The organism is Actinoplanes subglobosus, from assembly GCF_042650585.1.
Classification (GTDB): Bacteria; Actinomycetota; Actinomycetes; order Mycobacteriales; family Micromonosporaceae; genus Actinoplanes; species Actinoplanes subglobosus.
Map to the genome: position 1 here is coordinate 115,344 of NZ_JBHSBL010000006.1, position 46,647 is coordinate 161,990.

The 46,647-nt window shown below is 68.8% G+C and carries 30 protein-coding genes and 1 pseudogene (1 of these 31 cut by a window edge); 16 read left to right on the forward strand and 15 right to left on the reverse strand.

Features of this window, described 5'->3' with window-relative positions; all coding sequences use genetic code 11:
• From ACFO0C_RS06745 to ACFO0C_RS06760, 4 genes and pseudogenes are all read left to right on the forward strand, one after another.
• Positions 1-323, forward strand: partial view of a LamG-like jellyroll fold domain-containing protein gene (locus tag ACFO0C_RS06745; protein WP_378065667.1) — the 3' end only. It extends 3,604 nt beyond the left edge of the window; 323 of the gene's 3,927 nt are visible here — the last part of the coding sequence; its start codon lies beyond the left edge, outside the window; it ends in the stop codon at positions 321-323.
• Positions 324-352: 29 nt separating this feature from the next.
• Entirely contained in the window at positions 353-7,258 is a 6,906-nt protein-coding gene (locus tag ACFO0C_RS06750) for an RHS repeat-associated core domain-containing protein (protein ID WP_378065668.1), read from the forward strand.
• A gap of 1,168 nt (positions 7,259-8,426) precedes the next feature.
• Positions 8,427-8,714: a CdiA C-terminal domain-containing protein gene (locus tag ACFO0C_RS06755; protein WP_378066073.1), complete on the forward strand. Its 288-nt coding sequence runs from the start codon at positions 8,427-8,429 to the stop codon at positions 8,712-8,714.
• Positions 8,715-9,085: 371 nt separating this feature from the next.
• A pseudogene (locus ACFO0C_RS06760) lies at positions 9,086-10,076 on the forward strand (IS481 family transposase).
• A 168-nt stretch (positions 10,077-10,244) separates the two neighbouring features.
• Here the strand turns inward: ACFO0C_RS06760 and ACFO0C_RS06765 are convergent.
• The 6 genes from ACFO0C_RS06765 to ACFO0C_RS06790 form a co-directional block, all read right to left on the reverse strand.
• Positions 10,245-10,904 carry a hypothetical protein gene (locus ACFO0C_RS06765; RefSeq protein ID WP_378065669.1) on the reverse strand — a complete coding sequence of 220 codons (660 nt, stop codon included), beginning with the start codon at positions 10,902-10,904 and terminating at the stop codon, positions 10,245-10,247.
• Positions 10,905-10,981: 77 nt separating this feature from the next.
• Positions 10,982-11,464 carry a hypothetical protein gene (locus tag ACFO0C_RS06770; protein WP_378065670.1) on the reverse strand — a complete coding sequence of 161 codons (483 nt, stop codon included), beginning with the start codon at positions 11,462-11,464 and terminating at the stop codon, positions 10,982-10,984.
• A 156-nt stretch (positions 11,465-11,620) separates the two neighbouring features.
• A complete protein-coding gene (locus ACFO0C_RS06775) occupies positions 11,621-12,271 on the reverse strand; it encodes a response regulator (protein ID WP_378065671.1) in 651 nt (216 codons plus the stop codon).
• A complete protein-coding gene (locus ACFO0C_RS06780; RefSeq protein ID WP_378065672.1) occupies positions 12,264-13,400 on the reverse strand; it encodes a sensor histidine kinase in 1,137 nt (378 codons plus the stop codon). The genes ACFO0C_RS06775 and ACFO0C_RS06780 overlap by 8 nt, the downstream gene beginning before the upstream one ends.
• A gap of 3 nt (positions 13,401-13,403) precedes the next feature.
• Complete coding sequence (locus ACFO0C_RS06785; RefSeq protein WP_378065673.1) at positions 13,404-13,943, reverse strand: hypothetical protein; 540 nt, start codon at positions 13,941-13,943, stop codon at positions 13,404-13,406.
• A complete protein-coding gene (locus ACFO0C_RS06790) occupies positions 13,940-14,824 on the reverse strand; it encodes an ATP-binding cassette domain-containing protein (RefSeq protein WP_378065674.1) in 885 nt (294 codons plus the stop codon). The genes ACFO0C_RS06785 and ACFO0C_RS06790 overlap by 4 nt, the downstream gene beginning before the upstream one ends.
• On the opposite strand from ACFO0C_RS06790, the gene ACFO0C_RS06795 reads away from it, so the two are divergent.
• On the forward strand, positions 14,810-15,025 hold the full coding sequence (locus tag ACFO0C_RS06795; RefSeq protein ID WP_378065675.1) for a hypothetical protein: 216 nt from the start codon (positions 14,810-14,812) through the stop codon (positions 15,023-15,025). The two genes, ACFO0C_RS06790 and ACFO0C_RS06795, sit on opposite strands and share 15 nt — an antisense overlap.
• A gap of 126 nt (positions 15,026-15,151) precedes the next feature.
• Here the strand turns inward: ACFO0C_RS06795 and ACFO0C_RS06800 are convergent, their stop codons facing one another.
• Together ACFO0C_RS06800 and ACFO0C_RS06805 are read right to left on the reverse strand one after the other, a co-directional pair.
• Entirely contained in the window at positions 15,152-16,066 is a 915-nt protein-coding gene (locus tag ACFO0C_RS06800; protein WP_378065676.1) for a hypothetical protein, read from the reverse strand.
• Positions 16,067-16,320: 254 nt separating this feature from the next.
• Positions 16,321-18,381 (reverse strand): acyltransferase family protein, encoded by a 2,061-nt coding sequence (locus ACFO0C_RS06805; RefSeq protein ID WP_378065677.1) that lies wholly within the window; start codon positions 18,379-18,381, stop codon positions 16,321-16,323.
• A 265-nt stretch (positions 18,382-18,646) separates the two neighbouring features.
• On the opposite strand from ACFO0C_RS06805, the gene ACFO0C_RS06810 reads away from it, so the two are divergent.
• Positions 18,647-23,431, forward strand: a complete 4,785-nt coding sequence (locus ACFO0C_RS06810; RefSeq protein ID WP_378065678.1) for a golvesin C-terminal-like domain-containing protein — start codon at positions 18,647-18,649, stop codon at positions 23,429-23,431.
• A gap of 39 nt (positions 23,432-23,470) precedes the next feature.
• On the opposite strand, the gene ACFO0C_RS06815 is transcribed toward ACFO0C_RS06810, so the two are convergent.
• Complete coding sequence (locus ACFO0C_RS06815; RefSeq protein ID WP_378065679.1) at positions 23,471-24,088, reverse strand: SMI1/KNR4 family protein; 618 nt, start codon at positions 24,086-24,088, stop codon at positions 23,471-23,473.
• 451 nt (positions 24,089-24,539) lie between these two features.
• Here ACFO0C_RS06815 and ACFO0C_RS06820 point away from each other — a divergent pair, with 451 nt between their 5' ends.
• Positions 24,540-27,605: an AfsR/SARP family transcriptional regulator gene (locus tag ACFO0C_RS06820; protein ID WP_378065680.1), complete on the forward strand. Its 3,066-nt coding sequence runs from the start codon at positions 24,540-24,542 to the stop codon at positions 27,603-27,605.
• On the opposite strand, the gene ACFO0C_RS06825 is transcribed toward ACFO0C_RS06820, so the two are convergent.
• The 3 genes from ACFO0C_RS06825 to ACFO0C_RS06835 all read right to left on the reverse strand — a co-directional run bounded on the left by ACFO0C_RS06825 (position 27,542) and on the right by ACFO0C_RS06835 (position 30,064).
• On the reverse strand, positions 27,542-28,036 hold the full coding sequence (locus tag ACFO0C_RS06825) for a hypothetical protein (protein WP_378065681.1): 495 nt from the start codon (positions 28,034-28,036) through the stop codon (positions 27,542-27,544). The genes ACFO0C_RS06820 and ACFO0C_RS06825 overlap by 64 nt on opposite strands.
• A gap of 188 nt (positions 28,037-28,224) precedes the next feature.
• On the reverse strand, positions 28,225-28,374 hold the full coding sequence (locus ACFO0C_RS06830) for a hypothetical protein (RefSeq protein ID WP_378065682.1): 150 nt from the start codon (positions 28,372-28,374) through the stop codon (positions 28,225-28,227).
• A 439-nt stretch (positions 28,375-28,813) separates the two neighbouring features.
• Complete coding sequence (locus tag ACFO0C_RS06835; RefSeq protein ID WP_378065683.1) at positions 28,814-30,064, reverse strand: helix-turn-helix domain-containing protein; 1,251 nt, start codon at positions 30,062-30,064, stop codon at positions 28,814-28,816.
• Between the two features lie 153 nt (positions 30,065-30,217).
• On the opposite strand from ACFO0C_RS06835, the gene ACFO0C_RS06840 reads away from it, so the two are divergent.
• From ACFO0C_RS06840 to ACFO0C_RS06865, 6 genes are all read left to right on the forward strand, one after another.
• Positions 30,218-30,658, forward strand: a complete 441-nt coding sequence (locus ACFO0C_RS06840; protein WP_378065684.1) for an RDD family protein — start codon at positions 30,218-30,220, stop codon at positions 30,656-30,658.
• Between the two features lie 114 nt (positions 30,659-30,772).
• Positions 30,773-31,273, forward strand: coding sequence for a hypothetical protein (locus ACFO0C_RS06845; protein ID WP_378065685.1), 501 nt, complete (start codon positions 30,773-30,775; stop codon positions 31,271-31,273).
• Positions 31,273-32,640 carry a hypothetical protein gene (locus ACFO0C_RS06850; protein WP_378065686.1) on the forward strand — a complete coding sequence of 456 codons (1,368 nt, stop codon included), beginning with the start codon at positions 31,273-31,275 and terminating at the stop codon, positions 32,638-32,640. Before ACFO0C_RS06845 ends, ACFO0C_RS06850 begins: the two co-directional genes overlap by 1 nt.
• Positions 32,637-33,971, forward strand: coding sequence for a vWA domain-containing protein (locus ACFO0C_RS06855; protein ID WP_378065687.1), 1,335 nt, complete (start codon positions 32,637-32,639; stop codon positions 33,969-33,971). Before ACFO0C_RS06850 ends, ACFO0C_RS06855 begins: the two co-directional genes overlap by 4 nt.
• Positions 33,972-33,995: 24 nt before the next feature.
• Positions 33,996-35,108, forward strand: a complete 1,113-nt coding sequence (locus ACFO0C_RS06860) for an ATP-binding protein (protein WP_378065688.1) — start codon at positions 33,996-33,998, stop codon at positions 35,106-35,108.
• Entirely contained in the window at positions 35,105-37,897 is a 2,793-nt protein-coding gene (locus ACFO0C_RS06865; protein ID WP_378065689.1) for a DUF5682 family protein, read from the forward strand. The genes ACFO0C_RS06860 and ACFO0C_RS06865 overlap by 4 nt, the downstream gene beginning before the upstream one ends.
• Positions 37,898-38,123: 226 nt before the next feature.
• On the opposite strand, the gene ACFO0C_RS06870 is transcribed toward ACFO0C_RS06865, so the two are convergent.
• The gene (locus ACFO0C_RS06870) at positions 38,124-41,072 is read right to left on the reverse strand and encodes a carbohydrate binding domain-containing protein (protein WP_378065690.1); all 2,949 of its coding nucleotides are present in this window, start codon (positions 41,070-41,072) and stop codon (positions 38,124-38,126) included.
• Positions 41,073-41,302: 230 nt separating this feature from the next.
• Complete coding sequence (locus tag ACFO0C_RS06875) at positions 41,303-41,962, reverse strand: TetR/AcrR family transcriptional regulator (RefSeq protein ID WP_378065691.1); 660 nt, start codon at positions 41,960-41,962, stop codon at positions 41,303-41,305.
• 77 nt (positions 41,963-42,039) lie between these two features.
• On the opposite strand from ACFO0C_RS06875, the gene ACFO0C_RS06880 reads away from it, so the two are divergent.
• Complete coding sequence (locus tag ACFO0C_RS06880; RefSeq protein WP_378065692.1) at positions 42,040-43,494, forward strand: MFS transporter; 1,455 nt, start codon at positions 42,040-42,042, stop codon at positions 43,492-43,494.
• Here the strand turns inward: ACFO0C_RS06880 and ACFO0C_RS06885 are convergent.
• Complete coding sequence (locus tag ACFO0C_RS06885; protein ID WP_378065693.1) at positions 43,401-44,108, reverse strand: nicotinamide mononucleotide transporter family protein; 708 nt, start codon at positions 44,106-44,108, stop codon at positions 43,401-43,403. The genes ACFO0C_RS06880 and ACFO0C_RS06885 overlap by 94 nt on opposite strands.
• A gap of 15 nt (positions 44,109-44,123) precedes the next feature.
• Here ACFO0C_RS06885 and ACFO0C_RS06890 point away from each other — a divergent pair, with 15 nt between their 5' ends.
• Together ACFO0C_RS06890 and ACFO0C_RS06895 are read left to right on the forward strand one after the other, a co-directional pair.
• Positions 44,124-45,005, forward strand: coding sequence for a magnesium transporter CorA family protein (locus ACFO0C_RS06890; protein ID WP_378065694.1), 882 nt, complete (start codon positions 44,124-44,126; stop codon positions 45,003-45,005).
• A gap of 82 nt (positions 45,006-45,087) precedes the next feature.
• The coding region (locus ACFO0C_RS06895; protein ID WP_378065695.1) for an FtsX-like permease family protein at positions 45,088-46,647 on the forward strand (1,560 nt) is incomplete at its 3' end.

Consider the following 46,647-nt stretch of genomic DNA (forward strand, 5'->3'; position numbering starts at 1 on the left):
CCAACGAACTCGGAGTGAACGAGTCGATGCGGGCCGGGGACGCATTGCGGTCCCTCAACGGAGTGTTCCAGCTGCGGATGCAGTCCGACGGCAACCTGGTGCTCTACCGGGACGGCGCGCCGGTCTGGGCCACCAACACCGCCGGTAACGAGGGCGCCTTCCTGGTCATGCAGGGCGACGACAACCTCGTGTTGTACCGCGTCGACAAGACCGCGCTCTGGCACACCAACACCGGCGGCTCCGGCGCGGATCGGCTGGTCCTTTCCGATGACGGCCGACTGGAACTGCAGGACTCCACCTTCCACGTCTACTGGCGGCGGTGACAGGGATGTCGAACCCAGGAGAACAGGCGATGCTCACGACCTTGCGCGGCACATGGCGGCGCCGCGGACACCGACTCTTCGTCGGATCGCTGGTCAACGCCCTGGTGCTATCCGGATTGACCGTACCGGTGTCCGCGGCCGCGCTCGCCGCCCCGTCACCGCAACCAGCGGCACCGGCAGCCGAAAAGCTCGACAACCACGGTGGCCCGGTCAGGGGCAAAGCCTGGGCCCAATCCCAGGTCCGCAGCACCGCCGCGCCCGCACCGGTATGGCCGAAACCGACGACAGCACGCGTCGACCTGGCTTCAGCCGCCGGGACTCGATCTGTGACTGCCGCCCGCCGCGCCAAGGCGGGGGACCTGCCGGTCTGGGTCGCAGACGCCCCCGGCACCACACGGTCCGGATCACGGCTGTCGCGGCTGGATGTACAGGTCGTCGATCGGTCGGGTCTGCCCGTCGCGTGGCGCGAGGCCCTGATGCTGAAGGTGACCGCACCGCAAGGCGCCGCCACGGGCAACACCCGACTCTCAGTGGACTACCGCAGTTTCGGTCAGGCCTACGGCGCTGACTGGGCCTCACGGCTCAAGCTGTGGCAGGTCCCCCGATGTGCACTCACCACCCCGGCAGCAGCCGCGTGCCAGTCGAAGCCCCTGCCTTCGGACGTCGATCACAAGGCCGGCACCGTCTCGGCCACCGTGCCGGTGACCGCAACGGCCACTACCGCGACCGCATCGGTAGCAGCCAGTGGGGCGATGGTGGCGCTGATGGCCGCGCCGTCCGGTGATACCGGCGACTTCACGGCCACCAGCCTGGCGCCGTCATCGACGTGGTCGGCCGGTGGCAACTCCGGCGCGTTCTCCTGGAACTACCCGATGCGGGTGCCACCGGCAACCGGCCCGAACCCCGACGTTGCGTTCTCCTATTCCTCCGCGGCCGTCGATGGACGCTCCGAGGCGACCAACAACCAGCCGTCCTGGGTCGGGGAGGGTTTCGACTACACCCCCGGCTACATCGAGCGCCGCTACGTGCCCTGCTACCAGGACTCGGACCCGGCGACGAACCCGAACAGCACCAAATCCAGCGGTGACCTGTGCTGGCGCTCCGACAACGCCGTCGTCAGCCTCGGCGGCAGCAGCACCGAGCTGGTGTACGACAAGGCCAAGAAGGAATGGCGCAGCCGGGTCGAGGACGGCTCCAAAATCGAGAAGCGGGTCGGCGCCGCCAACGGAGACACCGGCACCGCCGACATCGACGGTGTCGGCGAACACTGGAGGATCGTCACGACCGACGGTACCCAGTACTTCTTCGGCCTGGACGACCTGCCCGGCGAGACGACCGCCACCAACTCGACACAGACAGTCCCGGTGTTCGGCAACCACACCGGCGAGCCCTGCCGCCAAAGCACCTTCATGGCGTCGGACTGCGTGCAGGCCTACCGCTGGAACCTCGACTACGTCGTCGACGTACGCGGCAACACGATGTCGTACTGGTACCGCAAGGAGACCAACAAGTACGCGCAGAACGCCACCGACAACGAGGTGGTCACCTACGACCGTGCCGCCTACCTCGGCCGCATCGACTACGGCACCTACGACCGCACCCAAGCCGAGCACGGCAAGACCGAACGCAACGTCGAACCGTACGCCCAGGTCGTGTTCACCCCGGACATCCGCTGCTTCACCACCAACTGCGGCACCGACACCGCCCCGGTAGCGGAGAACTGGAAAGACACGCCCTGGGACCAGGAGTGCAAGGCCTCGGCGACCACCTGTCCCGCGCAGTACTCACCGACGTTCTGGACCGCCAAACGCCTCAAGACGATCACGACACGCGTCTGGGACACCACCCGGGCAACCCCGGACTGGCAGGCCGTCGACTCCTGGACACTGACCCACACCGACGTAGCCACCGCCGACACCGCGAACCACGGCCTCTGGCTGCAACGCATCGACCACGCCGGCCTCGTCAAAGGTCAGATCAACCTGCCCCCGGTGACCTTCGCCGGAGTCTCGCTACCCAACCGCGTGCTGACCGAGAACACCACGACCTACAACTGGCCCCGCCTCGCCAGCATCGTCACCGAGACCGGAGCCAAGGTCAAAATCGACTACTCGGACGTCGACTGCACCGAAACGATCATCGCCACGTTGGAGGCGCACACCAACACGCGCCGCTGCTACCCGGTCAAGGTGCCCAGCAACGCCGACCCGACCGGCGACGTCATGGTCGAGGAATGGTGGCACAAGTACGTCGTCACCCACATCGCCGAAGACGACATGCAGACCTCCGGCAGCCACTCGGCACCCTCCCGCCACACCCGCTACACCTACGACGGCGATCCAGCCTGGCACTACGCCGACGACGACGGCCTGACCCAGCCCAACCGCCGCACCTGGGACCAATGGCGCGGCTACCAGACCGTCCGCACCACCATCGGCGACGAACCCGACACCCGCACCCTCACCGTCACCAAATTCCTGCGTGGCATGCACGGAGACCGCGCCGCACCCAGCGGCGGCACCCGCCCTCCGGTCATCGTGTCCGCGTCACTGGGCCCCGAAACGGTCCACGACCATGATCAGTTCGCTGGCCTGATCCGTGAACAGACGACCTACAACGGTGTCGACACCAAACCGGTCTCACGGACCGTCAACGTGCCCTGGCGATCGCCGCCGACCGCCACCCGCGATGACATTGAGGCCCGCTATGTCAACACCCAGGTCACCTACACGGCGACAGCCCTGGGAACGGACGGCAGCCGAGGCTGGCGTACGTCCGGTAGCCGCAGCGACTTCGACGACACCTACGGCACGGTCAACTGGACCCAAGGCGACGGCGACATCACCAAGACCGACGACGAAACGTGCGTCACCTACACCTACAACCGCAACACCGCCAAGAACCTGACCGCCGTGGTCAGCCGCTCCCTGACGACCGCGCTGTCCTGCGCAAAGACCGCCACCAACGTCGACGACGTCATCGGCGACAGCCGTAACTACTACGACGGTGCCGACAGCCTGACCACGCCGCCCAGATTCGGATCCCCGACCAAGGCCGAGCAGCTCAAGGACTGGACGCCAAGCACTGGCACCGTCTGGCAGACGACCTCCGAAGCCACCTACGACGAGGCCGGCCGGTCCAAGACCAGCAAAGACATCCGCGGCAACACCACCCGCACCGACTACACGCCGACGGTGGGTGGACCGGTCACCAGATTGACCACGACCAACTCGCTCAGCTGGGTCTCCAGCGTCGAGATGAACCCATATTGGGGATCGATCACCAAATCCACCGACGTCAACGGCCAGATCACCGCCGACGTCGACTACGACGTCCTCGGCCGGGTCGTACGGGCCTGGAACCTCGGATGGACCCGCGCCGCCAGCGCCACCAAACCCTCGGCCCAATACGAATACGCGATCGCCGCGAACCGGGACGCCTACCCCTACATCAAGTCACAAACCCTGAACGCGGCCGGCAACTACGTCACCACCTACCAGATCTCCGACGCGCTGCTGCGCCCCCGTCAGACCCAAACACTTTCGCTGGGTGGCAGCGGCGACCGAGTCGTCACCGACATCCTCTACGACGAATTCGGCCGCGCCGCCACCGCCTACGGCACCCACGCGGAACCCGGCGCACCCTCCGGCGCCCTGTGGTTCGAACCGGAATGGTCCGTGCCGGCGGTCACCAAAACGGTGTTCGACCGCGCCTCCCGGCCCACCACCTCGACCTTCCTCAGCGGCGACAACGTCACCAACCTGGTGCCGAAGTGGAAGACCGTAACCGCCCACGAAGGCGACCTCACCAAGATCACCCCACCCGCAGGTGGCACACCGACCACCACCGTGACCGACATCTACGGCCACACCGTCGCGCTTCGGCAGCACACCACGGCTGCGGGCGTCGCGGGCGCCTACACGGAAACCACCTACACATACGACCGTAAGGGCCAGCAGACCAAGGTCACCGACGCCGACGGCAACCAGTGGACCAGCACATACGACGCCAAGGGCCGGGTGGACGCCACCACCGACCCCGACAAGGGTGCCGTCGACTTCGCCTACAACGACAAGGACGAGCTGGAAAGCACCACCGACGCCCGCAACGAGAAGCTCTGGTACAACTACGACAGCATCGGCCGCAAGAAGGAAGTCCGCGACGACTCCAAAGACGGCCCGCTCCGCGCCGCATGGACCTACGACACCCTCTACGGCAGCCAGAGCAGCAACTTCAAAGGCCAGGTCACCGAGAGCATCCGCTACGAACCCGCAGGCTCGGCCAACGCCTACAAATGGCAGGCCCGCGGCATCAACGCCCGCTACCAACCCACCGGCGTCAACTACGTCATCCCCGAAGCCGAGACCGGCCTGGCCGGCACCTACATCTACGCATTCGGGTACTCCGAATTCACCGGTGCGCCAACGACGATGTCCTATCCGGCCGCCGGCGGCCTGGTCACCGAGGAACTGACCACCGCCTACAACGCCAGTACCGGCATGCCCGCCCGTCTCGACACCAACCTGACCGGCTGGGCCGGCACCATGGCCACCACCACCTACACCGCCTACGGCGAACGCTCCGGATCCGTCTACAAGATGCCGGGCGGCAAATTCGTCCAAGACCTCGTCTACCGTGAGGAAGGCAGCCGACGTCTCACCCGCACCAGCGTCCTGCGGGAGACGGTCGCCGGAACAGTCTCCGACCGCTGGTACTACTACGACGAATCCGGCAACATCCTCTCCACCGAGGAACGACCCGCCGTCGGCACATACGACAAACAATGCTTCCGCACCGACCTCCTCGGCCGCCTGACCACCGCATGGACCCCCAAAGAGGGCGTCAAGTGCGGCACCGACCCCACCCTGGCCAACCTTGGAGGACCAGCCCCCTACTGGCAGGACTGGACCTTCACCACCACTGGCTCCCGCAAGACCGAAACCAGCTACACCGCCGGCGGCAACACCGTTCGCGACTACACCATCCCCACCGGCGGTGCCTCCGCGGTGCGCCCGCACGCGGTCACCAGCATGACCACCAAGATCACCGGCCAGGCGGACGCCACCGCCCAGTACCGCTACGACAACAGCGGCAACACGATCTGTCGCCCCGCCGTCGGCGCCACCACCAACAACTGCGACACCAAGACCAACAGCCAAACCTTGAACTGGAACGCCGAAGGCGAACTCGCCACCGTTACCGCCGGCGCGAGCACCATCGAAGCCAGCGTCTACGACGCCAACGGCGAACGCCTCATCCGCCGCGACACCACCGGTACCACCCTCTACCTGCCTGGCCAGGAGATCCGGCGCGAAGGCACCGTCAACACCGGCACTCGTTACTACGACTTCGCCGGCACCACCTTTGCCTCCCGTACCACATCCTCGGCCATCACCAACCTCACCTGGCTCTTCAACGACCACCAAGGCACCCAACAGATCGCCCTCAACGCCGGCACCCAAGCCGTCAGCCTCCGCCGCCAAACCCCCTACGGCAGCGAACGCGGCACGAACCCGATCTGGGTCAACAAGAAGACCTTCGTCGGCGGTGACCAAGACCCCAACGGCCTCGTCAACATCGGTGCCCGCCGCTACGACCCACTGCTGGGCCGCTTCATCTCCGTCGACCCCCTCATGAACCTAGCGGACCCCCAGCACTGGAACGGCTACTCCTACGCCAACAACGACCCCGTCAACAAGGTCGACCCCGACGGGCTTGAACCCCGCCCCTGGCACGACCCCAACTACAGCAACACCAAAGCTTGCGACGGCGACTTCAAGAACAGCCAAGAATGCAATCCGGCCGGGCCCGAAGTATTCAAGATCGGATTGGGCGGACAGCCGGAAACGCAAAATGCGGACAAAGATCACAATGGATCAATTAGCCGCTCAGAAGCCCCCAAGGGCCTCGACATGGACCAGCTCGTGGCAGAGGAATACCAGCAATACTGCTACCAGTTCGGCCCGAACGGCTGCCGTGGCTTCGAAAAGCTCACGAGTGATGATCTGGAAGAGTTCACCGCCAATGTCACGCCGTATGGAGATGCGCGCGACTGCTGGAACGGGGATGGCTGGAGTTGCGCCGGTCTAGCCGTCAGCATCGTTCCTGGAGCTGGCAAGGGAATTGCATGGCTGGCCAAAGCGGCTCGCCGGGGAAAGAAGGCATCAAAAGCTCCAGACGCTTCAGACGTATCTGATTGTTTCAACAGCTTCAGTGACGATACTCGTGTGCTCATGGCGGATGGCTCCGCCAAAGAGATGCACGACATTGAAGTCGGAGATCATGTTGAGTCGACTGATCCTGAGACTGGCAAAAAAGGCCCGCGCGAAGTCGAAGCAGTCTGGGAGCACAATGATGATCTATACGTGATGTATGTCGACGGAAGTCGCCTGATCACGACTGAGGACCATCCTTTCTGGAACGAGACCGACAAGCAGTGGCAGGAAGCCAGCCGGATAGACCCAGGCGATCTCGTCCGAACCCCCACGGGCACGGCTCGCATCGCGGGCTTTGATCGAAGCGCCAAGCGATACGCCGCTGCGTACAACCTGACGGTCGTTGACATCCACACGTACTATGTGCTCGCCGGCACTACCCCGGTCCTCGTGCACAACTGTCCGACGGACGGCGTCGGCTCTTCTGGTCGAGTGTCATCGCAAGTGGCAGCTCACCTTGAGCGGCTCAAAGGCGTCGCAGGAAGACACAATCTGACTGTCGCCCAAATGGGTGACGGGGTTCTGTGGGCTAACAAGAATGACAATTTTAATCTGATGACACCCAAGCAATTGGATGCAGTCAAGAGCCGTTTCTCGCGAGAGGATGTTCAGGCGGCCTTCGATTATTACAATGAAGTGCGGACAGTATCGCCAAATAATCCGAGTGCCCATCCGAGAGCGGAGCTGATGAGCTTCTACCTCGAAAACTGGGGAGGCTGAGGCGGGTTGAAGTTTATGATCTTGGCAAGTAATGATAGTTCAGTTATCGTCACCTTCGAGCCCTCTGGTGCCGAATATACAATCGCGTCAGGTGACCATATGATCGTCGAGTGGCCGGATGTCGATGGCTCCGTGTTGGGTGCGATTAGGCATTCACCCACTGAGCTTACAATCAGTGAGCCGAGCGGTAGGATGTCGCGGATTTGGAACTCTAGCGGAGATGAAATCTCAATTTTAGGATAGTCAGGCGGCTTTAGGTCCTTGCTTGGAACCTGCTGTGTGACTGTCGCCGCTAGCGCACTCTGACGTCTTTGGGCGTCGGAGTGTGTCTCGGGTGCGGTCACGGCTTATGTCAATCTGATCATTAAGATCAGATTGACATCGATTTTAGGGGCTGGGCGCGTGTATACGCTCTGGTCGACTTCGGGTGTGCGCGCGGGGCCGTAGGCCTTTAGCGCGTGTGCGCGGCCCGGCTTCGGCCGGGCCGCTTCTCTTGATTGTGTAGAGCAAATTTGAACCAAGCCTGCTCCCTCTCCGGGGCCCTGCCCTGTTCCATGGCCCCGGTGTCCGCCTCGTGGCTGTCGTCGCCTGTCCTCTGCGTGTGTTCGGTTCTGGGTCGATGTGTTTAGCGGTAGGGTTGCGCGGTGGCGGGTGGGCACCGTAAGGGGCCTGCCCGGTGATGTCCGGCGGCTGAGGGGCCGTAGTGGTGGTCTCCGACGTCAAGGGACGCCCGTAGAGCGGTCGCAGGGCGACGTGTAGCGCCCTTGAGGCCGGAGGGGCGGCCCCCTCGTATGCTCGCGCCGCCCATAGGTCGTCGTTCGCGGCCTGGCCGGCTTTCGAGAAGAGGGTCGTCGGGGGCGTCCAACGGGGACCCGACGGGTCCGTTCGGCGTGCGTGGGCGTGCGCTGGTGTCTGTCCGCGTTGCCGTCAACCAGGTCCCCAGCCGAGGGTCGACGCCGTTGCGGTCGATGAAAGTCCAGGTCAACGGCGTGCGGCCGGGGGTAACTCTCCGTGCTGGCCGTGAACATGCCACACGTACTATGTGCTCGCCGGCAATACTCCGGTGCTGGTCCACAACACCCCATGCGTCATCGCTGGGCCGAACTTGGGATCCCTTCGGGTATCGGCTGCCAATCCGTCAGCCTCCGAAGTGGCGGCTGCGCAGCACATGGCTGCCCGGGGCAGTAATGTTGTTCTTTGGGATCCGGTTGGTTCTAGGGGGACTGCAACCAGTGACCTTCTCGTGGACGGTGTGCAGTGGGACGTTTACGCGCCCACCACAGGAAATGTGAGCAGAATTGTGAGCGCCGTTGCATCGAAGGGTAGCCAGGTCCAAGGCGGCGGCGTGATCATTGATCATTCGCGGACGAGTGTTAACGCAGATCAGCTCGCCAATATCCAGGCTAGGATTGCGGGAACGGGTGCGCGAGTGGGTCAGATTCAGGTGATGCCATGATGGCGAAATTTCGATGCATATGCGGCACGATAATCCAAACAAGTGGGCCTATACCTAATGAGCTAGAATGGAAGATTCTTTCGGACGTTGAATTTGATAGATTTGAAGGCCTGGTGGACGCTGAGGAGGTCTACATGGGGTCCAAGTCGGTATTCAAATGTCCCACCTGTGGTCGCCTTTGGATCTTCTGGGGCGGCATGGATGAGTCACCGCAGTGCTATAAGCCCGAAAGTCTGACGGAATTGTAAGTGCCGGATGCCTAGTTGTTCTGACCACGGACGTTGGTAACGCGGCGGAAGTCCTGAAATAGGTGAGGACCTCCGGGTGAGGTGGAGCTTGTCGAGAGTTCCGTTTCACCCGGGAGGTCCTCTATGCCCCACGCTAACGCCTCGCTGACCGAACGCGGCCGATTGCGGCTGGCATGGTGCGTCGTCGATGACGAGTGGCCGCTACGCCGTGCCGCGGGCCGGTTCCAGGTCAGCCCCACCACGGCGAAACGCTGGGCCGACCCGGTACCGCACCGACGGTCCCGCGGGCATGGCCGACCGATCCAGCCGGCCCCGCACCAGTCCGAACCGCACGCCTCGCCCCATCGAGCGGCAGGTGCTGCACCTACGCCGCAGCAAACGTCTCGGACCGGTCCGGATCGGCTGGCGACTCGGCATGGCCGCGTAGACCTGCCACGCGATCCTGCGCCGGGCCGGCGCCGCCCGCCTGTCCCACCTGGACTGGGCCACCGCCGAACCGATCCGCCGCTACGAACACGACCAGCCCGGCGACCTGATCCACATCGACATCAAGAAACTCGGCAACATCCCCGACGGCGGCGGCTGGCGCACTCAAGGCCGAGTCAAAGGCAAACGCCACCGTGCCGCCACCCCCGGACACGCCAAGGACAAATTCGGCGCAGCCCGCCTCGGCTACGTCTACCTGCACACCGCCCTCGACGACCACTCCCGACTGGCCTACACCGAAATCCTGTCCGACGAAACCAAGGAAAGCGCCGCCGCTTTCTGGCGACGAGCCCACGCCTGGTTCACCAGCCACAACATCACCGTCGCCCGAGTCCTGACCGACAACGGCTCCTGCTACGCCTCCCGACTCTGGCATCAGACCTGCACCGAGCTCGGCGTCCGGGTGAAGAAGACCCGCCCCTACCGGCCACAAACCAACGGCAAAGTCGAACGCTTCCACCGTACCCTGACCGAGGAATGGGCCTACACCAATCCCTACACCAGCGAAAACGCCCGACGCAAAGCCCTACCCAGATTCCTGCACACCTACAATCACCACCGCCACCACACCGCCATCGGCGGACCACCCGCCAGCCGCGTTCCCAACCTCTCTGGGCAGAACACCTAGTGACCTTGAAGGTGGGTGAGGGCCGGCCGTGGCCCCGCGAATCCCGGAGGGGTCCTCGCGGGAGCGGCGGAGAAGGACCACAGCGGAGAGGGGAACTGAAGAATTTGATCTCAGGGAAGCAGTCGATGCCCGGCCGTAGTGGGCCGGGCATCGGGCATGGCGGGTCGGTCAGTCGAGCGGCTCGGAGCCCTTCACCACGAAGGTCCAGTGGTCGGGCTCGAAGTCGGGGGTGACGTCGAACGACGCGACGTCACCGACGCCCTGGTAGAGGTATTCGGCGTGCTTGCTGCCGATGTAGTAGCCGTCGGCGGCCGGTGCGATCGCGAACAGCTGTTCGGCCTTCTCGATGTTGCACGGCTTTAGCCGGAGACTGCCGAACGGGTCGAGGGCCTGTTCCAGGCACAGATTCTTGGGGCCGGCCAGGCTGAACTGATAGTCGTTGGTCTTGTCGTCGGCGTGGATCAGGTGGAACTGGAGCGCCGTGCCGTTCTTCGAGGCGCTCAGGTAGCCCTTGCCCAGGTCGGTGATCGAGGCGCCGGAGCCCACGGCCGTGATCGTGACGAGGGACTGCGCCTCCGGCAGCTTCGGCTTCTTGCCGGCCGGCTTGCTCCGCGGGGTGCTCTTGACGACCGGCTCCACGCGCTTGGCGGCGGCGACCGGGGCCGGCGAGGTCGCGGCGGCCGTGGCGGCCGGGGCGGCGGTGGTGCCGGCGGAGGCGGACGGCGCGGTGGCGGTGGTGGTCGTCGTTCCGGACGAGCACGCCTGCGCGGTGGCGGAGACGAGCACGAGGGCGGTGAGGGCACTGATTCGGGAGATTTTGGTGTTCATCGAACTTCCTGTCTCTGAAAGGGGCGCGACTGTGCCACGGACGTCGGTGACGCCCGTCAGGTGACTCGGGAGTGGAGCTAGTCCACCGGGGCGGCGGTGGCCGGACCGGCCAGGGCCACGACCGCGACCGCGGTGCTGTCCTGCACCAGCAGGACGCGGGTGGTGTGCTGCTCGGTGCCGGCATCGGCCTCGGCGGCCCAGACCTTCAAAGCGGACTGCGACGCGTCGGGCAGGGCGATCTGCTTGTCCCTGGTGTTCACGACGACGGTGCCCTTCGGACCGTCCAGCGACGCGCACATCGCCGTGTTGTTCGCCTCGACGTACCACGCGTCGGTGCCGCACGGCAGGCCGAAACCGCCGAACCAGCCGTCGGTCTGGCCGCGCTCTGCCGGCTTGCTCAGCTCGTCACTGATGAGATAGACGTCGACGGTCGAGGCGCCTTGCGGCAGTTGGGCGGGCCCGACCGGCCAGCCGATCCAGGCCACGAACGCGGCGACGAGCACGGCGACCGAGACCGGCGCCCAGATCACGAGGGGGTTGACGCGGGTTCTGGTGGTCATGACACATTCCTCTTCCGGCGGGACGCGGGGCGGGTTTCTCCAGGTCCGAGGGCGTTTTCATCGGACCTCGTTCCTGGGAATGACACTACGGACGCCCCGCCGGACAGCCATCCGACCACGGTGCTCATCGCATGTGGTACCGCGGTACCACACGGTTCAGACGAGCCCGTTCGTGTGCGCCCAGATCACCGCGTGCACCCGGTCGCGGGCCCCGAGTTTGGCCAGCACCCGGCCGACGTGGGTCTTCACCGTCGACTCGGACAGGAACAACTCCCCGGCGATCTCCGGGTTGGACAGTCCGCGGCCGATCGCGACCAGCACCTCGCGCTCCCGGGCGGTCAGCTCCTCGAGCAGGCTCGTGCCCGCCGGGTCGGGGGCCGGACCGCCCTGGTAGTGGTCGAGCAGGGCGCGGGTGATCCGGGGTGAGACCACCGCCGCGCCGGCCGCGACGGTGCGGACCGCGTCGATCAGGTCGGCCGAGGGCGCGTCCTTGAGCAGGAAGCCGCTGGCTCCGGCGCGCAGGCCGGTGAACGCGTACTCGTCCAGGTCGAAGGTGGTCAGGATGAGGACCCGGGTGCCGGGACAGTTGGCGACGATGTCCCGCGTCGCCTCGATCCCGTCCATGATCGGCATCCGGACGTCCATCAGCACCACGTCGGGGCGACGGTCCCGGGCCAGCAGGGCTCCGGCCCGGCCGTCGCCGGCCTCACCGACGATACGCAGGCCGGGTGTCGCGCCGAGGACCATGGCCATGCCCTCGCGCAGCAATTCCTGGTCGTCCACGAGCAGCAGGGTTATCTCAGACATCGGCGCCTTCCGCGGGATGGGGCAGGTTTACTCGTACGGTCCACCCGACCACCTGACGGCCGGCTTCTACGGTGCCGCCGTACATGGCGACTCGTTCGCGCATCGCGTTCAGGCCCTGCTCGCTGCCGACCGACGGGGCCGGCGTGGTGCCCCGGCCGTCGTCGGCGACCACGATCCGGATCGGGTCGTCGCCGTAGTCCAGGTCGACCAGGACGTCGGTGGGCCTGTCGGCGTAGCGCAGCGCGTTGGTCAGCGACTCCTGCACGACCCGGAACACCACCCGCTGCAGACCCGGTGAGGACGGATCCGGCCCGTGGCGGCGCAGGGTCACCGGCAGGCCGGCGATCCGGAACGTCTCGATCAGGCTCTCCAGGTCACCAGGAGTGTCCGGGCTGTCGTCGCGCAGCACACCGAGCAGCCGGCGCATGTCGGTCATCGCCTCCCGCCCCAGGGCGGCGACCCGCTGCACGGCCTTGCGGGATCGCTCCGGGTCGGTGTCGGCGACCGCGGTCGCGCCGTCGGCCAGGCGGACCATGATGGTCAGGTTGTGGGCGACGATGTCGTGCATGTCGTGGGCGATCCGCACGCGCTCGCGGGCTGCGGCCAGCTTGCCCTCCTGCTCCTTCTCACGGGCCAGCCGGGCGGCCCGGTCCTCCAGTGACCGCACGTGCCGGCGGCGGGTGGCGACGGTCGCGCCGACCAGCACCGGAATGATCACCGCGAGCCCGTAGAGGCCGATGAAGGGACCGAGTCCGTAGTGGCCCTCGTGCTGGAAGGTGACCACCCCGAGCACGGCCACCGAGAAGACCGCGCCGATCGTCGCGGCCTGCAACGAACGGTGCACCACCAGCGAATACATCACCACGGCGAACGCGATCAGCTGGGTGTCGCCGGACAGGGCGTCGCCGGTCACGGTCACCGCCAGCACCGTCCACGGCCACGACCGCCGCCAGATCAGCGCCAGCGAGATCACCGTGTTGACGGCCACCGCCCACCAGTCGGCGCGGGTCATGTCGCCGGTCAGCATGTCGAAGTCGAGGCCGGCCGCGAGACTGACCACGACGACGATGACGGTGGCCAGGCGGGGATGGTTGGCCCAGAAGACCCGGATCCCGGTGTCGGGCTCCACGGGTCAGAGGTTCCAGAAAGCCGTCGACGGGTCGGCCCCGAGCATCATGCTCACCACCATCAGCACCAATCTGACCAGCAGGACGGCGCTGAGGGCGAGGCTGACAGCGGACGCCGTGTGCTTGACGGCGAGCGTGACGGCGAACGCGAACAGCGCCACGAGCACGCAGTATCCGATATCGACGGCCGACCGGCCCACGACTGTGCCGTAGTGCACATCGGCCGGTGTCACGACAACGTATGCCAGCATCAGGCACACGGCCCCGAGCACCGCTGCGACCACGGTCACCACCAGGGCCTTCGCGGCCATCACGGCGGTCCGGCGGGGTGTGGCCAGAAAGGTCGTCCGGATGGTTCCGCTGGCGTACTCCGAACCGGGCACGACAGCCGCCAGCACGATGATCACCGTCTGGAAGACGCCAGCGGCAAGGAGTCCGGACAGTGCCGCGGCGGCGGGGGTGAGGACCAGAGCGGTTCCCGCGCAGATCCAGAACGATTTCAGGGTACGGAGTTTCAGCCACTCGGCGGCGACGAGGCGGATCATCGGCCGCGGGCCAGAGCCAGGTAGACGTCATCGAGGGAGGCGTGCACCGGGGTGTTCTCGATCAGCAGGATCCCGGCACGGACGGCCAGCCCGGCGATCTCGGCCGAGGTCAGCCCGGTGATCTCCAGGCGACCGTCCGGGCGCAGAGCGACGGCCGCACCGTGCCCGCGCAGCAGCTTCTCCAGGTCGTCCGGGCGGTCCGGGCGGACCCGCACCGCCGGGACCGTGTTCCGCGAGATCACCTCGGCCGCCGGAGCGTCGGCGAGCACCCGGCCCCGACCGAGAATGACCAGCCGGTCGATGTCGCGGGCCAGTTCCCCGGTCAGGCGGCCGGTGACCAGGACGGCCCGGCCCTCGCGGGCGAGCGTGCGGAGCAGGACGCGAAGCCAGGCGACACCGTCCGGGTCCAGTCCGGCCACCGGATCGTCGAGCAGCAGGGCCGGCGGGTCACCCAGCAGCGCGCCGGCCAGGCCGAGCCGCCGCCGCAGGCCGGGGGAATAGGCGCCGGCCCGCAGCCGAGCGACGCCGGCCAGCCCGGTCATCTCCAGGACCTCGTCGGTGCGGCGGTCCGGGATGCCGTGGGTCCGGGCGAGGATCCGCAGGTGGTCGCGGCCGGTGCGGCCGGGATGAGCCGGCGGCGGCGCGAGCAGGACGCCGACCTCCCGCAGCGGGTACGCCAGATCACGGTAGGACCGGCCGTCGAACAGGCACCGGCCGGACGTGGCCCGGTCCAGCCCGACCATCAGGCGCAGCGTCGTGGACTTGCCGGCGCCGGCCGGGCCGACGATCCCGTGCAGGACACCGGGTTCCAGACGGAACGACACGTTCCGCACTGCCGAGACGCTGCCGTACCTCCTGCTCAGGTCGTGAACTTCGATCACCAGGCCGACGTTACGCACGGCCAGGCGGCCCGCCATCCGACCACGGTGCTCATCCGGCGTGGTACCGCGGTACCACGCGAGGCCGGCGGCGAAGAACCGTCAGAACGTGTCGGTCGCGATGATCCAAATCCGTGCTGGTCAGGCGGCGTGCTGGTATTCGTGGAGGAATCCGCCGAGCCGGTCGTGTCGATGGACATGTAGGCCCGCACGCGGACGCGCCGGAGACCCCCGTGGTGCGAGGCCTCCGGCGAGGCGGTTCCGTGCGCCAAGGGTCAGGTTGCCGTTGGCGCGGCCGCTTGTTCCGGCGGCGCCGCATTCTCCGCGGCTTTATCCCGCTGGCGTTTCGTTCAAATCGAGACCGCGCAGGATGTCATCGCGGTTCGCGTCTGCGCGCAGCGCGGTCAAGGACTTCAAGCGGCCCAGCAGAGTCGTGGAAGAGGCGGGGCATTTCAAGTCTTGAATCGCTGACAAGGTCTTTTCGAAACGTTGGATGCGGCTTTCGAGGTCCGTTCCGCTCGGAAGGGTCGGATTCTTGAGCGCTACCTGCGCGTTCACCTGGGCTTGAGTGGGTGGGCAGCGACCGGGGACGTTTACCCCGGTGGGGCCCACGCGGTCGGCCGTCGCGTTCGGATCGCCCGGGCTGAAACCCAGCGCCGGCACCAAAGCGTCAATGCTGCCGGAGCCGGCTCCGGCGTTCCCCGTCGCTCCACCCGCGGCTGCGTCACCGGATCCTGTGGCGGCGGCCTTGTCCGCTGGCGTTTCGTTCAAACCGAGACCGCGCAGGATGTCATCGCGGTTCGCGTTTCCGCGCAGCGCGGTCAAGGACTTCAAGCGGCCCAGCAGAGTCGTGGAAGAGGCGGGGCATTTCAAGTCTTGAATCGCTGACAAGGTCTTTTCGAAACGTTGGATGCGGCTTTCGAGGTCCGTTCCGCTCGGAAGGGTCGGATTCTTGAGCGCTACCTGCGCGTTCACCTGGGCTTGAGTGGGTGGGCAGCGACCGGGGACGTTCACCCCGGTGGGGCCTACGCGGTCGGCCGTCGCGTTCGGATCGCCCGGGCTGAAGCCCAGCGCCGGCACCAAAGCGCCGATGTTACCGGCGTTGCCCTGTTCGGCGGCCTGGCCCAACCCTGTGCCGACCGCGAGAGCCGAGCCGAGCAGGACTGCGGCGGCACCTCCAATCACCAGCTTGCGCGTCCGGCTGCTGACTCCGCGTCGATAGCTGCTGACTCCGCCTCGATACATGCACGGCTCCCCTTCGTCCCGGTAATGCTTGTGCCGAGATGTACGAGCAACGATGTGGCAGCAGTTCACGACGCCGATCAAGCGTTCCTTAAAGTTTCTTTAACGAGACTCGCGGGCGCGCAGCCGCCAGCACCGTCGCGCCCACGTCCGCGGGGGCGGGTGCCGGCGCAACACGGTCTCGGGACGCACCGGCACCGGAGCTGGTTCAGCGCGGCTCGCGGTAGCCGGTGCGGCAGAGCCGTCAGCACACGTCGTCAGGGTGTGGCGGCGGTGTTGACGGCTGCGGCCAGGTAGGGGCCGAGTGTGCGGCTGAAGGTGCCGGTGATGTGGCCGACGGTGTCGCGGTAGGTGATGACGTTGCCGATGACCGCGGGGCAGGTGGTGGTGTCGCAGAAGTGTTGGCGCAGGTCGATGAGGGTGGCGCCGCGGACCATGGTGGTGGCTTTGATGAGGGCATCGGTTTCGGCGTAGGCGCGGTCGACGGGTGTGCCGCAGTCGTGGTCGAGGACGGAGAAGTTGACGCGGCGTACGCATTGGATGGCGGTGTCGGTGACTCCGGGGTTGTCGGCGACGACGATGATTCTTGTGCCGCGGGCGGCGACGGGTTTCCAGGCTTCGGCGTACATCTGGGAGACCCAGTTCTTGTCCTTGGCGGTTTTGTGGCGGGCCGCGGTGACGATGATCAGGTCGTATCGGCGGCCGGTCTGGAGCCGTTTCTGGATGCTCTTCATGGTGGCGTCGCAGCTGCTGCCGGTGCCGGTGCGGATCCATTGGCAGCCCCAGCCGACGTAGCTGTCGAGGGTCCAGTCGTATTTGGCGAGCTGCGTTTTGAGGCCCGGCAGGAGCATGGCGGCGTGACTGTCGCCGAGGAGTGCGACGCGGATGCGGCCTTTGCCGTAGGTGCAGGCGCGCATGGGCTCGCCTTCGGCGATCCAGCAGTCGAAGGCGCCGGCGACATCTTTGGTGAGGTCGGCGACGGCGGGAACGATGAAGTCGCCCTGGACGTGCGGGCAGCCGAGGGCGATGTCCCGGGCGGCGGCGCCGAGGCAGCGGTCGGCGCCTGCCGGTGGCCGGGCTTCGGCGGGGGTGGCGTTGCTGACCGGGACGACGGCGCCGGCGGTGACGGCCAGGAGCAGGGCCGCGGCGACGAGAGCGGGGCGCAGGCCGATGGTGATCAGGCCGCGTGGTGTCCAGACGGCTTTGCGGAGAGGGTCCTCGACGCCGTGGTAGCCGATGACGGACAGGACGGTGATGAGGGCCGCGGCGGTCAGGTAGTAGGTGACGGTGTCGCTGGGCATGAGGGCCGCGAGCAGGACGATGACGGGGAAGTGCCAGAGGTAGAGGGAGTAGGAGATGTCGCCGATGTAGCGGCTGACGGGGTTGGTGAGCGGCCAGAGGTACGGCTGGTCACCTCCGGTGCCGGCGGCGATGACCAGGGCGGTGGCCAGGACCGGTAGGGCGGCCCAGGGTGCGGGGAAGCCGGGGGTGGCGGGGACGGTGAACAGGGCGATGACGATGCCGATGATGCCGGTCCAGGCCAGCAGGGTGCGGGCGGCCAGGGAGCGGATGGCGATGGTGGTGCCGAGGACGGCCAGCAGGGCACCGACGCCGAGTTCCCAGGCCCGGGAGAAGGTGGAGAAGTAGGCGACGGTGGGGTTGTCGCTGGTCTCGGCGAGGGCCCAGGTGAAGCTGGCGGCGGTGATGAGGGTGATGGTGATGCCGACGGCGATGCGGCGGGCGCGCGGTCCCCAGGCGAGGTAGCGGATGCCGGCCCACAGCAGGGCGAGCATGAGCCAGGGCCAGACGACGTAGTACTGCTCTTCGACGGCCAGTGACCAGAAGTGCTGGACTGCGGAGGGCGGGAGGCCTTCCTGGAAGTAGTCGGTGCCTTCGCTGGCGAAGCGCCAGTTGGCGACGAAGAGCAGGGCGGCGCGGGTGTCGCCGGTGAGTTGGCTGAAGCGGGCGGCGTCGAGCAGGAAGTGTGCGGCGGTGATGGTGGCGGCGAGCACGAGCAGGGACGCGGGAATGATGCGTTTGATCCGGCGGGTGTAGAAGGTGCGGAACGAGATCGTGCCGGTGCGGTCGTGTTCGCGGAGCAGGAGTGCGGTGATCAGGTAACCGGAGATGACGAAGAAGACGTCGACGCCGACGAAGCCTCCGGTGGGCCAGCGCAGGAGATGGTCGGCGATGACGGCCAGGACGGCCAGGGCGCGCAGGCCTTGGATGTCGGGGCGGGGAACGGTCTTCGTGGATGGTGGGCCTGGTGCGGTGGCCGGTAGTGGGATGCGCTGGGTTTCGGCGTCGGCGATGGACATGCGGTGTGGTTGTCTCCCCCGTGCTGGTCGGTCCGGACATCGATGGACCGGTGAGGAGTGTGCCGCATAGGTCATGGGTGGCGGAAGTGTGGCCGTACCGGAGCGGGGCAGACTGAGCAGGATCTTCGATCTAACCTGTCCCAGGATGATGATCACGTTGATTCATCAACCTGGATTCGGGGGAATCGTGAGACGAAGAAGACCGCTCCAACCCGGCCGCGCCTCGCTCGCGGCGGCGTCGGTGCTACTGATCTTTACCGGATTGATGACAACGACTCCGGCGCAGGCCGAACCGGTCACGCCGCCCTCATCGCCGGCCGTACCGAACCCGGCCGAACCCGCCGATCAGGTCCCTCCGGCGAAGCGGGACAAGGTTCTGCAGAAGAACTGGCGTAGTTCGAAGGATCGGATCTGGACGACGACCGGTGACGCGAACGGGTTCCATGTGCTGACCGCCACGGCGAAGACCGGCTACCAGTGGGAGACCGCGGCCAGCCTGTCCGAGCCCGGTTTCGACGTGGACCTGTGGATCGGTAACGCATGCGCGACCGAGTCCGGGCGCCGGGTCGTGGTGGTGTACGGCCCGAGGACCTTCACCAACAAGGCGGATCTGTTCGATCGTGGTGGGTTCACCGCGGTGGTCGACCTGGTCACGCATGAGGTGAAGAAGCTGCCGGTGCAGTCGTCGCTGGCGTATTTCAACCCGGGTTGCGGTGCCGGCGAGAAGGCGGTGATCTCGCAGTTCGACGGGGAGCGGCGGGAGGACCCGAAGGACACCACGACGCAGAGCCGTTTGTTCACGGTCGATGCCGCGGCCCGTACGCTGTCCAAGCCGATCCTGTTGAACACCGAGCTGAGCTCGCCGGTGCCGGTGCGCGACGGCGGCATCACGGCGGCTGCGGCGGGTGGGCTGGTGACGGTCAGCCCGGCGGGCAAACTGACCCGCACCGCATCGGCCACCGGGGTGCCGTTCCGGCTGGTGCCGGATGCCGCCGGTGGTGTGGTGTTCATGGACAAGGCCGGTGAGCAGGTCCGGGTGCGGCGGGCGGTCGGCAAGGCGGTGACCGAGCTGGCCAGCGGCCCGGCGAACGATGTCGGTGTGACCCGTGGGGACGCGGGCCGGGTCTTCATCACCGGTGAGCCGGCGAAGGTGGCGAAGCTGCCGTCCGGCGTCCAGAAGATCGCTGTGCCGCGGGAGAGCGTTGTCTCCACCCGGGGTGACCTGGCGCTGACCAAGGTGAAAGAGGTCGGCGCACATGATCCGCGGACCGATACGGTGGATCCGACCGTCGCCAAGGACGTGGTGGTGTCCGCGACGGTGGTCGCGACCGGAGAGTCCCTGACGTTCGAGGTGAGCCCCGCCGTGATCGGTGCGGAGGCGATCGCGGGGCGGGCTGTGCACCCCGAACTGGGTACGGCGGCCACGGCGAAGACGCAGGCGAAGAGCCTGGCGCAGGCCGGCTCGCCGACCGACCCGGTCGAGGACGAGCGGTACTGCTCGGTTGCCCGCAACGATGTGCGGAACCAGGCGGTGCAGCCGAAGCCGCGCAACGTGGAGTGGGCGGTCGACCAGGCGATCGTCGGCAAGCTCAACCAGGCGGCGTCGCGGCCGGCGAACTGGAAGGGTTACGGCATGCCGGCGTACTCGCCGCAGACGCTGTTCCCCGCCCCGGCCCTCCTCGGCGGCGGCCGGGTTCCCGCGCAGATCATGTTGGGCATCATCGCGCAGGAGTCGAACATGTGGCAGGCGTCGAAGTACGCGCTGCCGGGTGTCGCGGCGAACCCGCTGATGGGCAACTACTACGGCCGTGACATCTACAACAGCAACACCGCGGATGACTGGGACATCAAGTGGACGGACGCCGACTGTGGCTACGGCCTGACCCAGGCGACCGACGGCATGCGGATGCTGGGTAAGGAGAAGACCGACGACAAAGGCAACAAGGTCGAGGTCGCTCTGCCGTACGAGACGCAGCGGGCGGTGGCGGTGGACTACGCCGCGAACATCGCGTACGGCCTGCGCATCCTGCAGGACAAGTGGAACCAGACGTACGCGGCGGGACTGAAGGTCCACAACGCCGACCCGTCCGCGATCGAGAACTGGTTCTTCGCGGTCTGGGCGTACAACTCCGGCTTCTATCCGAACAAGAACGACGGACAGCCGTGGGGCGTGGGCTGGCTCAACAACCCGATCAACCCGCGGTACGACCAGCAGCGACACCCGTTCATGACGCTCTACGAGGACGCCAAGAACCCGCAGCGGTGGCCGTACCCGGAGAAGGTCATGGGTTGGGCCGCCAATCCGATCACCATGACCGAGTCGCCGGGCGTCGAGAAGGCCGGCTACAACTACGCCTGGTGGAGCACCCCTACGGACAAGTTGAACGTCAAGCCGCCGAAGGAGCTGTTCTGCACCGCGGAGAACAACTGCTACCCGGGTGTCGCGCAGCAACCGAACGCTCCCGGGATGGAGACGGAGAAGCCCGGCCCGTGCCTGCACACCAACGCCGCGGGTCAGTACGACCTGAAGTGCTGGGCACATTCCCCGGTCTCCTGGCAGAAGGTCAACGCGGCCGGGGCCTGCACCAGCTGCGGGCATGAGCAGTTGCGTTTCGACCCGGGATATCCCTGGTGCTCGACGGCCGGTCAGACCGGCTGCGAGAGCGACGGCATCAGCTACCCCGTCTACTGCGACCAACTGGCCGGACTCTCGGAGTCCTCGGTCGTGGTCGACGACGTGCCGGCCGACGCGCCCACACCGCGCGGGTGCGCCGAGGCGCCACGGAGAGCTGCCGGTTCCTTCAACCTGTCGTTCTCCGGAGCAGGTGACGGCACCTATCCATCGAAGATCGATTTCCATCAGGTCGGTGGCGGCTATCGCGGCCACTACTGGCGGGCCAGCACTCGTACGCCGGGCACCGAAGGCGGCAAGCTGGAGGTCACGGGCACCTGGCGGTTGGGTGGTTACGGCGCCAAGAAGATGCGCGTCCAGGTCTTCGTCCCCGAGTTCGGCGCGTGGACCGAACAGGCGAAATACACGATTCACCTGGGCAACGGGCAGACCCGTTATCGCGTCCTCAACCAGACGTGGCAGCAGAACCGCTGGATCGACCTCGGCACCTTCGATTTCAAGGGTGATCCCGCGGTCTCGCTGACCACCGAGGCCAAGGACGGCACCGGCGACGACAGCATCATCTTCGACGCGGTCGCCTTCACCTTGGCGGGCGCGCCGGCGTACGGGGAGGAGAACGACCTCTGGCCGGAGGATCTGGGAGATTCTCTGCCGGATCAGGTGCACTACGTCGCCATGGGTGACTCGTACGCCTCCGGCGAGGGCCTGGCTCCGTACGACCGGAACAGTGATCTGCAGCGGACCAACGGCACCAAGGGCTCAAAGGTCAACGCCTGCCATCGGTCACAAGGCGGCGCCTACCCCAGCCAGGCGAAGGTACCCGGCGACGATGCCTGGGGGCTGTTCGGCAACGCCGACGACCATCTTCCGGTGGCTCGGATGGTGCAACAGCACAACTGGGGAAGTTTCGGGTTCATCGCCTGCTCGGGGGCGAAGACGACGTCGGTCACCCGCGATGCCGTCAACAGCCCGCCGGCCGCGTCCGACTCGGGCGGGCACACCGACTGGGGCAGCGCCGACTACGCCTGGGGCGAGCTGACCCAGGTGGAGCAGGGCTGGCTGGACCCGGAGACCACCCACGTGTCGATCTCGATCGGTGGCAACGACGTCCGGTTCGCCGAGATCCTCCGGGGTTGCATCGCCACGCTCGGGAAGTGTTCCGACACGGATTACAAGCTGACCCGGGACAACGGCAAGGTCGATCCCGAGGCGCTGCGGGACTACGAGACCAAGATGATCCGTGACTGGTTGCCGGCGAAGTTGAAGGCCACCTACCGGGCCATCCACCGGGCCGCACCGAATGCGGCGATCTATGTGATGGGGTATCCGCAGTTGTTCCCCATCGAGCGGGCGAACGAGATCTGCTGGGGTCTCAACTCCGAGGACCGGCTCTTCCTCAACGCGCTCGCCGGTCGGCTGTCCATCGCCATTGCGCACGCCGTCGACCAGGTCAAGGCCGAGGGCGTGAACATCCGGTGGATCGACGCCAGCAAGGGCATCTCCGTCGCCGACGAGGATGACGAGAAGAAGTGGGCCTGCGGCGGCGACGACGACCACCGGTGGGTGAACGGGGTCACCTCCAAGACCACCGACGGCAGCGGGGAGTCGACGCCGGGCACCGGCACCTTCCACCCGACCAGTGCCGGCCAGAAAGGTCTCGCCAACCTTCTGAGCAACGCCTTCGGCGAGGACCAGAAGTCGCGGTCGGAGTTGGTGACCGAGGTCAAGGAACACATCATCGAGTACGCCAACACGCGCTGGCCCACGGACAACAAGGGCCGCTGGAGGCTTAAGGACGAGCAGGCTCAATATGCCGCGGAACGATGCGTCGACCTGGCTCGACGTGGCGGGGCGGTGCCCATGTACGGCGACTACACGCCGTGTCTGATGGTGCCGATCCTGTTCCCCACCGCCTTCTCGGCGAACGGTGCCGCCCGCAACGACGAGATCGCCATCCAGGCGAACCCGCCATGGGTGCAACTGCGGTACGTCAGCGGAGCGAACGAGAAGAAGTGGACGTTCAAGACCAAAAAGTGGTTCGAGAAGGTGATGTACGGGCAGACGACGTGCCCGACGCCGCGCACCAGCGGCATGGAATGTGACGAGTTCCCGTTCTACACGTCCGAAGAGGGCGGTGCCTGGGACTTCTGGACCGGCGGTGAGAACTCTCCGTTGACCACGCGACTGGCTGAGGTTCCCGAAGAAGAGAACGGCGACGAGGGAAGCATGGTGGGCGGCATGTACACCGCCTGCAAGATGCGTACGGCGACGTACACCCACGTCGACAATCCCGACCCGCTGCCCCAGGGGCAGTCGTACTTCTGGAATCAGCGTCTGACCAGCGGAGATCTGTTTCTGACGATTCCGCTGACCGATGCCAGCAAGACCGACCAGGTGAAGACCTTCTACGTCTGCTGACCAGCGGCCCCAGCCACCGTCCGGTGGCTGGGGCCGGCCTCAGAGCAGCCGCATGGCGTCGGCCGAGATGAAGTCGGAGATCTCCCACTCCTGAAGGTCGGACAACCACACGAAGTGCCGTCGCTCGATGCCGGTGGCGCAGCACCGGATCATCTCGCCGAGTGAGGCGAACACCGCCGTGAACGGGGGATCCGGCTGCGGCGCCCACAGGTGCATCGGCACGCCGTCATCGGTCGCGGCGGACAGGTCGGCGAAGAAGTGCGCGGATCCCGCCTTGAACACCGGAAGCCACCAGGGCGCCCATTCACCGTCCCAGAGGTCCGCTGACGGCGGGAACGGATCCCGCTCGACCTGGAACCGCCGGACGTCGAGTGCCTCTTCCAGCGACAAGAAGTTCCAGGGCGCGCCGATGGAGCTGTCCCACCCGCCCCGCCGGCCGCCACCCAGAACCCCGTCATGCCATCCCCACCAGCGGCGCAACTCCGCCGGCAGGACCACGTCATGCGCGGCTTCGAGTTCTTCGCGCCGGGCGTCCGTCAGGCCGGGTAGGAGTTTGCCGACAATGGGCGCCTGCTGAGTGCGCCAGGCCGCTTCCAAACGGGCAAGATCCTCGTCGCGCAGCATCGACACATCATGCCACTCGTCGTCGCCTGTCACCGGCGAGAATCGTTCTGGTTCGCGCACGTTCTCCTTCGGACAGCTCGTACGAAGGAGAGCCGTCCTCACCGTGCGCGGCGAGGATCACACGTCATCCAGGACTCAGCCGTCCGGGTCTGCGGGCCGGTGTGTCATTCGGAAAAGGAGACGTGTATCCCCGAGAAATGCGGAGATGCCCGCCGTCCCCCGTTCATGCCGGCGGGCATCTCGCTGTTCCTCGGACGGCCGTTCGGCCGCGGTTGCCGTAGGTGGGTCACCCGTCGCCATCGGGTGTCCATGTGGCGTCCCGATTCCCCCGTACGCTTGCGTAACCGGGCGAGGGCGACCCTTCCTCCGTCAACGGGGTCAATGCTCGTCGCTGGACCTTGTACGAAACATGGGAGACTTGTAGCGGACCTTGTGGACTTCTTGAATCCCCTGGTAGCGACGATGTGAGTGGGGTCAGTTGGCGGTGGAGTTCGGTGTGCTCGGCGTGGTGGAGGCCTGGATCGACGGCCGTCCGGCTGACCTGGGGCATTCCCGGCAGCGGAGTGTGCTGGGTGTGCTGCTCGTGGAGGCGGGCCGTCCGGTCACCCCGGATCAGCTGATCGACAGGGTGTGGGGCGAGCGCGCACCCCAGCGTGCCGCCGGCGCCCTCTACAGCTATCTGTCCCGGCTGCGGCGTGCCGTCGCCGGCGCGGAGGACGTGGAGATCCGGCGTGAGCCCGGTGGATACCTGCTCACAGTGAACCCACAGGTGGTCGATCTGCACCGGTTCCGGCGGCTGATGACGACGGCCCGGTCGGCGGAGACCGACCGGTCGGCGGCCGGCCTGATCGAGCAGGCGCTCGGCCTGTGGCGGGGCGACCCGTTCGCCGGACTGGACACGCCGTGGATGGCCGCGATGCGGCGCACCCTGCTCGGTGAGCGCTTCGCCGCCGAGCTCGACAGCAACGACGTGCTGCTCCGGCTGGGCCGGCACGGCGAGCTGCTGCCGTCGCTGCTGGCCGCGGTCGCCGAGCACCCGCTGGACGAGCGGCTCGCCGGTCAGGCGATGCTCGCGCTCTACCGGGGTGGCCGCCAGGCCGACGCCGACGAGCAGTACCGCCGCATCCGTCGCCGCCTCGCCGACGAGATGGGCAGTGACCCGGGTGCCGAGCTGCGCCGGCTGCACGAGCAGGTGCTCGCCGCCGACCCGGCGCTGTCCGTCGTCGCGGGCGACGTCCGGGCACCGGCCGGTCCGGTGACGATGGCGCCGGCGACGGTGCCCGCACAGTTGCCCGCCGACGTGCGGGCCTTCACCGGGCGTACCGGGGAGCTCTCCGCCCTGGACCGCCTCCTGGAGCCGCTGGACGGTGGTGAGCCGCCGCTGACCGTCGCGTTGCTCTGCGGCACCGCCGGGGTCGGCAAGTCGGCGCTGGCGGTCCGGTGGGCGCACCGGGTCCGGGAGGCTTATCCGGACGGGCAGCTCTACGTCAACCTGCGCGGCTACGACGCCGAGCAGCCGGTGGCGGTGGCCGACGCGCTGGCCGGATTCCTCACCGCCCTGGGCGTCCGCGGCCCGGAGATCCCGCCGGGCACCGACGAGCGGGCGGCCCGCTACCGGTCCGAGCTGACCGGCCGGCGGATGCTCGTGCTCCTCGACAACGCGTCATCGGTGGAGCAGGTCCGGCCGCTGCTGCCCGGCACCGGTTCGTGTCTGGTTCTGATCACCAGTCGCGACTCCCTGCGGGGCATGGTGGCCGTCGACGGCGCCGAGCGGGTCAATCTCGATCTGCTGCCCCTGCCGGACGCGATCGGGCTGCTGCGCAAGCTGATCGGCCCCCGGGTGGACCGTGACCCGGACGCCGCCGCCGCGCTGGCCGCCGCGTGCGCCCGGCTGCCGCTGGCGCTGCGGATCGCCGCCGAGCTCGCCGCGGAGCGCTCCGACGTGCCGCTGCCCGAGCTGGTCGCCGAACTCGGCGACCACCAGATGCGGCTGGACCTGCTGGACGCCGGTGGCGACCCACGGGCCGAGGTGCGCGCGGTGTTCTCCTGGTCGTACCAGAACCTGCCGGAGGGTGCGGCCCGCGCGTTCCGGCTGCTCGGGCTGCACCCGGGGGAGACCGCGCACGTCGACGCGGTGGCCGCGCTCATCGGCGCCCGGCCCGGCGAGACGCGGCGGCTGCTCGACGTCCTGACCCGGGCCAGCCTGGTCCAGGCCGGCCGGGGCGGCCGCTACGGGATGCACGATCTGCTGAGTGCCTACGCGGCGGAGCTCGCGGAGGGCAACGACAGCGAGGCGGACCGGCGCGCCGCGGTCACCCGCCTGTTCGACCACTACCTGACCTCGGCGACCGTGGCGATGGCGACGCTGTATCCGGACGGCGCCGCCGCCGTTCCCGCAGCGAACGGTGACCCGGGCGCCACCGCGGCGGCCGGGGATCCGGACACGGCACGGGCCTGGCTCGAGGCGGAACGGCCCAACCTGGCAGCGGTCTGCACGAACGGCGCCGCGCACGGCTGGCACCGGCACGCCATCGATCTCGCCGGCACCATGTTCCGCTATCTCGACGCGGGCGGGCCGGTCGCCGAGGCGGCGACCGTGACCGCGTCCGCGGTGGCCGCGGCCCGTGCCGTCGGCGACACCGAAGCGCAGGCCAGGGCCCTTTCCAACCTGGGGAGGCTGCACCGGCGCCAGGGCCGGCTGCCCGAGGCCGCCGAGACCTACCGACAGGCATTGCGGTTGTACGCCGAACTCGGCGAGCCCGAGGCGGAGGCTCTGGTACTTCGCAACCTGGGCAGCGTCGACTGGCGGCGGGGCGACTACCGGCAGGCCGCCGAGCACTACCAGCGTGCCGGGATGCTGTGCCAGGAGCTGGGCGACGACGACGGCCGGGCCGACGCCGTGGTCCGGCTCGGGCTGATCGACGCGCGACTGGGCGACGGGAAGCAGGCCGCCGAGCGGTTCGGGACGGCCCTCGACCTGTACGCGGCGCTCGGTGACCGGTTCAGTGAGGCGTATGTGCTGTCCCTGCTGGCCCGGCTGCCCCACCACCCGGTCCCGCTGGAGCAGGCCGAGGCACACCTCGATCAGAGCCTCGCCGCGGTTCAGCGGGCCGGCGATCGCACCGCCGAGGCGTACGTGCTGACCGATCTCGCCGCGATCCACGTCCGTCAGGGCCGCCTCGCCGAGGCCGCGGCCCACCTGCGTCGCGCGCTGGTGCTGCTCCGGCGGATCGGTGACCGGGCCAGCGAGGCGGAGGCGCTCAACGATCTCGGGCAGGTGCTGCACGCGGTGGGGGAGGCCGCCGAGGCGCGGGCCCAGCACGGCCAGGCGCTGATGCTGGCCGAGGACTTCGGCGACCGGTACGAGCAGGCGCGCGCCCATGACGGCATCGCGGCGGCGTCCGGGGACCTCGGCGAACTCGATCCGGCCCGCGCGCACCTCGACCTGGCCAGGCGCATCCTCGCCGAACTGGAGGTCCCGGCCGATCAGTCCCGCTGGACGCCGTCGATCCAGAGCACGGTGACCGGGCAGCCGCGGGCCCGGGCGTAGGCGACGACGTCGGCGGTGCCGCCCAGCCCGCGGGCCGGGCGGCCGTCCCAGACCGCGAACAGGTGGTCGCACCGGTCCACCAGGGCTTTACCGGCGTCGAGGAAACTCTGATCGGACGGCTCGCCGCCCGGGACCGTGGTCACCGTGGCGGCCGCCCGCACGAGGTCCTCGAATCGGGCCCGGCTGCCGTCCGTCAGGGAGCTGCCGAACTCCGCCCAGGGGAGGATCGCCTCAAGGGTGCCACCGGCCGCCAGCACGTGGTCGGCGAACAGCTGATCGGCACCGTCGGCGAGACTCGACACGCCGAGCAGCCCGGGGCCGGTGGGCAGCACCCGTCGCCAGTGGTCCACCGCCCGCTCGGCGATGCCCGGTGGGAGAACCCGGTGACCGGTGACACCGAACCGCACATTGACCTCCGTATGAAGCATCATGACGATACGGCCTCCCGGTCCCGTCCGGGGGGCACGCCGTTGTCAGGAGGCCGACCGGGGTACGGCGGGGCGAACCGTCCGGAGTGGGCGCTCCCGCGTGGCGGGAGGCAGCCCCATGTGATTTCATCTATGCGGGCCGGGCGTTCTCCCCCGTGAATGCCCGGCCCCCATGATCCCGTTCCGTGCGCTCAGGCGTCGTGCCGGCGGATCGCCAGGTTGCCCGCGGCGATCACGACCGGCGTCTGGGCGGCCAGCGCGACCAGGGTGCCGACCGCCACCTTCGAGGCGAAGAACAGGCCCCGGCATGGCACGGTGACCCGGCCCGGCCGCACCGTCAACGAGCGATCGTCGGCCGCCGTGGAGACTTCTGCGAGACCAGCGGGTGTCGGGTCGGCGCAGCGGACCGTCCTCCCCGGTCGCCAGAATGGCAGATTTCGATCAGCGCCGGCCGCCTCGTGCACCCCGCCAGTCTCCGTTCGCTGCGCTCATCGCACCGCCTCAGTCCATGACCTACCCATGACTTCCGTCATTGCAATTGACTACAGTCATCATGCGGCGTCATTATGATGACAGTCGTAATGCAGCACGGTACGGGGAGAGTGCATGTCGAAGACCGCACGCCGCATCGCTCAGTGCGCGGCAGTCCTGACGGCCGGTGCGGTCGTCGTCCTCGGTGCACTCGCCGTCCCGACGCGGGCCGTCCCCCGGCCGATGATCCCGGCCGGGGTCACCGCCGGTCTGCCGGCCACCCCGGGGCGGCCCTGGTGGTCGGCGGTGTCAGGTGAGCTCGTTGAGCTCGCGCCAGAGCTGCGCGGCCCGCCGGAACGCGGAGATGTCCTCAGCGGCCTGCGCCGCCTCGCGCAGGGCGCCGGCGGCCTCCGCGGTCCGGCCGGTCCGCGCCAGCGCACGGCCGAGCGCGTGCCGGAACCGCACGCCCTCCAGGCCCATCAGCTGTTCCCGGTCGACCGACCCGGCCATCTCGACCGCCCGCTCCGGCGCGTCGGTCGCGATGGCGTAGCGCACCTCCAGAGCGGCCATCCGGTTGGCCTCCGGCCCTGACTCGGCCGCCGTCGCGGCCCGCGCGGCCGCCATGTGCTCCTCGATCATCGCCCGGTCGGCCCGGACGTCCAGCAGCGCGGAGACGGCGGCACGGCTGAACCGTGCCCAGTCCCGCAGCGACGTGCGCGGGTTGGCCAGCATCCGGCGCGCGCCGGCGAGCAGCTCGAGCGACCGGCCGGTCTCGCCCGAGGCGGCGAGCGCGAGACTCGCCGCCCAGTGGGCCCGGCCGCTGATCGACGGACTGCCCAGCGCCTCGGCCATCGTCAGCATGCTGTTGACCAGGCGGACGATCTCCGGGCCGCCGCCCGCCTCGGCCAGGACCGAGAGGTGCACGGCCAGGAGCCGGATGTGCTCGGGGCCGTGCCGGAACGCGGTGCCGTCGATCTCCTGGCCGGCCCGCTCCACATGGGTGAACGCCTCGTCCAGCCGGCCGACGTCACGGGCCGCCGCGGCCAGCGACACCCGGATCCGGACCGGGGCCTCGGGCACGTCGGCCGCCTCGGCCGGAGGCAGCAGCCGGGACAGCAGGTCGTAGCGCGCGTTGCGGTCGCCACGCATCTCCAGCACCCGGTCCAGAGCGAGCCCGTGGGTCAGGATCGCGTGCGGGGACCCGGACGTGAGCGCCGTGCCGAAGATCCTCGTGAGCCGCTCCTCGGCCTGCTCCAGATCGCCCTGATCGACGGCGCTGCTGGCCAGCAGCTCCTGGACCAGCTCGGCGCGGCCGGGCGCGCCGCCCTCCGCGCCGGTGGCGATGTCGATGTCGCCGGCCAGCTGCCGCAACGGCACGTTGAGCACCTTGGCCAGGTGGGCGACCACGTCGAGGGTCGGCACCCGGGCGCCGGACTCCAGCAGCGAGATGTACGACTGGTTGACCGCCCCGGAGGCCAGGTCACGCTGGGACAGCCCCAGCTCGGCGCGCAGCCCGCGCAGGCGGCGACCGAACTCGGGCTGAGGCACCTGAGCGACCACGATCCACTTCCTTACGTCCCAGTCCAGCCCCCGCGCTACCGGAATTACTATAGTAATCGACCCCGGCGCCCCGTCATCGATGCGGCATGCGACCCTGCAACACACGTCCGCGTCGGCGGGCGATCCCGCCGAACCACCGAAGGTACCGACCAGATGAGCCAGTACGTCCCGGATCCCGCCGGCTATCACCCACGCCCGCCGGTCCCGGCCCCCTACAGCGGCTATCAACCCGTCGCCCGGGAGATGGTCTCGCGGTCCGGCCGGCTCGGTGCCAGCCTGCTCGACAGCCTGCTGATCATCCTCACCCTGGGGATCGGTTGGCTGATCTGGGCGCTCCTGGTCTTCGGCCGGGCCCAGACGCCTGCTCGCCAAATGCTCGGTCACGTCGTCGCCGACGCGACCACCGGGCAGCCGCTCGACTGGGGTCGCACAGCGCTGCGCGAGCTGGTGATCAAGGGGATCGTCGGTTATGTCGGCAGCGTCCTGACCTGTGGCGTCTACCCGATCGTCGACGCCCTGTTCATCTTCAACGACCGGCGTCAGACGCTGCACGACATGATGGCCTCCACGATCGTCGTCCACCTGTACGACTGATTCCCGTCCGGCACCGCCCCGAAGTCCCGGAAAAGACCTTCTCACCTCGGACGACGCGGTTTTGTCGTACCGGTGGGATAGAACTTCCCCACCTGTTCGTGAGGAGGTCTGGTTGTGACAAGCGGGGGTGTCGCCTACGAGCGACGCAGCGCGGCGCCGGTCATCGCGCCCGTTCGGCCACGCAAGCTGGCGAAGGTGCCGTTCGTGGAGCTGGCCGACGGCCGGCTGCAGGGTGTGGTGTCCAGCGGGTCCGACGTGGAGCGTGTCTACGTCTCCTCGATCACCGCCGGTGACCACGGCCTGAGCTGCAACACCAACAACAACCGGCCCTGCGGCGGCCTCGCCGGCGGCGCCCGGGCCTGTAATCATCTGCGCGCCCTGGCCGACGCCGCCGTCGCGCAGTACGGGGTGGACCGTGTCGCCCGCTACCTCAAGGTCGCCCTCCCCGACGGCGACGACGACCTCTGGTCGGGCCTGCACACCACGACCGCGCCCAGCCGGGCCGCCGAGGTGTTCAGCGGTTTCCTGCGTCACCTGGCCTACCTGGAGGTGCCGGCCACCGCCGAGCCGCTGCCCGAGCTGCACTGGTTCCCGGCCGCCGGGGTGGTGCGCTGATGCTCGCCGACGCGCTACGCACCCGCCCCGACGGTCTCGACGAGGCGTTCACCCTGATCGACGGTCTCGACGACGCCCTCGTCCACGGCCTGGCCCGGATCGACGAGGAGCGCGCCGCAGCTCTGGAGTCGTTCGCCGCCGCCTTCACCGGTTCGCCGCTCGCCGGCCGGGTCGCCGACTCGGTCGGCAAGATCCTCGCCGGCACCGTCACCGACGATCATCTGGCCGTTCTGGCCGGGGCCCGTGCCGCGCTGACCGGTGCCGCGCACGACGCCCTGCTCGGGCGGCTCGACGAGGGCCTCGGCCGGTCTCGCGCTGCCTGGTCCGCCCCGGCCGGCGACCCCGGTGCCGTGCGGTTGCTCGCCGGCGGCCGTTCCTGGCTGCGGGAGCTCGCGATCGCCGGGTGGCGCGGGGTCGACCACGAGCTGGCCGGCGGTGGTGCCCGGGCCGTTCAGGCGTTGCTCGCCGAGCCGGCCGGCCGGCGGCTGGCGGTGCTGCTCGACGGGTTCGCCGCGGAGCTGCGCAGTGCCTCCCCGATCGCCACTCTCGACCGGATCCCGGTGCGCCGCTGGGCCGACCTCTGGGCACGGGCGGTCCTGCTCTCCCAGGACGCTTTTCCCACGGCCGCGGCCGCTCCGGCCGACGGCCGGCTCCTGCTGCTCGGGGTCGATCTGCACGAGCACCCCACGGTCTTCCGTGCACAGGCGCACGGGCTGCTGGAGACACCCGGCGGTGAGGTCCGCCTGGTCCGGGTGAGCGTGGCGGCCGCCAAGGTCGACACGATCAGCGGCCCGTCCGCGTGGCGGATGCTCAGCGGCTTCCCGATCTTCCGGGAGGCGCTGGCCGGGCAGCGGACGGTCGAGGTCTCCGGCATGCCGTTGACCCCGGCCGGCGACCTGCTCTGGGACGAGTCGCGGGCGGTGCCCGGTGAGCCCGCCGACCCGTTCGCGGCCGCCCGGGTCCGGCTCGGCGGTGTGACCGCCCCGGCCGTGGCCCCGCTCGACCGTCATCCGGCCGCCATCGCCGAGCCGGTCCTGCTGGAGGGCTACACCGCCGGTCCGGAGTCGCTCGACCTGGGCGGTGTCACCCTCGCCGTCGACATCGACCGGCTGCCCGAGGCCGGCCCGCTCACTCCGGCCCTGGTCGCCGCCTCGACCGCCTGCCTGGGCCTGCTCCGGTGGGACGGCGGCCGCTGGTCCGTGCAGCCCCTGGCGGTGCAGTCGCTGGTGCGCAAGAAGCCGGTCGTCGCGCACACCGGTGACTGGGCGCTCGGCCCCACCGAGGCCAGGGCGGCCAAGGCCGAGGCGGTCGCCGGTACCGCTGTCGACGTGTTGCGCGAGCGCGCGGGAAGGCTGCTGCGGAGATGAGTGCTGCGGAGACCCGACGCCAGGTCCTCTACTGGCGGCTGCTGGCCCGGCTCTTCGATCCGGAGGAGCAGGCCGCCCTGGAGTCGGGCAGCATGGCGATCGTCGGCGATCTCGGCCTGCCGGCCGCGCTGCTCGACCCGTCCGTCTCGATCGACACCGTCGTGCAACGGTTCCCGCAGCTGGAGGCCGAGTTCGACGGGCTGATGAGCGATCCCGACGACGATCGTGACGGTGAGGTCCGCCGCGCCGCACTGGTGTCCAAACTGCTGCTCAACGTTTTCGCGACCGGCTCCGGCAACGTGACCGCCGAGCAGCTGCAGCGCTGGCAGGCCGACGCCGGCTGGTTCGAGCGGGCGATGGGCTGCGAGCCCGGTCAGCTGCGCGGGCGGGCCGCCGGCGCGGGAGCCGGGGGCGGCAGCGGCGCCGGCACGGGGAGCGGCCCCGGGCTGGGTGCCACGCTCGCCGGGATCGAGGGTGACCTGGTGAGCCGCATGCGGCTGCGCGAGGTGCTGGCCGACAACCGGCTCGCGCGGCAGCTCACCCCGAGCATGTCGCTGATCGAGCAGTTGCTGCGCGACAAGGACAATCTCGACGGCGTGGCGCTGGCCAACGCCAAGGCGCTGATCCGCCGGTTCGTCGACGAGGTGGCCGAGGTGCTGCGGACCCAGGTGGCGCAGGCCAGTGCAGGCACGATCGACCGCTCCGTCCCGCCGAAACGGATCTTCCGCAACCTCGATCTCGATCGCACGATCTGGAAGAACCTGCCGAACTGGAGCCCCGAGGACGAGCGGCTCTATGTCGACCGGCTCTACTACCGGCAGACCGCGAAACGGATCGAGCCGGCCCGGCTGATCGTGGTGGTCGACCAGTCCGGGTCGATGGTCGACGCGATGGTCAACTGCACCATCCTCGCCTCGATCTTCGCCGGGCTGCCCAAGGTCGACGTGCACCTGGTCGCCTACGACACCAGGGCTCTCGATCTCACGCCGTGGGTGCACGACCCGTTCGAGGTGCTGCTGCACACCAAGCTCGGCGGCGGAACCGACGGCACCGTCGCGCTCGACCTGGCCCGGCCCAAGATCACCGATCCGCGCAACACCGTCGTCGTCTGGATCTCCGACTTCTACGAGTGGCAGGAGCAGGCCGTCTGGGACGGCATGCAGGCCGTGCACCGTTCCGGCGTCAAGTTCATCCCGGTCGGCTCGGTCAGCAGCGGCGGCCATCAGAGCGTCAACCCCTGGTTCCGGCAGCGCTTCAAGGACCAGGGCACCCCGGTCCTGTCCGGCCACATCAAGAAGCTCGTCACCGAGCTCAAGAACTTCCTCGTCTGATCTCTCACCTAGGAGACCGTCCCCATGAGTGACATGCTGCGTGCCCCCGCCGAGATCAAGTTCGCCGAGGAGCTGGACTGGCTGGAGTCCGTCGACGACGGGCCCAAACCGTTCTCCTGGCGGCTCAGCCCCAAGATGGTGCGGTTGTTCGTCCTCGGCTCCGAGCGTGCCGACGGGCTGGACCGGGAGATCTCGCAGAAATGGTTCGGCGACCGCAGTTTCGTCGAGCGGTCGATCGTCACCCTCGCCTCCGACCGCGGCCTGCTGCTGATCGGTGACCCGGGCACCGGTAAGAGCTGGCTGGCCGAGTTGCTGTCCGCGGCCATCAGCCGCAACTCCACACTCGTCGTGCAGGGCACCGCCGGCACCACCGAGGACCACATCAAGTATTCGTGGAACGTCTCGATGGTCATCGCGAAAGGCCAGTCCCGGGCGTCGATGATCCCCTCGCCGATCATGACCGCGATGGAGAACGGCGTGATCGGCCGGTTCGAGGAGCTGACCCGGTCCACCAGCGACGTGCAGGACGCGCTGATCTCGATCCTCTCCGAGAAATATGTGTCGATCCCCGAGCTGGAGGACGACAACATCGTCTTCGCCAAGCCCGGATTCAGCATCATCGCCACCGCCAACAGCCGCGACCGGGGCGTCAACGACCTGTCCTCGGCGCTCAAGCGGCGTTTCAACTTCGTCCGCATCCCCGTCGTCACCAACAAGAAGAGCGAGGCGGAGATCGTCCGCTTCCGCACGGAGGAGCTGCTGCGCCGGCACAACATCGAGCTGGAGGTGCCGCCCACCCTGCTCGACGTGCTGCTCCAGAGCTTCGCCGACCTGCGGGCCGCGTCCGCCTCGGCCGGCAGTGACGACGAGCGCCTGGAGTCGGCGCTCTCCACCGCCGAGCAGATCGGTGTCCTGGAGGACGCGATCCTGCACAGCAACTTCTTCGGCGCCAGCACCCTGACCTCGGAGACTCTGGCGTCGTCGCTGGTCGGCTCGCTGGCCCGGCGCAGTCCGGAGGACCTGGCGATCCTCAACAAGTACTGGCACGGCGTGATCGAGCCGCGCAGCCGGGAGCAGAGCGGCGAGTGGGACGGTTTCCTCGAGGGTGGCCGTCAGGCGATCGCGACCCTGTCGTGACCAGCCCTTTCGATCCGCTCCGCGATCAGTTGCTGAGCGCGGCCGAGTCCCTGGCGGACGGTCCGGCCGCGCTGCCGGAGATCCTCGCCGGGATCGTCGACGACGTCGATCACGCGCTGCGCGAGCCGCTGGAGATCTTCCCGGTCTGCCACCACTCGCCGGCCTCGGCGCTGGCCATGCTCCGGCGGCTCCGGGAGAAACAGCCCAAGGTGATCTACCTGGAGCTCTGCGAGGACCTGCAGCCACTGCTGACCGAGCTGCGCAACTGCCGGCTTCCGGTGGCACTCCAGGCGTTCGCCTCCGAGCTCGACGGGTTCCCCAAGGAGTCGGCGCCGCTCTCGGTGATCGCGCCGATCACCGAGGCCTCCGCCGAGTACCAGGCGATCTCCTATGCGCTGGACACTCCCGGCGTCGAGCTGGTCCTGGTCGACCGGTCCACCGACCACGTCTTCCAGTGGCAGCCCGACGTCTCGTCACCGGCGGACACCCCCGAGCCGGAGGGCGATCTGCACGGCGACGCGGTCGGTGTGGAGATCGGCGACCTCCGGCCCCGTTTCGCCGAGCTGGAGGAGCACCTGCTGCACCACGGCCGGGTGCGGCACTGGTCGGAGTGGTGGGACCAGTATGTGGAGCAGCCGCTCGCCGGAGCCGGCCACGAGACCTACCGGCAGGTCATGGTGCTCGTCGGCAGCCTGTTCCGACGGCTGGCCCCGCACGACACGAAACGGTATGCGAGCGACGAGGACCGGGAACGCTACATGTGGACCCGGATCCGCGAGCACCTCGGCCGGTCCGGTGCGGACCCGGCCGAGTGCCTGTACATCTGCGGGGCGTTCCACGCGGCCAGCCGGGTGCCGGAGGCCGGCTCCGCCGCGGGCACCCCGGATTTCGCGATCACCCCGCGGAGCGGTACGACGTGGCTCTACGGGCTGATCCCGTCCAGCCACTCGGCGATCGAGTCGCAGTTCGGGCTGGCGCCCGGCTCGGTGTCGATCGCGGCCTCCACCTGGCAGAAACAGCTGCAGAAACTACGGCTCACACCGTTCCGGCTGGAGGGGCAGAAAGGCGCCCGCAAGGCGAAGAAGGCGTTGCCGCTGCCGGCCGGGGCGTCCGGTCCGGTCGTCGACCACCTCACCGGCTATCTGGCCGGGCCGCCGGTGCTCGACGGGCTCGACGAGGAGGAACTGCGCGGCTGGTGCGTCGACATCGTCCGGCTCGCCCGCCGCAACGGCTACCTCGCGAGTACAGCCGACGCGATCGCGGTGTTCGAGACGTCGGTGCTGCTGGCCGGGATGCGTGGGCGGGTGCGGCCGACGCCGTACGACTTCCAGGACGCCGCGGTCACCTGCATCGAGAAGGACACTGTGCCCGGCCGGCGTGATGTGCGGCGGCTGTGCGAGATCCTGCTCGGCGGCGACCGGATCGGGCAGGTCGGCTATGAGGCCCTGCCACCGCTGGCCCGGGACGTCTACGACCGGCTCGCCCCGCTCGGCCTCGACCTGGAGCAGCGCAGCATCCAGCGGGCGCTGCTCGACCTGGCCGCCCGGCCCGAGCTGGCCGCCTGCTCCCAGTTGCTCTGGATCCTGCGGTACCTGTTACCCGACCAGGCGGTCCGCCCGATCATGGGCAGCCGCAGACTCGGCGAGCGCCACATCCAGGAGAGCTGGGACCTCGACATCGGCCGCAACCAGCGGGCCGTCATCGAGCTCGGCTACGAGGGCGTCACCGTCGAGCAGGTGCTGGAGCAGCGGCTGCGCCGGGACGCCTGGGACCCGAAGGCGACGGCCGCCACGGTGCTCAAGGCGGTGGAGAATTCGCTGCTCTTCCTGGAGAGCCCGCGGCTCACCGAGGAGCTCGGCGCCCGGGCCATCGAGTTGCTGTCGGCCGAGCGGACCGTCGACGACGCCCCCGACGTGCTGCGGCGGATCCGGCGGCTGCTCGGGCACTATCGCGCGACCACGCCGGTGCTGCCCGCATGGTGCGGACGGTTCGTCACCGAGGGGTACGCGCACTACTGCACGCTTCTGCCGACGGCGTTCGTCGAGGAGGAGACCGGGGTCCGGCAGGTCGGGGCGATGCTCGGCTTCCTGTTCAGCATGGAGAGCCTGGCCCTGTCGCTGGGGTGTGACCGCACCCAGCTGGAGATCGCGGTCCGGCAGTCGCATCCGGAGTCCCCGGCCAAGATGGCGCTGTTCTGGGCGGCCCGGTATCAGCTGGGGGCGCTGTCGCTGGCCGATCTGCGGCTCCGGGTCGGTGATCTGCTCGGCAACCCGCTCGTGGTGCCGTCGTTCCCGCAGTATGTGAGTGGGTTCGTGCAGGCGTTGGAGCCGGTGCCGAGGCTGGCGCCGTTCGTGGTGGAGACGTTGTCGCAGGCGTTCGCGCGGCTGCCCGATCCGGTGCTGCTGCCGTGGCTGCCCAATCTGATCACCACGTTGAAACAGCAGGCCGCCGAGCTGGTGCCGGTGCTGACCCGGGAGGCGGGACGCACCTTCCCGGGGTCGCTCGCCGCTCTGGATTCGTGGACGGCCCCGTGGAACGTTCCGGCCCGCCCCCGGCCGTCCGCCGATCGGGCCGGGCTGCCGGCCGGGCCGTCCGGACCCGCGGGTGCCGCGATGGTGCTGCTGGCGGCCCATCCGGCGCCGACGGACGCGGTGGCGGCGCTGCTCGGCTGCGAGGGCGGGTGGACGCCGGTCGCGGCCGCGCCCAGCGGTGACGCAGCGGCGGTGACCGGGCTGCTCACGGCACATCCCACGACGGCGCGGGCGGTCGCCGAGCTGATCGGCGCCTGACCGGCCCCACTCTCCCGGCCCGGCAGCGAGGGGGCTGCCGGGCCGGGAGGCCAGGACGTTCGCCGGCCGGGCGGCGAGGGGGCTGCCGGGCCGGGAGGCCAGGACGTTCGCCGGCCGGGCGGCGAGGGGGCTGCCGGGCTGGGGTGGAGGGCTGCTGGAGCGGGAATGGCCGCGCCGGCCGGGGTTGGGGGCCCGGCCGGCGCGGTGTGTGGGGCATGCGGGGTGGTTACTTGAGATAGGTGGTGGCGGAGCCGATCTTGCCGGGGGCCGGGGTGGCGCTCGTCGAGAGGACGTAGACGCGCAGGTTGCCCTTGGCGTTGAGGTCGATCGTCAGGGAGCCGCCGGTCACGGTCCTGGTGTCGCCGGTGACCGCGTCGACGTAGGTGCCGTTCGGGATGCCGCTGAACGTGGCACCGTTCGAGACGGCGATCAGGGCGAAACTGTCCACGCCGTTGGCGGTGTAGCGGCGCTTGTATGCCATGTTGCCGCTGACACCCTCGGTCGAGTACTGGCCCATCTGCAGAGCGGGGACCGCCCGGCGGATCTGGTTGAGCCGCTGCAGGTGCTTGACCAGCGGCTGGGACAGTGTGGTCGCGACCTGACCGCTGGCCGAACTGACCACACCGAAGTCGCTGGCGGTGACGCTGCCGGCGAGGTTGGCGCCGTAGTAGGCACGGCCGGTGGTGGCGAGCGGGCACGTCGGGCCGCAGTCGATCTGCTTGCCGGCCTGGAACTCGATCTCCGAGCCGTAGTACAGCGTCGGAATACCACGGAACGTCCACATGAGCGTCATGTTCTCGGCCCACGCGTCGGTGCCACCGGTGTACCGGACCGAGGACTTGTTCGGCCCGTAGTCGTGCGAGTCGACGTAGACGACGTTGTACGTGGCGTCGTTGACCGAGTCGTCCGAGTCCTTGCCGTTCCAGTACGCGTTGTTGGCATCACCGAAGTTCATGTGCATCCGCATGTCGATGATGTTCATGCCGGAGAACTTCGAGTAGTCGGGCGTGTGGTAGTTGTTGCCCGACAGGAACGCGTTGGTGCTGGTCGGCTGGTTGCCCGTACCCAGATTGTTCTCGTAGTTGAACTGCTCGATCGCCGCCGTGACGTCGTCGGACGAGTACGTCGAGCGTTCCTTCCAGGTGAAGAACTGGGCGGAGTGGTTGACCGAGCCCCGGTTCCACTTGTCGTTCACGAACGCCGCGACCTCACCGAAGATGTAGAAGTCCTTGGCCTTGGTGGCACCGTACTTCTGGGTGAGGATCTCCTGGAAGGCCGGCAGGAAGCGCCGGTTCCAGGTGACGCGCGGGATGTGCACGGCGGTGTCGATGCGGAAACCGTCCACGCCCATGTCGATGTACTTCTTGTACGCCCCGATCAGGTAGTCCTGGACCACGGCGTTCTCCGTGTTCAGGTCGGCGAGGTCCTCGTGCAGCCAGCAGGACCGGGCGTCCTCACCCTCCCAGTTGCCGATCCAGCACTGGTGGAAGAGGGTCGACGGGAACATCTTGTTGGTCGGCTGCGGCCACTGGCAGTTGTAGAGCGCGAAACCCTCGGAGCTCTTGCCCCCGGTCGCGACTCCGTAGTTGGGACAGGTGTTGCCGGCCGGCGCGGTGCTGCTCCACAGGTCGCCGTTGTAGGGGCGGCCCTTGGCGAGTGCGTTCTGCGCCGCGGTCATCGTGGAGTCGTTGCCCTGGTGCTCCTCCAGCGGGTTGTAGGTCTTGCCGGCGACCTTCTCGCTGTAGTACCACTTCCAGTCGTTGTCCCGGGTGCCGAACACGGTCGGGGTGTAGAGGCCGTTGGCTCCCCACCGCGAGGTGTGGTTGAGGACGATGTCCTGGTAGATCTTGAGGCCCTTGGCGTGCGCCGCGTCGATCAGCTGCTGGTAGGACGCGCCGTTGGACTCCAGCCGCGGGTCGACCTCGTAGAAGTCGTAGCCGTGGTAGCCGTGGAAGTCGTAGTCGGAACGGTTCAGCACGACCGGCGTGATCCAGATGGCGGAGAAGCCGAGACCCTTGATGTAGTCGAGCTTGTCGACCAGGCCCTTGAAGTCACCACGGAACATCGGGTCGTCGTTCGCCGCGTTGCCCGACTTGGTGTGCTGGCTGCCACCACGGTTGTTGGTGGTGTCGCCGTCGTTGAACCGCGCGGTGAGGATGAAGTAGATGCTGTCCTTGCGCGGGTCGCCGCCGAGCATCTCGCCGCCGGCCGGAGCCGGGTCGGCCGCACCGGTGGTGACGCTCTTCGAGGCGGCGGTGGAGAGGTTGCCGGCCGCGTCGAGAGCCTGCACCTGGTAGGTGTAGGCGGTGTTCGCGCTGAGCCCCCGGTCGGTGTAACCGGTGGTCGAGCTGCTCAGCACGGTGCTGCCCCGGGTGATCCGGTAACCGACGACACCCACGTTGTCGGTGGACGCGGTCCAGCCGAGGGTGACCGTGGTGCCCGCCGCGGTGGCGGTCAGCGCGGTCGGCGCGGTCGGTGCCGTGGTGTCGGCCGGGGCCGTCTCGCACGGGTTCGCCGCGTTCGCGGTGACGACGCCGCCGTTGACGGTGCTCGTACCCGTACCCAGCGCGTAGTTCTTGCTGGAGTTGTTGTCCCAGGTCCCGGAGCCGTTGTTGAAGGTGGCGGCCCAGGTGGTGGCGGTGCCGAGGCTGACGGTCTTGCGGACCCAGCCGGTGCAGGCCTCCTCGTTCATCACCACGCCGGGGACCGTGGTCCAGGCGCCGCCGGTCGGCGCGTAGTGCAGGTACGTCGTCGTCCACGCCGTCTTGTAGTAGACGGTGGCCGAGTTGCTCGCCGTGCTGCACGGGACGGAGGAACTGACCGCGCCACCGGAGATGGTGACGGTGCCCGTACCCACGCTGTAATTGGATCCTGAGTTGTTGTCCCAGGTGCCGGAGCCGTTGTTGAAGACGACCTGCATGCCGGTGGCGGTGCCGAGGTCGAGTTCCTTCTTGTACCAGCCGGAGCAGCTGGTGTAGGCGCTCATCGCGACGCCGGGCACGGTCGTCCAGGAGCCGCCGGTCGGTGCGTAGTGGATGTTGACGGTCGTCCAGGACGTGGGCGCCTGGTAGTAGACGGTCACCGTGGTCGCCGCGTGCGCGGCGGGCAGTTCGGTCATGAGAAGCAGGGGTACGGCGCAGAGCGCGGCCAGCACTCTGCGGAGTATTCGGGACACGGGGGCCTCCAACCACCTCGGGGGACGGCGGTGTTGCGGGGGAGATGCGGGCTCAACGAATCGGTAATCCCGCGTTCACATGACGAGGAAGCTAGCAACTTCTTTCAATTTCTGGAACCCTCTGCCGTCCCCTTGCAAAAAGATGCACTGAGATGTCTCGATCTGTCCGATGAGGGCAGCAAGAAGGGGCGCGCCGGCATCGTGCGGCACGCCCCTTCGGAGATGTCTGTCTATCGCTGCGGGGCCATCGCCTCCACGCCGGCGATCAGCAGGTCGACCGCGAAGGTGTAGTAGGCGTCCATGTCGGGCTCGTCGCGATAGGACTCGGCGAGCCGGATCATCATCGGGAAGCGGTGGGCGGGCATGCCCTCCAACTGCACCCGTTTCTGGCGGCGCCACTCCGGCTCCTGGTCGGCCGGGACGCCCGGCGGGCATCCCGGCTGGCCGCTCACCGCACCCATGCAACCGTTCAAGAGGTACGTGGCCACCCAGTACCCCTCCTCGACGGTGAACCCGGCGTCGGCCAGCAGTGCCAGTGTGTCGTTCGTCGCCCGGTTGAAACTCTCGGTCTGCGTCTTGTCCACCGAGTGCAGGAGGACCGGCAGCGACGGGTGCTCGCGCATCACCCCGACCACCGTTTCGACGACTCTGCGTAGGCGTTTCTGCCAGGGGTCGTCGACGTTCGCATCGGCTCGCACATCCGTGAGCAGGTGGTCGACCATGCCCAGGAGCAGCTCTTCCTTGTTCTTGAAGTGCCAGTAGAGCGCCATCGGGGTGACGCCCAGCTCTTTGGCGAGGCGACGGACCGTGACCGCGTCCAGCCCCTCCTCGTCGGCGAGGCGGAGCGCGCGGTCGGCCACTGCGGCCTTGGTCAGTCGATCACCGGTCACTTGACAACTGTACAACGTACGGGTCTCATGTACGAGGTACATGTACACCGTACAAGTACGTCGTACAGGGGGATCTGATGGAGAAGAACCGTCGGTGGTGGGCGCTGGTCGCGGTGGCGCTCGGCACCTTCATGACCTACCTCGACAACAACGTCGTCAACGTGGCGCTGCCGTCGATCCAGCGGGACCTGGGCCTCAGCATCGCCGGGCTCGAGTGGATCACCAGCGCGTACATCCTGGTCTTCGCCGGCCTCCTGCTCGCCGGAGGCCGCGTCGCGGACGTCCTCGGCACCCGTCTCGCGTTCGTAACCGGGCTGGTGATCTTCACGGGTGCCTCGGTCGCGGCCGGCCTCGCCGACAGTCAGGGGCTGCTGATCGGCGCCCGCGCGGTCCAGGGCATCGGCGCGGCGCTGCTCGCCCCGGCGTCACTGGCACTGCTCCAGGAACTGTTCCCGGACCCGAAGGAACGGGCCACCGCGATCGGCGTCTGGGGTGGCGTCGGCGCGCTCGCCCTCGCCGTCGGGCCGTTCACCGGCGGCGTCCTCAGCGAGCACGTCTCGTGGGGCTGGATCTTCCTGATCAACCTGCCGATCGGCATCGTCACGCTCGTCCTGACCCTGGTCAGCGTGCCCCGCCAGCCGGTCCGCGACGGGTGGTCGCTGCGACGGCTCGACCCGGCCGGTCTCGCCTCCTCGTCGCTCGGGCTGTTCGCTCTCACGTACGCCCTCATCGAAGGGGACGCGGAAGGCTGGACCGCGCCGCTCATCCTCGGATCATTCGCGGTCGCCGCCGCAGCGGCCGTGGTCTTCGTGCTCCTGCAGAACCGCAACGCCGACGCCATGATGGACCTGAAGTTCTTCCGGTCCCGGATGTTCTCCGGCGGCCTGCTGGCGATGGGCCTGTGGGCCTTCGGTGTCTTCGGCATCTACTTCTACATGGCCATCTACCTGCAGAACGTCCTCGGGTTCACGCCGACCGAGGCGGGCGCGGCGTTCATCCCGATGGCCATCATCACCGCGGCCGGAGCCGTTCTCGCACCGCGCCTGGAGATCCGGTTCGGTGTGGCGCGGGTGACCGCTTTCGGTCTTGCCGTGATGGCAGCGGCGATCGCCGGCATCGCCGGGTACGGTGCGGGCACCACCTACGGCGACCTGCTCCCGTGGTTCCTGCTCTACGGTGTCGGCGGCGGCCTGCTGATTCCGCTCAACACCGTCGTCGTCGACGCGCTGCCGCCGCAACGGGCCGGCATCGCCTCCGGCATGCTCAACGTCTCCCGCGAGGTGTTCGGCCTGCTCGGCGTCACCGTGCTCGGCGCCATCCTGAGTAACCGGTCCGAGGCCGCCGGCGGGGACTTCCTGTCCGGATACCAGTTCGCGCTGGTGGTGGCGGCGGCCCTGGTCGCGGCTGGGGTGCCGGTCAGCCTGTGGATGCTGCGCCGTCAGGCCACCGCCGGAGCCGGCTCCGAGGCCGCCGCGACCGACCGGGAGATCCGCAGCCAGACGACGAAACCCCAGATGACGAAGAGCGCGTAGACCGCGTAGAGGATCGCCGACGGGTAGTAGCCGAAGTGCAGCAACTCGGGCACGCCGACCAGGTCCACGGCGATCCAGCACAACCAGAACTCGACCCAGCCGCGGGCCATCGCATAGGTGGCCAGCATCGAACCGACGAAGATCCACGAGTCCGCGAGGTAGTACCACCAGGGGACCGGGAAACCGGCCCCGACCTCGCGGAACACCACGAAGCACACCCCCACCGCGGCCAGTGCGAGCGGGATGAGGATCAGGCGCTGCCGTGGGCTCGCCCAATGCGGGATCACGGCGGTGCCGTGGTCCCGCCGGCGGTTGCGCTGCCAGGCCCACCAGCCGTAGACACTGGTGACCAGGAAGAACACCTGCCGGGCAGCCTGGCCGTAGAGCGGGGTGCCCTGATCGTTGCCGAGCGCCTGCCCGAGGAACACGGTGAACAGCAGCACGTTGCCGACGATCCCGACCGGCCAGGCCCACGCGTTGCGGCGCAACCCGAACAGCGCCGAGCCCAGCCCGAAGGCGTTGCCGACGATCTCCCGCCAGTAGATCGCCTGCGTGCCGGTCACCTGCCACTTGGCGTCATAGAAAGCGGTCAGCAACTGATCGATCCAGGTCACGGCTTATCCTAGGCCGTGACCTCCCGTCTCTACGTCGACGAACCGGGCACGGCGCTCTGGTACGACCTCGACGACCCGTCCGACGACGAGCTGGCGGCCCTCGCCACCCGGTTCGGCCTGCACCCGCTCGCCGTCGAGGACGCCCTGCAGGAACACGAGCGGCCCAAACTGGACCACTACGAGAACCACATGTTCCTCAACGTCTACGCCGTCGAGTTCGACCACGAGCCGCGCAAGACCGAGATCAGCGCCTTCATCACCCCGGAAGCGCTGATCACCGTCCACCGGGCGCCGTTCGACATGCGACCCGTGCTGGACCGGTGGGCCGACGGCGATCGCCCACCCGGCGGCGTCGACTTCCTGGTGTACGCGCTCCTCGACCTCGTGGCCGACACGCAGTACCGGATCGCCCAGCGGATCGACGAGGCGATGGACTCCGTCGAGGACCGGATGCTCGGCGACGGCCCGGCACCCCGCGACGTGCGGCGGCACGGCTTCACCCTGCGCCGTCACCTGGCCGCCCTGCGCCGCGCGGCCGCCCCGATGCCCGAGGTGGCCCGGTCGCTGGCCGCCGACGGGGACCTGAAGCCGTATTACCGGGACGTCGAGGACCACGCCCGGCTCGCCCTGGACCTGATCGAGCACTCCCGGATCCGGATCACCGAACTGCTCGACGACGACCTGGCCGAGCAGAGCAACGAGCTCAACGTGGTCACCCGCAAACTGGCGGCCTGGGCCGCGATCATCGCCATCCCCACGGCGCTGACCGGATACTTCGGCCAGAACCTGCCCTACCCCGGTTACGAGCAGTGGTGGGGCTGGGTGGTCAGCACCGTGCTGATCGTGCTGACGGCCGGCGGGCTGTATCTCTACCTCAAACGCCGCAACTGGCTATGAACCGGTTAAGCCCCACTGTCCACAGGGGTCCCCGGGCGGCGTCCTGATCGCGTAACGTCCCCCGCAACCGGGGGAGGGGTGAATGTTCGCGCTCGTCTTCGGCGCGGTGCGGACACGCGCCGCGCAGGTGCTGACCATTCTGGTGCTGACCGTGCTCGCGGCCGCCGTCGCCGCGGCCGGCCCGTGGTACGGCTTCGCCGCCGTGGGCAAGGCCGCCGATGCCTACCTCGAGGCGGCCCCGGCGAACCAGCGCACCGTCACGGTGACCAACCGCATCGACACCCGTGGCGACCCGGCCGGCTCGCTGACCCGGTTCGCCGCGCGGGTGCGGGCCGGTCTGCCGAAAGGGAGCGGCGACGGGGTCGGCGGGCTCTCCGCGTCGATCAACGTGCCGACCGGACCGGCCAGCACCACCATCGATCTGGCCTATCGCGACGAGTTCTGCGAGCGGGTCCGCCTCGACGGGGCCTGCCCGGCGGCCGCCGGTGAGGTCGCCGTCAGCCACGACGCCGCACGACGGCTCGGCGTCACGACCGGCGGCGTGATGACCGTCCTCACCGCCGACTCGGTCGTCCCGTTGAAACTCACGGTGGTCGGGCTCTACGCGCGGGCCGATCCGACCGGCACCTACTGGTCCAGCCGGCTGTTCCGGTCCGCGACCGGCCCGGATCCGATGTTCACCGTCACGGCCACCTTCGAGCACCGGCACCTGTCGAGCCCGACCGTGGCGTACGACGTGGTGCTCCCCAACGAGCTGCTGCGCGGTGACGGCGGGTTCGACCTCGGCGCCGCGCTCGTCGCGTCGGACCGGGTGCTCGCCCAGGAGCAGCTCCGGCTCAACAGCCAGGCCACCCCGCTGCACCAGGCGATCGTCCGCGACCGCGGCACCATCCTGGACGGGATCTCGGCCTCCGGCGCCCAGCTGCTGATCCTCACCTGGTTCGCACTCGGCCTCGCCGGGTGGTACACGTTGCGTGACCGGCGGGCCGACGCCGCCCTGCTCAAACTCCGCGGGGTGAGCCGGTCCGGGCGGCTGCGACTGGCCCTCGGCCAGCACCTCGTCCCGCTGACCGCCGGCGCGTTGATCGGGGCGCCTCTCGGCTACCTGACGGCGTGGGCGCTGGCCGGCCCGGTGCCCGTCGCGGTGGACCGGCAGACCGCCCTGGTCTGGAGCGCGGCCGCGGTCGGCGCGGTCCTGGCCGGCGGCTTCGCGGTGCTGGCCACGGTCGAGGCCACGGTGCTCGGCCGGCCGGTCTCCGCGCTGCTGCAACGGGCCGGCTCCGGCCGTGGCACCTGGCGGCCCGCCCTCGTCGACGTGGTCCTGCTCGCGATCGCCGCCGCAGCCCTCTACCAGGTCCGCTCGGCCGGCCCCGCCGACGGGCTGGGCCGCTCCGCCCTGGCCCTGGTCGCGCTCGCGGTCGGCCTGATCGCCGCCCGCCTCCTCAACCGGGCCGCCGACCGCGGTGGTGCCGCCGCCCTGCGCGCCGGGCGGCTGCGAGTCGGCCTGACCGCACTGCGGATCTCCCGGTCACCCGGCTCCGACCGGCTGTTCGTGCTGGTCATCGTCGCGGTCGCCCTGTTCGTCACGGCGGCCGGCGGCTGGGCCGCCGAGAGTGCCGGGCGGACCGCCCGCAGTGGCGCC

What these genes read in the sequence shown, in the direction of transcription:
- ACFO0C_RS06750 (WP_378065668.1), top strand. Translation starts at nt 353, where the DNA reads ATGCTCACGACCTTGCGCGGCACATGGCGGCGCCGCGGACACCGACTC.
- ACFO0C_RS06755 (WP_378066073.1), top strand. Translation starts at nt 8,427, where the DNA reads ATGGCTGCCCGGGGCAGTAATGTTGTTCTTTGGGATCCGGTTGGTTCT.
- ACFO0C_RS06765 (WP_378065669.1), bottom strand. Translation starts at nt 10,904, where the DNA reads ATGAACACCAAAATCTCCCGAATCAGTGCCCTCACCGCCCTCGTGCTC.
- ACFO0C_RS06770 (WP_378065670.1), bottom strand. Translation starts at nt 11,464, where the DNA reads ATGACCACCAGAACCCGCGTCAACCCCCTCGTGATCTGGGCGCCGGTC.
- ACFO0C_RS06775 (WP_378065671.1), bottom strand. Translation starts at nt 12,271, where the DNA reads ATGTCTGAGATAACCCTGCTGCTCGTGGACGACCAGGAATTGCTGCGC.
- ACFO0C_RS06785 (WP_378065673.1), bottom strand. Translation starts at nt 13,943, where the DNA reads ATGATCCGCCTCGTCGCCGCCGAGTGGCTGAAACTCCGTACCCTGAAA.
- ACFO0C_RS06800 (WP_378065676.1), bottom strand. Translation starts at nt 16,066, where the DNA reads ATGTATCGAGGCGGAGTCAGCAGCTATCGACGCGGAGTCAGCAGCCGG.
- ACFO0C_RS06805 (WP_378065677.1), bottom strand. Translation starts at nt 18,381, where the DNA reads ATGTCCATCGCCGACGCCGAAACCCAGCGCATCCCACTACCGGCCACC.
- ACFO0C_RS06810 (WP_378065678.1), top strand. Translation starts at nt 18,647, where the DNA reads ATGACAACGACTCCGGCGCAGGCCGAACCGGTCACGCCGCCCTCATCG.
- ACFO0C_RS06825 (WP_378065681.1), bottom strand. Translation starts at nt 28,036, where the DNA reads ATGATGCTTCATACGGAGGTCAATGTGCGGTTCGGTGTCACCGGTCAC.
- ACFO0C_RS06840 (WP_378065684.1), top strand. Translation starts at nt 30,218, where the DNA reads ATGAGCCAGTACGTCCCGGATCCCGCCGGCTATCACCCACGCCCGCCG.
- ACFO0C_RS06850 (WP_378065686.1), top strand. Translation starts at nt 31,273, where the DNA reads ATGCTCGCCGACGCGCTACGCACCCGCCCCGACGGTCTCGACGAGGCG.
- ACFO0C_RS06855 (WP_378065687.1), top strand. Translation starts at nt 32,637, where the DNA reads ATGAGTGCTGCGGAGACCCGACGCCAGGTCCTCTACTGGCGGCTGCTG.
- ACFO0C_RS06860 (WP_378065688.1), top strand. Translation starts at nt 33,996, where the DNA reads ATGAGTGACATGCTGCGTGCCCCCGCCGAGATCAAGTTCGCCGAGGAG.
- ACFO0C_RS06880 (WP_378065692.1), top strand. Translation starts at nt 42,040, where the DNA reads ATGGAGAAGAACCGTCGGTGGTGGGCGCTGGTCGCGGTGGCGCTCGGC.